Consider the following 54980-nt stretch of genomic DNA (forward strand, 5'->3'; position numbering starts at 1 on the left):
TGCGTTGCAAACGCCAGCAACTGCGACAGCGCGGAGGGAGTGTGTTGACCTACCTGAAGCAGCAGGGCCCGGTCGGCACCTGCTGTTGCGTCGCAGCTCACCAGAGCGGTCAGCGTGGCTGCAATCATCAACAGGGCGAGCGGGCCCAGCAGCAGGTGGCGTGGCGGTGGAGCGCTGGCCGTCGACATCCGGCTGGCGTACAGCAAGCCGAGCGCGACTGTGGTGCTCAACAAAAGCAGCGGCAGCGGCTGCATGGCAGCGTCCTCAGAACGTATAAGTGCCGGGCTGCGGCTCCAGGGCCGGCGGTACCGGCGGCTTGACTGTCGGTTCCGGTACGGGGCTGGGGGCGGGTGGTGTCAGCGGCCTGGGAGCCTCGACCTTGACGTGCTCGGCCAGCGTTGCCTGCCAAAGGGTCTCAAACTTGCCGACAAAGTCTCTGAAGCTGTTGCGCTCTGCCAGCTGGCGAGCGTTATCGATAGCCGCCTCGGAGTTCCACATGCTGGCGCGTTGGGACTCGCGCGCAGTGGATTCGGCGGTGCCGTAGATGAAGCCGGTTCTCACATCAACCAGCAGTGCGGACGTGGTTGCACTGACGAACGCTTCCTTGTTCGGCAGAAAACCCAGGGTCACCGCCGACAGCGGACCGAGCGAGGTGCTTTCGACGTTGAAGCGTGTATCCAGGGTGTAGATCAGCAACATATCGGCCTTCAGACGGGCAGCCCCCAAGCGCAGATCCTTGATGGTATTGAGCTCCTGCGGCAGGATCAGGCGGGTGATTGGCGCCACTGCGGCAACATTGTCCAGGGCGGCGATGCGCTGCACATCTTCTTCGCTCTCGACGTCGCGGGTGGTCACCACACTGAAGCTGCCGGTGCCGTAGCTGTCGGCGGTCAGCGAGCGGTAGCCGGAAGACTGCACGCGGACCATGGCCAGTCGTGCGGGGAATTGCGCTGCGGGCTCCAGCGCCATCAGCTCGACGATATCGTCATCGCCCAGCGTAGACATGTTTACCCCGGCCGCCGGTGTGGTGTAGGTGGCGCAGCCTTGCACAATGGCAAGGCCAAGGGCGAGCAGGGACACAAGAATACGTCGATTCATCGGCGTAGCGGTTCCTCGGAATAAGGGTGGGCGGTCCCGCGCGGCAGCCTTTTGGCAGCGGGGCCTGCGAACCGCGCATGGTATCGCGTTGAGCGCAGGGCAACAATCGGCGACAGAATCTTTCTCGGCTTTGCGGCCGCCTGCTGCGCGATGCCGGGTCGAGCACGTACACTGTGGGTCTTTGCATGCATCAGGGGTGGTAACCAGTGAGCGAGCTTTTTCGTATCGAACAGCGTGATCCAGAGACCTTCAGAAGGCAGACCCGACGCAGCACGCTGATTGTCGTGGCGCTCTTTGCTCTGCTCGGCATGGCACTCCCGGCGCTGCTGATTGGCCTGTTCGGCAGCGCCGATGGCAGCAACTTTGGGCTGAATCTGGCCGGTGTGCTGCTGGCGGCAGCGATCACCGCGACCCTGGTCCGTACCGTGTTTCTCAAACAATCCTGGATGGACGCTGCGGCTTACGGCTGGCGCCTGAAGCGCGCACTGATGCGGGTAACCAACCAGATGCATCAGGTCAAGGACGCGGTGAAGGCGGGTGACGAGCAGGCGATGCTGCTGCTGCGCTTCTACCACCTTGGTCTGCAGGAGATGCACCACCTTGATGGCAACACCAGCGACATGCTGGAGCTGGTGGCCGAGCGCGAGCAATTGCGTGAGGCGCTGGTCGAGCGTGGCCTCGCGGAGGATCAGATGGTGCTGCGCAGTGAATGGCTGGAGCATCTTGCCGGCGGCGCCAAGGGCTAGCCTGCTTTCGGCGGTATAACTACCCATTCGGGTTCGTCAAACTCCCCGACGAAACGAATCTCGCAGCAGTGTGCAGCGCTGCGGATAATCTCCGCGACGGCCGGGTTAGGCGTGCCTTCCATCGCATCCCGCGCGGCCTTGCTCTCCCAGTGGGCTATGGCAATCAGCTTGGCCGGGTCGCTCAGGCTGCGATGCAGTTCGGTGCCCAGGGCGCCGGGAGCCTGCTGAATCAGGTTGCTGGCGCGCACCCAGGCATCGGCGTAGTCCTCGGGCTGAAAGCCCGGCTTTATCGTCACCTCGAAGATGTATTTCATCGCTGGCTCCCGGAGTCAGTGCCGGCTGCTGTCGATATTCACCAGCCGTTTATCAATAAAACGCAGACGTCGCACCATGCCGTTGTCAGGGCCGTAGGTCCAGATGTCTACCGTGACGCTGCCTTCGGCCGGATAGCCATCCGGATCGATCAGGCGGGGTGTGTGCTCGCGTTGATCGGGCGCGCCGCACAGATTCAATACGTCGTCCTGCGAGTCACCGGTCTCGACGATGCCCTTATCGCAGCGCAGTGAGGCGGCCTGTGCGGTGGAGGTGGCGCTGACCACGGTCAGCAGGGTCAGTAGTAGCAGTCGGCCGTGCATTGGTAGCCCTCCCTTGGAGCAGGACGCTTGATGTTTCCATCATGCCTGTGTCATTTGCACAGGTCGAACGTCAGGCACAAAAAAGCCCGGCGCGATGGCCGGGCTTCTTGCTTGCTGCGGGTCTTACAGGCCGAACTTGGCCTTGAACTCACGGCGACGGCGGTGCAGGACCGGCTCGGTGTAGCCGTTCGGCTGCTTGGTGCCTTCAACGCACAGTTCAACGGCGGCCTGGAAGGCAACGCTGTCGTCAAAGTTCGGCGCCATCGGCTTGTAGGCCGGGTCGCTTTCGTTCTGACGGTCAACCACTGCAGCCATGCGCTTCATGGTTTCCATGACCTGCTCTTCGGTGCAGATGCCGTGGCGCAGCCAGTTGGCGATGTGCTGGCTGGAGATACGCAGGGTTGCGCGGTCTTCCATCAGGCCCACGTCGTTGATGTCCGGTACCTTGGAGCAGCCGACGCCCTGATCGATCCAGCGTACAACGTAGCCGAGGATGCCCTGGGCGTTGTTGTCCAGTTCCTGCTGGATTTCCTCGGCGGACCAGTTGGTGTTCGGCGCCAGCGGAATGGTCAGAATGTCGTCAACGGAGGCCGGAGTGCGCTTGGCCAGCTCTTCCTGGCGCTCGGCGACGTTCACCTTGTGGTAGTGCAGGGCATGCAGGGTAGCGGCGGTCGGGGACGGAACCCAGGCGGTGTTGGCGCCGGCCATCGGGTGACCGATCTTCTGCTCCAGCATGGCAGCCATCAGGTCGGGCATGGCCCACATGCCTTTACCGATCTGCGCACGACCTTTCAGGCCGGTGGCCAGACCGATATCGACGTTGTTGTTCTCGTAGGCACCGATCCAGACTGCGCCCTTGATTTCGCCCTTGCGGATGAACGCGCCGGCTTCCATGGAAGTGTGGATCTCGTCACCGGTGCGGTCGAGGAAGCCGGTGTTGATGAACACAACGCGCTCGCTGGCGGCCTTGATGCAGGCTTTCAGGTTGACGGTAGTGCGACGCTCTTCGTCCATGATGCCGACTTTCAGGGTGTTGCGCGGCAGGCCCAGCATGTCTTCAACGCGGCCGAACAGCTCGGTGGTGAACGCCACCTCTTCCGGACCGTGCATCTTCGGCTTAACGATGTAGACCGAACCGGTGCGGGTGTTCTTGCGGCTGGTGTTGCCGTTCAGGTTGTGCATGGCGATCAGGCTGGTGACCGCTGCGTCCATGATGCCTTCCGGCACTTCGTTGCCGTCCTGGTCCAGGATCGCGTCGTTGGTCATCAGATGGCCGACGTTGCGAACGAACAGCAGGGAGCGACCGTGCAGGGTCAGGGTGGAGCCGTCGGCCTTGGTGTATTCGCGGTCCGGGTTCATGGTGCGGGTGAAGGTGCTGCCGCCCTTGTTGACGGACTCGGCCAGGTCACCTTTCATCAGGCCCAGCCAGTTGCTGTAGACAACGGTCTTGTCGTCGGCATCAACGGCGGCGACGGAGTCTTCGCAGTCCATGATGGTGGTCAGCGCGGACTCCATCAGCACGTCTTTGACGCCGGCGGCGTCGGTCTGGCCGATGTTGCTGGTCGCATCGATCTGGATTTCGAAGTGCAGGCCGTTGTGCTTGAGCAGGACCGCAGTCGGCGCCGCAGCGTCGCCCTGGAAGGCGATAAACTGAGCGGCGTCTTTCAGGCCGGTGGTGCTGCCGTCTTTCAGGCTAACGCTCAGTTGGCCGTCCTTGACGGTGTAGCTGGTGGAGTCAACGTGGGAACCATTGGCCAGCGGTGCTGCCTCATCAAGGAAGGCGCGGGCGAAGGCGATAACCTTGTTGCCGCGGATTTCGTTGTAACCCGGGCCCTTGGTGGCGCCGCCTTCTTCGGAGATCGCGTCGGTACCGTACAATGCATCGTACAGCGAGCCCCAGCGTGCGTTGGCAGCGTTCAGGGCGAAACGGGCGTTCATCACCGGCACAACCAGCTGCGGGCCGGCCATGGTGGCAATTTCCTCGTCAACGTTCTGGGTGGTGGCCTGGAAGTCAGCGGGTTCGGGCAGCAGGTAGCCGATCTCCTGCAGGAAGGCTTTGTATTCGGCAGCATTGTGGGGCTGACCGGCGCGTGCCTGGTGCCATGCATCGATCTTCGCCTGGAAGTCGTCGCGCTTGGCCAGCAGTGCCTTGTTCTTGGGAGCCAGGTCCTTGATCAGCGCTTCGACACCGGCCCAGAAGGCGTTGGCCTCGACACCGGTACCGGGAATGGCACGCTCGTTGATAAAGTCGTGGAGAACCTTGGCTACTTGCAAACTGCCAACTTGGACGCGATCTGTCATGTTACACCCTCACTGTGCTGACAACCTGCGCGCTACGCGCATCAGGACGTGGAAATTGGAGACGCGGTATGTTACACGATGATGTGTTGCAAAGCATGCCCGACAGGCGCAAATGTCCCGGGCCTGCGGCAGATCAGGGCGTGACCCGCGGGTCTGCTTCTCCCCAGCTGACTGGATACCGAATGGATCAGGCTTTTTTCTCATCCCTCGCTGAACGCCTCCCGGCACTTGACCCGGGGTTGGCGACGGACGAGGCGGCTCACCGTTACGCTGGCTATTACGGCATCGATTTTCGTGATCGGGCCGAGCAACACCTTGGGCGAATCGATGTCGATGGCTTCAGCGTGGCCACTCAGATATGGAAGCCGCCTGTGGCGCGCGGCACCTTGCTGATCCTGCACGGCTACTACGATCACATGGGGCTTTACCGCCATCTGATCCAGTGGGCACTGGAGCAGCATTACGCGGTGCTGGCGTTCGATTTGCCAGGGCATGGCCTGTCCAGTGGCGAGCGGGCCAGTATCGACTGTTTTTTGCGTTACCAGAAAGTGCTTGATGGCGTACTGGAGCAGGCGCTGCGCTGGAAGCTGCCGGCGCCCTGGCACATGCTCGGGCAAAGCACCGGTGGCGCGATTCTGATCGACCGCCTGCTGCATGGACCGCTGCCGGCGGAGCTGGGGCAGACGGTGCTGATGGCGCCGCTGGTCCGTCCGAAACAGTGGGCCTTTTCACAAATGGGGTTGAAGCTGTTTGGCGGTTTTGTCCAGCAGCTCAGTCGGCGTTTCACCGACAACTCCACCGATCAGGCGTTTCTCGATTTCATTCGCAGCCAGGACCCGTTGCAGCCGCAGGTGTTGCCGGTGGCCTGGGTGCAGGCACTGGAGCGCTGGATTCCGCGCATCGAGTCAGCGGCCTCGGTCGCCCATCGGCCGCTGATCATTCAGGGCCAGGAAGACGGCACGGTCGACTGGCAGCACAATCTGCAGGTGCTGGAGAGCAAGTTCACCCGCCCGGACACCTTCTACTTGCCAACGGCGCGCCACCACCTGGCCAACGAACACCAGACGTTGCGCCAGCAGTATCTGGACTGGCTGGCGCCGCGGCTGGCAGGTTAAGTCGCCTGGCTTAGGGGTTCAGTGCATCGCGCGCGGCGGCGCTGGCGGCCTGAAAAAAGGCGTGGCCTGCATCGGACTCGCTCCAGTCGGCGTAGCGCCCCAGTTGCTGATCTGTCAGGTCACGGTAGACGTAGGCCAGGGTCTGCGGCAGGTTGGGTTCCATCTGGGCGCGTAGCGTGCCGCGGCGCTGGTTCGCCAGCCCGTCGGGAATGGTCAGCAGGCCGCCCAGCATATCGTTCGCACTTTGGGTCGCCAGACTGGCGAGCGCCAGCGATACTTCCTCGCCCATGTCCAGTGCCGGAAGCTGTTTGCCAAGCCGATTCAGCAACGCTGCCCGCTGTGTGCCCGGATTCTGCGCAGGCAAGCCCGCTTGCATCCGGCTGACCTCGGCGGGGGAGGTGGCGCGGGTTTCGGCGGCAGTGATCAACCGGCCAAGATCGCTGCGGTAGAACCGCAGGGCTTCGCTCAGCTGCTGGTCTGACAGATTGACGGACAGGCTCGCCATGGCGCGCGCTTCCATGCGGTCCGGTGCAAAGCGTTCGCTGCTTTTGCGCATCAGGCTGTCGGCCAGTGCTGCGGGCAGCTGCGCAGCGTACCGGCTGCTGGCCTTGCTCAAGGCCTGCTGGAAGTGTTCCTGATGTGTTTTCATGCCGGAAGCCTGGTACAACTGGTGGGTCTCTGCCTGGGCCGAGAGGCCAAGGCAGACAAGTCCGGCGAAGAGTGCGCCCTGTGCGGCGCGGAGCAATGTTTGGGGCATGATTTTCTCTGGATTGGCGGTGCGCAAAATTGCTTGCCTGTTGGGGGCGATCACCTAAAATGCGGGTCTCGTTGCTGCGCACGGTAGCAGATGTTCTTCTCCTGCCGCGTACCAGCCCTCCGCCAACAGCGACGAGTAGACGTCCCTCCCTTTGAGTAGTGTCACTATGTCCGAGTTCCCGTTGGTACCGGCCTCACGTTATGCGTGCGTGGCTGATGAGTTGGCCGAGCGTGGCTGGTCCGTACAGGAGCAGTTTCTGCCCGATTCGCTGGCGCAGGCGCTGGAGCGAGACTGCCGGAGTCTCTGGCAGCAGGACGACCTCACGCCCGCAGCGATCGGCCGTGGCGACAGTCAGTTGGTCGCGCCCGGTATCCGCGGTGACTACACCCGCTGGCTGGATGAGTGCCCGCCAACGGCAGCCGGTCGAGCGTACATGGCACTGATGGACGGCTTGCGTGAAGCGCTTAACCGCAGCCTGTTCCTGGGGCTCGATACCTTTGAAACCCACTATGCGCTATATCCGCCCGGTGCCGGCTATCAGCGCCATCTCGATCGTTTTCAGGACAGCCCGCTGCGCACCATATCGGTGGTAGCCTATCTGAACTCGGTATGGCAGCCGGGCGATGGCGGTGAGCTACGCCTGTTTCTGGCGGATGGCGAGCGCGATGTTGCCCCGCGGGCCGGCACCGTGGTGATTTTTACCAGTGCCGATGTTGAGCATGAGGTGCTGGCGTCGCGCTTTGAGCGCGCCAGCCTGACCGGCTGGTTCCGCCGTCGGCCGGATAACCCACTGCTGCGCTGATTACGCCATCGCGTAGCCACTCTGGGAGTGCGCATGGAGAAGATTCTGGTCAGTGCCTGCCTGCTGGGTCAGCGGGTACGTTATGACGGTGGCGGTTTTGATCCGCTGCAGCAATTGCTGGAGTGGCAGGCGCAGGGGCGACTGGTCGTGGTGTGCCCGGAAGTCGCCGGAGGCCTGCCGACGCCGCGGGCGCCTGCCGAAATTCCCGGTGGGCAGGGCGCAGAGGTGCTGGCCGGACGGTTACCGGTGCATACCGATCAGGGCGAGGATGTCACCGCGCCCTTTGTTCGCGGCGCCGAGCAGGCGCTGGCGCTGGTGCGCAGGCACGGTATCCGTTACGCGCTGCTCAAGGCACGGAGCCCGTCCTGCGGTAATGTCGAAACCTATGATGGCAGCTTCAGCGGCGTGCGCGTGTCGGGTGAGGGCGTTGCCGCGGCGGCGTTGCGACAGGCGGGTGTGCGGGTTTTCAACGAAGAGCAGCTTGCTGATCTGGCTGCGCTGCTTCAGAGCTAGAGGGCGCGCATAAAACGAAAAAGGCGCAACCGAGGTTGCGCCTTTTTGGCATTGCAGCGGGCTGTCTTAGAACAGCACGCGAACGCGGATGGTGCCCTTGACCTGCTGGATCTTCTCAAGAGCCAGATCGGAGTACTCGGCATCGACGTCGATGACGACGTAGCCGACCTTCTCGTTGGTCTGCAGGAACTGACCGCAGATGTTGATGCCGTTGGCAGCGAACACCTGGTTGATCTCGCTCATGACGCCCGGCACGTTCTCGTGGATGTGCAGCAGGCGGTGCTTGCCCGGGTGTGACGGCAGAGCGACTTCCGGGAAGTTGACCGAGGTGATGGAGGTACCGTTGTCGCTGTAGCGAACCAGCTTCTCTGCGACTTCCAGACCGATGTTGGCCTGAGCTTCCATGGTCGAGCCACCGATGTGCGGGGTCAGGATGCAGTTCTGGAACTCGCGCAGCGGGCTGACGAACTCTTCACCGTTGGCACGTGGCTCAACCGGGAATACGTCGATGGCAGCGCCGTTCAGGTGCTTGTCGCGCAGCGCTGCAGCCAGTGCGTCGATATCGACCACGGTGCCGCGAGCGGCGTTGATCAGGATGCCGCCCTTCTTCATGGTGCGGATTTCCTTCTCGCCGATCATCCATTTGGTGGCGGCGGTTTCCGGCACATGCAGGGTGACGATGTCGGCCTGAGCCAGCAGCTCGCTCAATGAGCCAACCTGAGTGGCGTTACCCAGCGGCAGCTTGGTGACCACGTCATAGAACAGCACCTGCATGCCGAGGCTTTCGGCCAGAACCGACAGCTGAGTGCCGATCGAGCCGTAACCGATGATGCCGAGCTTCTTGCCGCGGATCTCATAGGAACCGGTAGCGCTCTTGATCCAGCCGCCTTCGTGGCAGGAGGCATTTTTCTCCGGAATCCCGCGCAGCAGCAGAATGGCTTCGGCCAGCACCAGTTCGGCAACCGAACGGGTGTTGGAGTACGGCGCGTTGAATACCGCTACGCCCTGACGCATGGCCGCGTCGAGATCGACCTGGTTGGTACCGATGCAGAAGCAGCCGACTGCGACCAGCTTGTTGGCGTGGCTGAAGATCTCTTCAGTCAGCTGGGTGCGGGAACGGATACCGATGAAGTGTGCGTCGGCAATGGATTCTTTCAGCTGCGCTTCCGGCAGCGAACCCGTGTGGTACTCGATGTTGGTGTAGCCAGCGGCGTTCAGAGTATCGACCGCAGTCTGGTGTACGCCCTCGAGGAGCAGAAACTTGATCTTGCTTTTGTCCAGCGAGGTTTTGGCCATGGTCATGGTGCAGTTACCCAAAATGCTGATGAAGGAAGGCCGAGCAACCCGTCTGCCCCGGAATGCGACGGAGGGGTCCTGTTTCGGAAGTCGCGTATGCTAGCATAATCTGCCTTTTTTGATGCCTGGCTGCGCATGAAATGTGTTCAGGCGCTGCATGAATTCCCTTTGAGAGCTCGCCATGACCCCAGACGCTGTGATTGCAACCCTCAAGACGCTGGTTGATCCGGACAAGGTGCGGACCGACGCCGAATCCCTCGACAACTGGGGTAAGGACTGGACCAAGCACTTTGCTCCGGCTCCGCTGGCGATTGTGTTTCCAAAGACCGTTGAGCAGGTGCAGGCGATTGTGCGCTTTGCCAACGAACAGAAGCTGGCGCTGGTGCCCTCCGGTGGCCGTACCGGCCTGTCGGCGGCGGCGGTGGCTGCCAATGGCGAGATCGTGGTGTCGTTTGACTACATGAATCAGATTGGCGAGTTCAACGCATACGACCGCACCGTGGTCTGCCAGCCGGGCGTGGTGACCGCGCAGCTGCAGCAGTTTGCCGAGGAAAAGGGTCTGTACTACCCGGTGGATTTCGCTTCCGCCGGTTCCAGCCAGATTGGCGGCAATATCGGCACCAATGCCGGCGGCATCAAGGTGATTCGCTACGGCATGACCCGCAACTGGGTTGCCGGCCTGAAAGTCGTCACTGGCACCGGCGAGCTGCTGGAGCTGAACCGTGACCTGATCAAGAACGCCACCGGTTACGATCTGCGTCAGCTGTTTATTGGCGCTGAAGGTACGCTGGGCTTTGTGGTTGAGGCGACCATGCGTCTGGAACGTGCGCCGAAGAATCTGACTGCGATGGTGCTGGGTACGCCGGATTTCGATTCCATCATGCCGGTGCTGCATGCGTTTCAGGACAAGCTGGATCTGACCGCCTTCGAGTTCTTCTCCGACAAGGCGATGGCCAAGATCATGGGCCGTGGCGATGTGCCCGCGCCGTTCGAAACCGAGTGCCCGTTCTACGCGCTGCTGGAGTTCGAAGCGATCAGCGAGGACATCGCCAACGATGCACTGGCAACCTTCGAGCACTGCGTCGAGCAGGGCTGGGTGCTGGACGGGGTGATGAGCCAGAGTCAGCAACAGCTGGAGAATCTGTGGAAGCTGCGCGAGTTCATCTCGGAAACCATCTCCCACTGGACGCCCTACAAGAACGACATCTCGGTGACCGTTGGCAAGGTGCCGGCCTTCCTGCATGACATCGACAATATCGTTGGCGAGCATTACCCGGATTTCGAGATCGTCTGGTTCGGCCACATCGGTGACGGCAACCTGCACCTGAATATCCTCAAGCCTGAGAACCTGTCCAAGGACGAGTTCTTCGCCAAGTGTGCGACGGTTAACAAGTGGGTGTTCGAGATCGTCGAGAAGTACAACGGCTCGATCTCCGCTGAGCACGGCGTCGGCATGACCAAGCGCGACTATCTGACCTACAGCCGCAGCCCGGAGGAAATCGCAGTGATGAAAGCAATCAAGGCCGTGTTCGACCCCAACGGCATCATGAACCCCGGCAAGATATTTAACTGACAGCTGCAAGCTGCAAGCTGCAAGCGGCAAGCGGCAAGCAAAGGCAAAAGCGGGAGCAGATATATGACCTACCAGCATCAGTATGTAGACGGCAGTGTGATTGATCTGCCAATGGGCAAGGTGGTGTGTGTCGGTCGCAACTACGCCGAGCATGCCCGCGAGCTGAACAACCCGGTGCCGACCGAGCCGCTGCTGTTCATCAAGCCGGCGACCTCGGTGGTGCCGATGACACCGCCGATCAAGCTGGTGCAGGGGCGCGGCCCGGTGCATTACGAGACGGAGATTGCGCTGCTGATCGGTGCGCCGCTGAGCGGTATGGTCAGCGAGGAAGAAGCCGAGGCGGCAATCATTGGCGTGGGCCTGGCACTGGATCTGACTCTGCGTGAGCTGCAGGATCAGCTGAAGGCCAAGAGTCATCCCTGGGAGCGCGCCAAGGCGTTTGACGGCGCCTGCCCGCTGTCGCCATTCGTGCCCAGGGCTGAGGCGGGTGATCTGCACGCGCTGTCTCTGCAGCTGGACATCAATGGCGAGCGCCGGCAGCAGGGTAGCGCAGCGGAAATGATTACGCCGATTGTGGCGCTGGTGCGGCATATCGCCAACCAGTTCAGTCTGCTGCCGGGCGACGTCGTTATCACCGGTACCCCGGCTGGTGTTGGCGTACTCAACCCCGGTGATGAGCTGACCCTGGCCATTGCCGGTAAGCTGCAGGTGCAGACACGCATCGCCGAATGAACCTATGGCTCCGGCAGTGGTCTGACGCTGCGCCGTTCCGCTGTCGGAAGCCAAATATGAAGAAGTTTTTGCTTGCCGTGGTCCTTTTGCTGCTGGGTGCTGCAGCGGGTGTTCATTATCTGCATCTTGATGCCATCTGGTGGCATAGCTGGCGGATGCATCAGGCTCCTCCCCATGTCGATTCGCTGGCGCTCGATCACTACCGGGCCGATATCCAGGCTCAGCCTGTTCAAGGGCTGGACGACGATGTCTCTGCGCTGACCTTTAATCCTGAAACGGGAACGCTGTTTGCGGTGCTCAATGGCGAGCCGCTGTTGGTCGAGTTGTCGACGGACGGTCAGTTGCTGCGTAAGGTGCGGATCAACGGGGTGGTGGACATGGAGGGGTTGACCCATGTCGTCGATGACCGCTTTGTGATTGCGGAAGAGCGGACCCAGCGTCTGATCGAGATCGAGGTGCCCAGCGGCGCTGAGCAGATTGATGTGGCCGGCGCACCCAGCCTGGTGATCGGTCTCGACCTTAACGGCAACAAGGGGTTTGAGGGTCTGTCCTGGGATGCGCGTCAACGCCGCCTGCTGGTGGTCAAGGAGCGTGATCCGCTAAGGGTGTTGGCGGTAACCGGCTTCGTTGGAGCCGAGCCTGGAGCGGTCATCAGCGTGCACATCACTGAGTTGAAGCCCCCGGGCTCGCCGCGGCTGTTTATGCGTGATCTGTCTTCGCTGAGTCTGCATGATGAAACCGGCCATCTGCTGTTGCTGAGCGATCAGTCCAACATGGTGGTTGAGTATGACGAAGAGGGGCATCCGCGCAGCCTGCTTGGTCTCTGGAGAGGCATGGGCGGCCTGCAGCAAACGGTGCCGCAGGCGGAGGGACTGGCGACAGATCGGCAGCGGCGGCTGTATATGGTCAGCGAGCCGAACCTGTTCTATCGCTTCGTACCGGGCCAGTAGCGCAGCGGTTCAGCTGCGCTCGATAGTACGCACGCCCTGTGGTGTCCCCAGCAGCAGCACGTCAGCCGGACGGGCGGCGAACAGGCCGTTGCAGACCACCCCGACGATGGCGTTGAGGTCGGCCTCCAGCTGCTTCGGATTGACAATCGACATGTTGTAGACGTCGAGAATGACGTTGCCGTTGTCGGTCACGCAGCCTTCACGGTAGACCGGATCGCCGCCGAGCTTGACGATCTCGCGGGCCACGTGGCTGCGCGCCATCGGGATGACTTCGACCGGCAGCGGAAAATCGCCCAGCACCGGCACCAGTTTGCTTTCGTCAGCGATGCAGATAAAGGTTTTGGCTACGGCGGCGACAATTTTTTCACGGGTCAGGGCGGCGCCACCGCCCTTGATCAGTTCGAGGTTTTCGTTGCTTTCGTCGGCACCGTCAACATAGAAGTCCAGCTGCGGCACGCTGTTCAGATCGTAGACTGCGATGCCGTGGCCTTTCAGACGCTCGGCGGTGGCTTCGGAGCTGGCGACGGCGCCGTCAAAGGCCAGTTTGTGCTTGGCCAGGGCGTCGATGAAGCAGTTGGCGGTAGATCCGGTACCCACCCCGACGATGCTGTTGGCATCCAGATGCGGCAGCAGGCGCTCAACGGCGGCCTGTCCTACCGCCTGTTTCATTTCGTCCTGGGTCATCTCGGCTCCTCATCGTTGGCTGGGCAAAGAGTGCGATTATACGGGGTTGCAGGGGCGCGCGTGTAGTCGCGCGGGCTGTGATTCGCTAGACTGGCGCCTTTCCCATCCCCTGCGATCAGTTGACCTCACCCATGCTGGAAACCTACGTCAAGAAGATTCTCTGCTCCCCGGTTTACGATGTGGCGGTGGAAACCCCGGTGCACGCCGCACCTTTTCTGTCCGAGCGACTGGGCAATACCGTGCTGCTCAAGCGTGAAGACCTGCAGCCGGTGTTCTCGTTCAAGATTCGCGGCGCCTACAACAAGTTGGCCCAGCTGACCGACGAGCAGCGCGCCTGTGGCGTGGTCGCTGCCTCAGCCGGCAACCATGCCCAGGGCCTGGCCTATGCCGCGCGTCATATGGGTGTGAAGGCGACGATCGTGATGCCGCGCACCACGCCCGAGATCAAGGTCAAGGCGGTGCGGGCCCGGGGCGGCAAGGTGGTTCTGCACGGCGATGCCTTTGATGAGGCGCTGGCCTATTCGCAGAAGCTGGTTAAGGAAAAGGGCTTCGTCTATATCCACCCCTACGACGACCCGGACACCATTGCCGGTCAGGGTACCGTGGCAATGGAAATTCTGCGTCAGGTGCAGGGTCCGCTGAATGCGATCTTCGTCCCGGTCGGTGGGGGCGGCCTGATCGCCGGTATCGCCGCCTACGTAAAGTATCTGCGCCCGGACATCAAGGTGATCGGCGTCGAACCGCAGGATTCAGCCTGTCTGCAGGCCGCCATGGCCGCCGATGAGCGGGTGGTGCTCGGTCAGGTTGGTCTGTTTGCCGACGGCGTGGCGGTGGCGCAGATCGGTGAGCACACCTTCGAGGTCTGTCGGCGGTATGTTGATGAAGTGATTACCGTCACCACCGACGAGATGTGTGCAGCGATCAAGGATATCTACGACGACACTCGCTCGATCTGCGAGCCGGCCGGCTGTCTGGGCGTTGCCGGCATCAAGAAATATGTGGAGCGCGAAGGGTGCAGCGGCCAGGTGCTGGTGGCCATCGACTCGGGCGCCAATATCAATTTCGATCGTCTGCGCCACGTTGCCGAGCGCGCGGAAATCGGCGAGAAGCGCGAGGCGCTGCTGGCGGTGACCATCCCGGAAAAGCCCGGCAGCTTCAAGCAGTTCTGCGAGGCCATCGGGAAACGGGCGATCACCGAGTTCAACTACCGCTATCACACTGGCAGCGAGGCGCACATCTTCGTCGGGGTGCAGACCCATCCGGAGCTCGATCCGCGCGACAAGCTGGTCAGCCAACTGGCTGCGGACGGTTTTCCGGTGCTGGATCTGACTGACAACGAGCTGGCCAAGTTGCATGTGCGCCACATGGTCGGCGGTCATGCCGAACACGTGACTGACGAGCAAGTATTCCGTTTCGAGTTTCCGGAGCGCCCTGGTGCCTTGTTCAACTTCCTCAACAAGCTGGGCGGACGCTGGAATATCTCCATGTTCCATTACCGTAACCACGGCGCGGCCTATGGCCGTGTGGTTGCCGGACTGCAGGTGCCCGAGTCAGAGCGGCATCTGATTCCTGCGGCGCTGGATGCCATTGGTTATCCGTACTGGGACGAGACCGACAATCCGGCCTATCGTCTCTATCTGGGCTGAGTGTTACAAGGTGGTTGTCTCATCACCCAGCTCGGTGCGGTCGCGGCCGTTGGTCTTGGCCTGATAGAGCGCCAGGTCGGCCTGGCGGATCAGGTCATCCGGTGTTTTGTCGGATGCCGGAATCAGACTGGCGGCGCCTATGCTGACTGTCAGCAGACCGGATGCTATTGACGTTTTCGGGTGGTGAATGGCGATTTTGGCCACGGCTTCGTGCACTCGTCCGGCTGCCTGCAGGCACTGACTGGCGTCGGCACCGGGCAGGATGACCGCGAACTCCTCGCCGCCATAACGGCAGATGCAGTCCCCCTCGCGGGTCAGGGTTCTACTCAGGGCGGCTGAGAGCTGCCGCAAGGCCTCGTCGCCAGCCTGGTGACCAAGTTCATCGTTGAATCGCTTGAAATAGTCAACATCCAGCATCAGCAGGCCTAGTGGAGCCTGCTCGCGGCGCAGTCGGCGCCACTCTCTGAGTATGGTGTCGTCGAAGTGGCGGCGGTTGAACAACCCTGTCAGGCCGTCCTGGTGAGACAGGCGTTGCAGTTGCTCTGCAATCTGCAGTTGCTCGCTGTTGTTGCGGCCGACGCATATCAGGTAGTCCCTGCCCATGCGGCGGATGTGTCGAACGCTGACCTCAAGCGGTACGCTGTGTCCGTCACGATGCAGAACGCGCCTCTGGAAGATCGCATCACCCTCGTGCTCGAGCATGTTGCGCAGGTCTGCCAGCCACTGTGCTGCGTCGGGTATCACGTCTGCAGGCGCGACCTGCACAATGTTGCGAAGCTCCTGTTCGGTGTAGCCGAGTCCCTGCCAGCAGGTGCGGTTCAGGTAGACAATTTCCAGGGGAGCCAGGCTGATAATGAAAAGTGCATCGTGGCTGTTATCGGTCATGTCATTGACCAGCCTCATGTGCGCCTGGCTTTGCTTCAGGATCTCCTCGGTTTTCTGTCGCCGGGTGATCTCGGCTTGCAGCCTGCGGTTGCTTTCGTTAACCAGGCGGTTGCGCTGGGCGCCGCGCACCGCCAGCCAGAGCGAGCAGCAGAGCAAGATGGCAATCAGTGTGCTGGTACCGGTTACCAGTGCCGGCAGGGAGGTGGTGGTGCGTTCAAGCAACTGCTGGCTTGGGTAGATCAGCAGCCGGAAATCGCTGTTACCGCCCAGACGAATCTGGCTGCCGACGTTCCAGTTCGCGCCGGGCAGGTTGGTCGCACCGGTGCTGAACAGCACCTTTTCGTTCTCGAGTAGTCGCAGGTTCACCGGTTCGGTGTGCAGGTGCTGCACCAGGTCGGTCATTAGCACCTCGACTCGGAAGATGCCGATCAGAAAGCCGTCGAATTGCCCATCCTTCAGATAAAGCGGTACGTAATAGGCCAGGCCGAGGCCGCCTTGGGCGAGAGTGAAGGTGTTGCTCAGTTGTGGACGGCCGCTGCTGCCTGAACTGAGCAGAACCGGGTAATTGGGATGGGTCGGCGGATACACCAGATTGGCGGCGGCTTCATTGCCGGCCAGTGGTTCGACCCATTGCATCCGGTAGTTACGATCCAGCCACTCTATGGCCTGAAAGCTCGGAAAGTCCTGCAGCAACTGCTCGACATCGCTGTTCCAGAGATCGCGGCGGCTACTGTGCAGTGGCCATCGCTTTGCGAGCCGAAGCAGGGTCTCGGTTTGATTGCGGAAATCGGCTTCAATCTGGTGCGCCAGTGCGTCGGACTCAAGTTGAAGGCGAGCGCGCGCCTGCTCCTGTTCGGCAAGATAAAGTGCGCGCCAGACAACGAACAGTGCGATCGCCAGGGCGCAACAAAGAACGACGATCAGCGCTGGAAGCTTCTTTGCGTGGCGATCAATAGCGGGTGCTGGCATAGATATTCCCGGGGCGTATGCCTACTGATAGCACATTGCTTTGTTGTCGGCCAGAGGGTGTCAGTTATGCTGCCCCCAGCACAATCTGCCACTGCTGCTCCGTGACCGGCATCACCGACAGCCGGCTGCCTCGCTGTAATAATGCCAGCCCTTCCAGCCCGTTCAGCGAGCGCAGCTCGGTGAGTGTCAGCAGGGTCGGGAACTTTCTCTCGAATGCCACGTCCACTGCCGTCCATGGCAGGTTTTCAATGCTGGCTTTCGGGTCGTAGTAAGGGCTGTCGGGATCGATGGCGGTGCGGTCCGGGTAGGGTTCGCCAATGATGCGACCGATACCGGCAATGCCGGGTGGCTGGCAGCTGGAGTGGTAAAACAGAAACTGGTCACCGGGCTGCATGTCGCGCATGAAGTTGCGTGCCTGATAGTTGCGTACGCCATCCCAGGGAGCCTGCCCCAGGCGCTCCAGGTCGGAAATGGAAAAGGTATCGGGCTCGGATTTCATCAGCCAATAGGCCATGACACTCTCCTGGGTGAGTTGACACAATTTTTGCATGAGTGTAAGACAGCGTGTGATACACGGATATGACTTGTCTCATCGGGGAATGGGAAGGGCGTATATCCGTCTCGCACTGATTATTAGATTGCCGTATCAATTAGGAGGCAACTCGTGAGACGCAAACCGGATTTGCTGTGGGTACTGGTCATTGTGTTTGGTTTGGGGGTAGTCACTACGGGGTATACCCAGAGCTACCTGGATCGTAACGCAGAGCCTGTTGTTGAGCAGGTGCCCTGATCAGTAGCGTCTGCAGTCCGTAATCACGCCATCAAGCGGGATATCCCATCCTGCGCACGGCAGTTGCTCGACCCGCTGACATTCGTGTGCCAGGCCGATCAGGCAGGGCCGGCTAGTGTGCTTCCGACGTCCGCGGTAGGCGAAGGTGCGGTCGTAGAATCCGCCGCCCATGCCGAGGCGGTTACCCTGCGGGTCAAATCCGACCAGTGGCATCAGCACCAGATTCAGGCGCCAGGCCTTGACCTGGTGCTTGCGGCTGCGTCGCGGCTCGCGAATGCCGAATCTGTTGCGCTGCCAGCGTTGGCCCCTGATCAGTTTCTGAAACGCCATCGCCGTGGCTGGCCAGCGCTGCAGCACAGGCAGGTAACAGTGCTTGCGATGGCGGCGGGCAAGGAGCATGAGTGGGGTTGGGTCAATCTCGCCGTCGTTCGCCAGGTAAAAGGCGATATGCCGGGCGCGCAGAAAGCGCTTGTCCTGGGCCAGGTTGGCCGCCAGTCGTGTGGCTGCCCTGCGTTGCTGGGCGGGGCTGAGTGCCCGGCGAGCCTGGCGCAGTTGCTTGCGAAGGGTGGTGCGTGACGCAGTCAGAGTCATGTCAAAGAAGGTCCCCAGAGTGCCGCTGCCGGGTTAGCCCTTGAACCCGAAAGTTCAAGGCGGAGATTACGGCGATACCTCAGGCTTTCCGTCATGCGGACATGCACACTGGTATCAGCGCGTCCTCTCCTGGTACAGGAGTATCGGCTCAGGGACATCTCCGGCTGGCCAACACCCCAGGGATGGGCTCACTATACAGAAAAGCGGCAGGGACTTCGATGCCTGAATGGGCTGATGTCAGGCCTTGTGGCTTTCCAGTGCCTGATCCAGCCGTTTGACCAGCTCGCTGATCTGCGCCTGCTGTGCGCTGAGCGTGCTGTCCTGCTGGTGACTGCCGGTCAGCATTTCGTGGGTGATATTCAGTGCCGCCATGACGGCGATGCGCTCAACGCCAATCACCTTGCCGCTGTTGCGGATGTCGCGCATCGTGGTGTCGAGGTGGCGTGCGGCCTGCTCCAGATTGCTGCGCTCTTCCGGCGGGCAGGCAACGCGGTATTCCTTGTCCAGGATGTGCAGGGTGACTGTCAGGGGTTGGCTCATGAGTCGTGCTCCAGGGATTTGAGTCGCAAAATCATGGCTTCGACCTTCTGACGGGCCAAATCGTTCTTTTCGATTAGCTGAACACGCTCGTCGCGCCAGAGGCGCTCCTGTGCCTGCAAGTGCTGGTTCTGCAATTTCAGCTGGTCGCACAGGTCAATCAGCTGGCTGATGCGCTGAGTCAGTGCGTTGATATCGGATTGGTCCATTGCCGCCATTCTGTCGTCCCGGGGGTTGAGCCACTATAGAGGCGGCCCGCAGGGCGGTCAAACCCCTCGCCGCTGGCCTGTTGGGCAGGCCGATTGGCGGTCCCGGCGGTAGATTTAACCGGGTCCGGGCAGGCACAATAGAGCCCATTGGGTTTACCCGCTGCGCGGGTCGCTTTGTCGGGCGCAGGATACCGGTATTTGCGAGTTTGCGGCAGCCTCAGTCAGCAGTCTGGAGTATGTTTATGGCCTTGATGCCGGTAGTGTTTGATTTTGATCGTTATGCGCAGATCTGCAGCGACGTGGGCGCGGTGGGTCAGCCGGCCGAGCTGCATGGTCATTTGGTCGGTCGCCTGAGTGCGGGTGCGCGGCTGGACCATACCACCTGGCTGAGTGTGGCGCAGGAGTTGCTGGATGGTCGCGGCGCTCTGACCGAGGCCGGCAAGGTGGCGCTGATCCAGTTGTATGACGCCAGTCTGGCCGAGTTGTCGGGCAGCGGCTTTGAACTGACGCTGGTTTTGCCCGATGACAGCGCCGCCATTGATCATCGGACCGCTGCGCTGGGTCACTGGTGCGAGGGCTTTCTGGCCGGATTCGGCATGGTCGAACGCAGTGCCCAGCTGAGTGAAGAGGCCGATGGCGTGCTGCGTGACTTTGCCGCCATCTCGCAGGTTCAGACCGACCTCGATGAGTCTGAGGCCAACGAAGTGGACTTCATGGAAGTGATGGAGTACGTGCGTATGGCAACCCTGATGCTGTTCAGCGAGTGCCAGAGTGCAGACCCGAAACAGGATACGCCCCCCGCTGCTCTGCATTGATGAGGTAAGCATGCGAATCACCAAGGCCGAATATGCCCGCCGCCGCAAGGCGCTGATGAGTCAGATGGAACCCAACAGCATCGCCATTTTGCCGGCGGCGCAGGTATTTATCCGTAACCGTGACGTTGAGCACAATTATCGCCAGGACAGCGACTTCCAGTATCTGACCGGCTTTCCCGAGCCGGAGGCGGTTGCGGTGCTGGTGCCCGGGCGCGAGCACGGCGAATATGTGCTGTTCTGCCGCGAGCGCGACAAGGAACGCGAGTTGTGGGATGGCTATCGCGCCGGGCAGGAAGGCGCTGTGGTCGAGTACGGCGCCAATGATGCGTTCCCGATCAATGATATCGACGACATCCTGCCGGGGCTGATTGAGGGGCGGGAGCGTGTCTACTCCGCCATGGGTGCCAATGCCGACTTTGACCGTCGGCTGACTAACTGGATCAACCTGATTCGCAGCAAGGCGCGCCTCGGAGCCCAGCCGCCGAAGGAGTTTCTGGCGCTGGATCATCTGCTGCACGATATGCGACTGTACAAGAGTGCTGGCGAGCTGAAAGTCATGCAGGTCGCCGCCGATATTTCCTGTCAGGCCCATGTGCGTGCCATGCAGTTCTGCCGTCCCGGCGTCTACGAGTATCAGCTCGAGGCCGAGCTGCAGCATTGCTTCATGCACCACGGCAGCCGCTCTCCGGCGTATTCGTCGATTGTGGCGGCCGGCGTCAACGGCTGCATCCTGCATTACACCGAGAATACGGCACAGGTCCGCGATGGCGATCTGGTGCTGATCGACGCTGGCTGCGAGCTCGATTGCTACGCCAGCGATATCACCCGTACCTTCCCCGCCAATGGCAAGTTCAGTCCGGAGCAGCGGGCGATCTACGACATCGTGCTGGCGGCACAGGAAGCCGCCATGGCGGTAATCGGTCCTGGGCGCAGCTGGAATGAATCCCATGATGCCAGCGTGCGTACGATCACCGCCGGGCTGGTCGATCTTGGGCTGCTTAAGGGTGATGTCGACGAGCTGATCGCCAGCGAAGCCTACCGCCGCTTCTATATGCACCGTCTCGGTCACTGGCTTGGCATGGATGTGCACGATGTGGGCGAATACCGGGTGGGCGGTGTCTGGCGCGAGCTGGAACCGGGCATGGTGATGACCGTTGAGCCGGGAATCTATATTGCGCCGGACGATGACACGGTGCCGCGCAAATGGCGCGGCATTGGTGTTCGTATCGAAGATGATGTGGTTGTTACCAAGACCGGTTATCAGGTGCTGACTGGCAAGGTGCCGAAAGATCCGGATGAAATCGAGGCGCTGATGGCTGCCGCGCGTCAGCCCGAGGCGGAGCCGGCGTGAGCCAGCACATCAGTATTGTCGGTGGCGGGATGGTGGGTGCCAGCCTGGCCCTGGCCCTGCAGCAGCATGCAGCCCGTCGTGGCTGGCGAATCAATCTGATTGAGGCGCAACCGCCGGCCAGCGGACAGGCTCAGCCGAGCTTTGACGCGCGTTCGACCGCGCTGTCGCATGGCAGTCACCTGCTGTTTGAGCAGCTCGGTATATGGGCCGAACTGGCCGGGCAGGCAGAGCCCATCCGCCAGATTCATGTATCCGATCGCGGCCATCCCGGTGTTACCCGGTTGTTTGCTGAAAAAGAGCGGGTGCCCGCGCTTGGCTATGTGGTCGAAAATGCCGCGCTTGGGAAGGTGCTGCTGGCTGCACTGGACCCTGCGGTAGTGCGCTGGCAGGCGCCGGCCCGGGTGGTGCGCGCCGAGCCTGCCCGCAGTGGCTGGCTGATGCAGGTTGAGGAGCATGATCAGTTGCACGAGCAGGCCACTGATCTGCTGATAGTCGCCGATGGCGGCCGCTCGGGCCTGCTGGAGCAACTGGGCATTCATCGTCAGGTGCGACCCTATGGGCAGACCGCGATTATCGCCAATATCACCAGCTCGCAGGGCCATGATGGCGTCGCCTACGAGCGCTTTACCCCCAACGGCCCGCTGGCGCTGTTGCCGATGTCCGCCGGGCGCAGTGCGCTGGTGTGGACGCAGCCTGACGCGCAGGTGGATGAGGTCATGACACTCTCCGATGCGGCGTTTCTTGAGGCGTTGCAGGATGCCTTTGGCTTTCGTATGGGTGCACTGACCCGCGTGGGGCAAAGGCATGCCTATCCGCTCAGCCTGATCGAGGCTGAAGAGCAGGTGCGAACCGGCCTGGTTGTGCTGGGGAATGCCGCACACAGCCTGCACCCTATCGCCGGTCAGGGCTTCAATCTCAGCCTGCGCGATGCCATGGCACTGGCTGATACCCTGATTGATGCCCCGGCGCACGGCGCGCCTGGTGATCTGCGCCTGCTTGAGGGGTACCTTGATCGCCAGCGCCAGGACCAGCAGCAGACCATTGCGTTCAGTGACGGATTGACTCGGCTGTTCAGTAACCGTCGTCCGGTGCTGGCGGCAGGGCGTAATCTGGGCCTGCTGGGGATGGATATCGTGGCACCGCTCAAGTCGGTGTTTGCCCGGCAGGCAATGGGCCTTAAGGGATAACTCTGGAGCGCACAGATGCAACAGCGTTTTGATCTGATTGTGGTGGGGGCTGGCATGGTCGGCTCGGCGCTGGCCTGTGCGCTCGCCGATAGTGGCCTGAAGTTGGCGCTGCTGGATGCGCAGTCCCTGCAGCCTGTGCCTGAGCCGCTCAGTGCCTCCGGATACGATCCGCGGGTCAGTGCCTTGAGCGCAGCGTCCGAGCAGATTCTGCGCCGACTCGGCGCCTGGCAGCAGATTCCCTCGTCGCGGCGCTGCGCCTATCGTCATATGTGCGTCTGGGATGCCGAAGGTACCGGTGAGGTGCGGTTTGACGCCCGTTCACTGAATGAGTTGCGCCTCGGACATATTGTCGAGAACTGGCAGGTTCAGAATGCGCTGCTGGAGGTTCTGCAGGGGCGCCCGGTCGAGCTGCTCGGTGACAGTCGCGTGCAAGGACTGGTGCAGGAGGACGACGGCTGGCGACTCAATCTCGATGATGGCCGCCAGTTGCACGCGCCGCTGATTCTCGCCGCGGATGGTGCCCGTTCTCAGCTGCGTGACCTGGCCGGTTTTGCCATGCGCGAGTGGGATTACCTGCATCACGCGGTGGTCACCACGGTCGAGTTGTCCGAGCCGCACCAGGAGACCGCCTGGCAACGGTTTTTGCCGTCCGGCCCGCTGGCCTTTCTGCCATTGCCGTCGCGCGACGGCAAACACTACTGTTCGATTGTCTGGTCGCTGCTGCCCGAGGCTGCCGAGCGGGTCATGGCGCTGGATGACAAGGATTTCTGCATTGCGCTTGCCGAAGCGCTGGAATGCCGTCTGGGGCCTGTTCTGGCGGTTGACCGACGGGTCTGCATTCCGCTGCGCCAGCGACATGCCAAACGCTACGTGATGCCGGGGCTGGCGCTGTTGGGCGACGCTGCCCACAGCATCCACCCGCTGGCGGGGCAGGGCGTCAATCTGGGCTTTCTTGACGCCGCGCAATTGGCAGACGTACTGCTGGCTGCCCTTGAACGCGGGGAAAACATCGCAGACATCGCGGTGCTTGAGCGCTATGAACGGGCGCGCATGGGCAACAATCTGGCCGTGATGGCGGCGATGGAAGGCTTTGAGCGTCTGTTCCATGCCGATGCCTTGCCGCTGCGCTGGCTGCGCAATACCGGTATGGCGCTGTTTGATCGCGCGCCATTGCTGAAAAGCGGCGTCATGCGTCAGGCCATGGGGCTGAGCGGAGAGCTGCCCAGTCTTGCATGCGGCTGATCGGTAACATCTCGCGACGGACTGGGGCAGTACGCCGCATTGCCAGTGCAATGGGGAATGATTATCATCTCCTCTCATTTTTTCAACGGAGAGGCGTTTTCATGTCTGTGATCCGCAAGCTGGCAGTCGTTGGCCTGGCCATCAGTACCCTGAGTGGTGTCGCTCAGGCCAAGGAACTGGTTGTTTATTCGGCACGTCAGGACCACCTGATCAAGCCTGTATTCGACCTCTACACCGAGAAGACCGGTACCACCTTTCAGTTCATCACCGACAGCGAGGCGCCGCTGCTGGCGCGACTGAAGGCCGAAGGTGCCAATACGCCGGCTGATCTGCTGATCACCGTAGACGCCGGTAACCTCTGGCAGGCCGAACAGCAGGGTGTGCTGCGCCCGGTCGAGTCCGACATCATCAATGCCAACATTCCGGCCAAGTACCGTTCGGCCAACGGTTACTGGACCGGTCTGTCACTGCGCGCCCGCACCATTGCCTATTCCACCGAGCGGGTTGATCCGGCCGAACTGAGCACCTACGAAGCGTTGGCGGATGAGGCCTGGGCCGGCCGTCTGTGTCTGCGTACCGCCAAGAAGGTGTACAACCAGTCCCTGACCGCCACCATGATGGAAAGTCTCGGTGTCGAGCGCACCACTGAAGTTCTGCAGGGCTGGGTCAGCAACCTGGCAACCCCGGTGTTCCCGGATGATACCGCTCTGCTGAACGCCATCGAGGCGGGGCAGTGCGACGTGGGCATCGTCAACAGCTACTACTTCGGTCGCCTGGAAGCCGCCAATCCGGAGCTGCCGATCAAGCTGTTCTGGCCGAATCAGGATGACCGTGGTGTACACGTCAATATCTCCGGTGCCGGTGTAACCCACTACGCCAAGCACCGTCGTGGCGCGATTGCCTTCCTTGAGTGGCTGACCACCGAAGAAGCCCAGCGCGTGTTTGCCGACGTCAACCAGGAGTTCCCGGCCAACGAATCGGTTGCGCCGTCCGAAGAGGTTGCCTCCTGGGGCTCGTTCAAACGTGACGACGTCAATGTGGAAGTGGCCGGTCGCCGTCAGGCCGAGGCCATCATGTTGATGGATCGCGTTGGCTGGAACTGATCCGGCGCGATTTTGCCGATATACTGCACGCCCGGCCGGGGTCATATGCCCCGGCCGGGCGTTGTTGTTTTTGCTCCACTGGTTGAGCTCGCAGGAGTCTGAGTGCCGCTTCCGTCCGTTGTGTCCAAGCCCCACTGGCGCGCCGTAGCCTACACAGGTGCCGCGCTGGTACTGATGCCGTTGCTGGTACTGGCGCTGAGCTGGAGCAGTCTGGATATCAGTATCTGGCGCCACCTGCTGGAAACCCAGATGCTGCGCCTGCTCGGTAACACTCTGGTGCTGTCGGTTGGCGTGGTCGCGGGTGTGGTGCTGCTCGGCGTCAGCCTGGCGTGGCTGACCAGTCTTTGCGAGTTTCCGGGGCGACGATGGCTGGATTGGGCGTTGATGCTGCCGTTTGCGGTGCCCGCCTACGTGCTCGCTTTTGTGATGATCGGCCTGCTGGACTTTGCCGGGCCACTGCAAACCCTGTTGCGCAGCTGGCTGGGCAACGATTTTCGGATGTTTTCGATCCGCTCCACCGGCGGCGTGATTTTCGTGCTGGTGCTGGTGTTTTATCCCTACGTCTACATGCTGGCGCGCGGTGCCTTTCTGGCGCAGGGGCGCGGGCTGATGGAGGCGGCGCGCATTCTGGGTCACAGCCCCTGGCATGCGTTCTGGCGGGTTGCACTGCCAATGGCGCGGCCGGCGATCGGCGCTGGCGCCGCGCTGGCAGTGATGGAGACGCTGGCGGATTTCGGCGCGGTCTCGGTGTTCAATTACGACACCTTCACCACCGCTATTTACAAGACCTGGTACGGGTTTTACAGCCTGCAGACGGCCACCCAGCTGGCCAGTCTGCTGCTGCTGTTCGTTCTGCTGGCGCTCTATGCTGAGCGCCGGGCGCAGGGTAGTCGGCGTTTCCCCGGGGTTGACAAGCCGCGCCAGGGGGCACTGTTTCGTCTGCGTGGCGCGCGTGGCTGGCTGGCGACCGGTTACTGTCTGCTAGTACTGGCAATAGCGTTCGTGATCCCGCTGTTACAGCTGTTCTACTGGCTGCTGACCAGTGATCGCAATGACTTCGATGACCGCTACTGGTCGCTGATTCGCAATACCCTGAGCCTGGGTGCCATCGCTGCCTTCCTGACGGTGTCTGTTGCGCTGCTGATAGTGCTGGCGCGGCGCCTGCAACCGATGCGTCGGGTGCGCTCGGCGGTCGCGCTGGCCAATCTGGGGTATGCCCTGCCCGGGTCTGTGCTGGCGGTCGGTATCATGTTTGCGTTCAGTTTTGCCGATAATCAGTTGCTGGTTCCGCTGCAGGGCTGGTTCGGCGTTGATGAGCCACGGCCCTGGTTGCTGGGCAGTCTGTTTGCGCTGCTGCTGGCCTACCTGATTCGCTTCATGGCGGTTGCCAGCGGTCCGATCGATACGTCGCTCGCGCGCATTCGCCCGGCCCTGCCCGAAGCCGCGCATAGCCTGGGGCATTCCGGCTTCAGCGTATTCTGGCGCGTCTATTTGCCGTTGCTGGTGCCCGGACTGCTCAGCGCCGGTCTGCTGGTGTTTGTCGATGTGCTTAAGGAAATGCCGGCAACCCTGCTGATGCGGCCCTTTGGCTGGGATACCCTGGCCGTGCGCATCCACAGCCTGACCGCAGAGGGCGACTGGCCCAGGGCGGCGCTGCCGGCGATTACACTGGTGGCGACCGGCTTGCTGCCGGTGATCATATTGATACGTCGCTCCGCGCAGCCGGTCAGCCGCCGCACGCGCTGATCGACGGGCTGCACAGAGCGCAGGTTTGCGGCTACAATTCGCCCTTTGCAACCCCCTGATTGAAGGACGGCGCAATGGCCTTGCGGACCCCTCTGTACGACCAGCACCTTGCTGCTGGTGCCAAGATGGTCGATTTTGGCGGCTGGGAAATGCCGATCAACTACGGCTCCCAACTCGAAGAACACCATCAGGTACGCCGTGCTGTCGGCATGTTTGATGTGTCCCACATGACCGTCGTCGATGTGGCCGGCAGCGAGGCCCAGGCCTATCTGCAGTACCTGCTGGCCAACGACGTTGCCCGGCTGAAGACGCCCGGCAAGGCGCTTTACAGCGGTATGCTGAACGAGGCGGGCGGGGTGATCGACGACCTGATTGTCTATCTGGCAAACGACGGTTACCGGGTCGTGGTTAACGCGGCAACCCGTGAGAAGGATCTGGCCTGGATGAACAGTCAGGCCGAGTCTTTTGCCGTGAAGCTGACCGAGCGCGCCGAACTGGCAATGATCGCGGTACAGGGCCCGCAGGCCCTGGAGCTGGTCAAATCGGTGGTCAACGATGACCGCGCGGCGTTGATCAGTGACCTCAAGCCGTTCCAGGGCCTGGCCTCGGGCGACTGGTTTATCGGTCGTACCGGTTACACCGGTGAAGACGGTCTGGAAATCATGCTGCCCGCCGAGCAATCAGCCGAATTCTGGCAAACGCTGCTGGCCGCCGGCTGCAAGCCCTGCGGGCTGGGCGCTCGCGACACCCTGCGCCTGGAGGCCGGTATGAACCTCTACGGCTCCGATATGGACGAAAGTATTTCCCCGCTGGCGGCCAACATGGCCTGGACCATCGCCTGGGAGCCGGCTGAGCGCGACTTTATCGGTCGTCAGGCGCTCGAAGCCCAGAAAGCCGCCGGCGATCAGCCCAAGCTGGTGGGTCTGGTGCTGGAAGAGCGCGCGGTGCTGCGTGGCCACCAGAAAGTTATTGTCGACGGTGTCGGCGAGGGCGAAATCACCAGCGGTACCTTTTCCCCGACCCTGGGTTACTCCATCGCGCTGGCTCGTGTGCCCCGTGCGACCGGCAGCAGCGCCAAGGTCGAGATTCGCGGCAAGCTGCTGGACGTGCGCGTGGTCAAGCCCTGCTTCGTTCGCAACGGCCAGTCGGTCATCGAATAAGTATCAAGTTCAACCCCCGAGGATATTCCCATGAGCAACATTCCCGCCGATCTGCGTTACGCCGCCAGCCACGAGTGGACCCGTCTGGAAGCCGATGGCACCGTGACCGTTGGTATCACCGACCATGCGCAGGACCTGCTGGGCGACGTGGTTTTTGTCGAGTGCCCCGAGGTAGGTCGTGAAGTTTCCGCCGGTGAAGAGTGCGCGGTGGTCGAGTCGGTCAAGGCCGCTTCCGACATCTACGCGCCGATCAGCGGCGAAATTATCGCCGTCAATGACGCTCTGGCCGACTCCCCCGAGCTGGTCAACAGCGCACCGTACGGCGAGGCCTGGTTCTTCAAGATCAAGCCGAGTGACGCTGCCGAACTGGATAAGCTGATGGACGCCGCAGCCTACGGCGCATCCATCTGACCGGTTGTTTTTGCTGTAGTGCTGAAGCCCTGATTCGCGTCGGGGCTTTTTGCTTTCACACTTTGCACAGGTACACCCCATGAGCCACACCCCGAGCCTCGTCGAGCTGGAACAGACCGACGCCTTCATTCGTCGTCACATCGGCCCGGACGCCGCAGAGCAGCAAGCAATGCTGTCGACCCTGGGCGCCTCCTCGCTGGAAGCGCTGGTTGCCGAGACCGTGCCGCAGAGCATTCTGCGCACTGATCTGCTGGCGCTGGACGGCCCGCGCAGCGAGGCCGAGGTGCTGGACTATCTGAAGCAGGTTGCCAGCCGCAACCAGATCTTCACCTCCTGCATCGGCATGGGTTACCACGGCACATTGACGCCGACCGTGATCCTGCGCAACGTGCTGGAAAACCCGGGCTGGTACACCGCCTACACCCCGTATCAGCCGGAAATTGCCCAGGGTCGTCTGGAGTCGCTGCTGAACTTCCAGCAGCTGACCATCGACCTGACCGGCATGGAGCTGGCCAGCGCCTCGCTGCTGGACGAAGCTACTGCCGCAGCCGAAGCCATGGCCCTGGCCAAGCGGGTTGCCAAGAGCAAGAGCAACCTGTTCTTTGTTGATCAGGATTGCCATCCGCAGACCATCTCCGTGGTGCTGACCCGCGCCGAGGCCTTCGGCTTCGACGTGGTGGTCGACGACGTCACTACGCTGGGCGACTACGAGGTGTTCGGGGCGCTGTTCCAGTATCCGACCACCTGGGGTGAGATCCGCGACCTCAAGCCGCTGATTGAACAGGTTCAGGCGCAGAAAGGTCTGGCCTGCGTGGGCGCCGATCTGCTCGGCCTGACCCTGCTGACCCCGCCGGGTGAGCTGGGCGCTGACGTGGTCTTCGGCTCGGCGCAGCGCTTCGGTGTGCCGATGGGCTACGGCGGACCGCACGCGGCGTTCTTTGCCACCCGTGACGCGTACAAGCGCGCGATGCCGGGTCGCATCATCGGCGTGTCCGTTGATGCCCGCGGCAACCGCGCCCTGCGTATGGCGCTGCAGACCCGCGAGCAGCACATCCGCCGCGAGAAGGCCAACTCGAACATCTGTACCGCACAGGTGCTGCTGGCCAATATCGCCAGCTTCTACGCGGTCTACCACGGCCCGCAGGGCCTCAAGCAGATCGCCGAGCGCGTGCAGCGCTTTACCGCGATTCTGGCTGAAGGCCTGAGTGCGCAGGGTATCGAGCGTCGCAACCCGACCTTCTTCGACACTCTGACCCTGAAGGTGCCGGGCAAGGCCCGCGAGATTCTGGAACGCGCCCGCGCCGCCCGTATCAACCTGCGCGTGATCGATGCCGATCACTTGGGCGTCAGCCTGGATGAAACCACCACCCGCGCTACCATCGACCAACTGCTGGCTGCCTTCGCTGGTGCTGCGCACGGTCAGGATGTCGCCGCGCTGGATACCAAGGTCAGCGCCACCGAGATGGGCATTCCGGCAGCGCTGCGTCGTACCTCCGCGTTTCTGACCCATCCGGTGTTCAACAGCTACCACTCCGAAACCGAGATGCTGCGCTACATCAAGTCGCTGGAGAACAAGGATCTGGCGCTGAACCACGCGATGATCCCGCTCGGCTCCTGCACCATGAAGCTGAACGCGACTACCGAGATGATCCCGATCACCTGGCCGGAATTCGGTCAGTTGCACCCGTTTGCCCCGCTGGCGCAGGCCGAGGGCTACAAGCAGATGATCGACGAGCTGGAAGCCATGCTGCGCACCATCACCGGCTTCGACGCCATCTGCATGCAGCCGAACTCGGGCGCGCAGGGCGAGTACGCCGGTCTGCTGGCGATCCGCAAGTTCCACGAAAGCAACGACGAAGGCCACCGCAACGTTTGCCTGATCCCGACCTCGGCACACGGCACCAACCCGGCTTCGGCGATGATGGCCAGCATGCGCGTGGTCTTGGTCGACTGTGACGATCAGGGCAACGTGGATGTGGCTGACCTGCGTCAGAAGGCCGCCGACAACGCCGACAACCTGTCCTGTCTGATGATCACCTACCCGTCGACCCACGGTGTCTACGAGGAAGGTGTCCGCGAGATCTGCGAGATCATCCACCAGCACGGTGGCCAGGTGTACATGGATGGTGCCAACCTGAACGCGCAGGTGGGCCTGACCCGCCCGGCCGACATCGGCGCCGACGTATCGCACATGAACCTGCACAAAACCTTCTGCATTCCGCACGGCGGCGGCGGCCCGGGCATGGGCCCGATCGGCGTCAAGGCGCATCTGGCACCCTTCGTTGCCAACCACCCGGTGGTACCGCTGGATGGCCCGAACCCGGAAAACGGCGCGGTCAGCGCGGCGCCCTGGGGCAGCGCGAGCATTCTGCCGATCAGCTGGACCTACATCGCCCTGATGGGTGCCATCGGTCTGCGTCAGGCCACCTCGGTCGCGATCCTCAACGCCAACTATCTGGCCAAGCGTCTGGGCGATGCCTACCCGGTGCTGTACAGCGGTCGCAACGGCCGGGTGGCGCACGAATGCATCATCGACATCCGTCCGCTCAAGGCAGCCTCGGGTATCAGTGAAGAGGATGTGGCCAAGCGCCTGATGGACTTCGGCTTCCACGCGCCGACCATGTCGTTCCCGGTAGCCGGTACGCTGATGATCGAGCCGACCGAGAGTGAGTCCAAGGCCGAGCTGGATCGCTTTATCGACGCGATGCTGACCATTCGCGCCGAGATTCACAAGGTCGAGCAGGGTGAGTGGACTGCAGAGGACAACCCGCTGCACAACGCGCCGCACACCCTGGCTGACATCACCGGCGACTGGCAGCGTGCCTACAGCCGCGAGGAAGCGGTATTCCCGCAGCCCTGGGTCGCGGCCAACAAGTTCTGGCCGAGCGTGAACCGGATCGACAACGTGTACGGTGACCGCAACCTGTTCTGCGCCTGCCCGCCGATCGAAGCCTACGAGGGCTAAGATCGGGCCTGTCAGGAGAGTGGGGCGCAGCCCTCTCTCTCCTGCTGGGTTCTGTCCAGCACCATCTCCACTTCCACGCCGCCTTCCGCGCGGTTATGCAGGCTCACCCGGCCGCGGTGCAGTCTGGCGATTTCCCTGACAAAACTCAGTCCCAGCCCGGTACTCTTGCGCTGGCCGTCCGGCCGCGGCAGGGAATAGAAACGCTCGAATACCCGACCCAATGCATAGTCCGGCACCGCCGGCCCGTTGTTACGCACGCGCAGACTCAGCGCTGAGTCGCTGCTGCTGATCTGCAGGGCAACGGCGCCATCGGGCAGGCTGAATTCGATCGCGTTGTCGAGCAGGTTGCTGATGGCCTGCTCCAGCAGGAACCGATCCCCCGCCAGCGTGCTGTCAGCGTCACATTCAAGCGTGAGCGCCAGGCCCTTGCGCTCGGCCAGCGGGCGCTTAGCCTCGATCTCGATGGCGGCAATCGCGGCCAGATCAACGGTTTCGGTCTGCTCCAGCGCCTGCCGCTTTTCGACCCCGGCCAGTGATAACAGGCGATCGACCAGCCGCTGCAGGCGCAGCGACTCGCCGTCGATATTGGCCAGAAAGCGCGCGCGCATGGGCTCGGGGACGTCGGCTTCCTGCAGCAATTCGGCGGCGCCGCGGATCGCCGACAGCGGCGACTTCATCTCGTGGGTCAGGGTGTGCACGTATTGCTCGACGTAGGCCTTGCCGTCGATCTCGCGGCGCATCGCCTCGGTGGCAGCGGCGAGCCGTGCCAGCTCCTTGTCGGCCAGTTGCGGTGGGCTGACCCGCTCGCCGTGGCGCACCTGCTCGACATAGGTCACCAGCCGCCTGACCGAGCGATTCAGCCAGAACGCCATGCCGGCACCGAGCAGCAGGGCGCCGAACAGAATCACGCCGCCGCGCTGCCAGAAGTAGCCGTGGGCGAGGGTGATGAATGGATGCAGGCTGGCGTTGGGCTTGCCGAGGGTCAGCACGCCGACCAACTGATCGCCCTGATACACCGGTGCGGCGATGTACATCAGGCTGCTGGTGTCATCCTCGGGGTCGATGCGTGTGGTACGCGCACCGTACTCGCCACGCAGGGTGAGCGACACGTCGCGCCATCGCGAGTAGTCCTCGCCGACCTGCTGTGGGTCGGTGTGGTAGAGCACGCTGCCATTGAGGTCAGTCAGGTAGATCACCAGCTCGGTACCGGTCTTGTGTCGTGACCAGATCTGGGCACTCAGCTGACGTGCCAGATAGCGGTCAATGGCGACGGCAAACGGGCTGTCCGCAGCAAAACCCTGCGGCCAGTGTTGTTCGGCGATTTCGGCCAGCAGGTTGGCGCTGTCGACCATCACCTCCTCGCTGGCTTGCCGCACCGATGAAGGCACCTGATTGAGGATGCTGTTGAGAAACAGCACCGTGGCCAGCCCGGCGATAACAAACCAGCCGAGCAACAGGCGGGTGCTGAGGCTCATGCGTCTGCACCCGGCAACTGCGGGTTGATGCTGTAGCCCAGTCCCCGGTGGGTGACGATGGGATCGTGGCTGGGCAGGATGCGTTTGAGCTTGGTGCGAATGCCCTTGATGTGGGTGTCGATCACCCGGTCGAGACTGGCACCAGGATCGGCCCAGACGGCTTCCATCAACTGATCACGGCTAAGTACGTGCTCGGGACGGCGCAGCAGGGTGCTGAGAATCAGATACTCGTAGCGGGTCAGTTCCAGCCATTGCTGGTGGTAGCGAATGCGCCGCCGCTCGGCGTCGTGCAGAAATAGCTCGGCCGGCGCCGGCTGTTCGCTGGCCAGCGGTTCGGCCCGGGTGCGACGCAGAATCGCGCGCACCCGGGCGGAAATCTCCCGCGGGCTGAAGGGTTTGACCACGTAGTCGTCGGCGCCGATTTCCAGCCCGACGATGCGGTCGACTTCTTCCTTGCGGGCGGTCAGAAACATGATCGGCAGGGCGGAAAACTGGCGGATGCGGCGACAGACTTCAAAGCCGCTTTCGTCGGGCAGGCCAACGTCCAGCACCAGCAGGTCGACCGGGTTGTCGCGCAGCCATTGCATGCCCTCGCCAGCCAGAGCGCACCAGTGGACGTCGAAGCCCTCAGTGCTCAGGGCATACACCAGCGCATCGGCGATGGCGGGCTCGTCTTCGATAATCAGAATCCTGTCCGGCATGGTCTGCTCTGTCCGTGAATCGTCCGCCGATTGTGGCGGGTTCGCTAGGGTCTGCTGACGTTTCGTTCGCCCGCCTGCCGGAGGCCATTTTTTTGGCCAGGCAAGGCGGAGGAAGCGTAGTGTAGTTGATCTACACAAGCGACCGACAACGTAGCATGGCCGAAAAATGGACCCGGCCCCTCGGGTTGCGCCTGTAAGGCCGCCACTCGGCGTCGCTCGTCGCTTATTTGGAATGACCAAACTGCGCTCCTTGCTTCTTGATTGGCGGCCTTACAGGCAGCAACAGGCGGGTGAACGAAACGTCAACAGGCCCTATGGCCAGTGCAATCACGAGGCGGGTGCCTCCAGCCAGGCGCTGACCACGTAGCGCAGCGGCCCGCCGCTGGTAAGGGCGCGGAATGGGTAGCAGGTGACCAGCCGCAGTTCGGCGCGCTCGTATTGCAGGATCATTGGCTCATTGCGGCTATCAACGATGCGCTGGGTGGCGACGCGGTAGCGGTACTCTTGGCCGCTGGCGTCCTGCAGGGTGAGAACCTGGCCGGTCTGCAGGTGTTCGACAAAGGCGAAGTGGCTGTCCTGATGGCCGGCCAGCAGCAGCGTGCCGTTCTGCCCGGGTGCCACACCGTTATCCAGTTGCCCCGGGCCGAAGGCCAGGGCTTGACCGCTGACGCTGTCCAGCACGTAGCGGGCCTCGCCGTCGGGTGTGGTCAGTTTGGCAACCGGCCAGGTATCGGCCCAGGGCCAGGGTTTGCTCGGGGTGCCCGCCTGCAGTTGCTCGCCCCAGGCGTCGGCAATCAACCATTGGGCCAGCCACGCCTTGGCCTGCAGCCAGCTGCCCTGGGCTGCGACGGCCACGGCACCTAGTAGCAGTACGATGGCAATCAGCTTACGCATGGCTTGGTTTCCAGTTCAGGATCAGCAGGCCGGCCAGCAACAGCGCGAGCGCCAGCGCCCAGAGGCCATTGAGGCCGAGCGAGGTCTGCGGGTACAGGCGGTGGTCGACCGGGTTCAGGTTTGGCACCGGTTGGCTGTCGAGCGGTTCGTCAGCGGCGCGTACCGGCTGCTCCTCAACGGCGACGAAGCTGGTGAAGCGGCTCATCAACTGGTGCTCCAGCGCCACCGGCAGGACTAGATCGCGCACTTCGTCCTCACCAGCACCCTCGTTCAGACGGTCCATGGCGGCTTCGATCTTGCGTCGTGCCCAGATTCTGGCAATGCCATTGCCTTGCTGCGGCTCCGGGATTTGCAGGTGTTGCTCCCACAGCGCCGGTTGACGGCCGTGCAGGGCCACTTTCTCTGGCAGTTGGTTCAGTTTCATGGCGATCAGCAACGGCTGGTCAGAGTACAGGTCGGGTAGCTTCTGCGGCCAGATTTCGGCATCGATGCCTTCCGGCAGCTCCAGTTGCAGGTGGGTCAGTACCGGTGACTCGAGTTTCTCGAACAGCCGCTCCATGGATTGTTCAATACCGCTGCGATCATCAATCGAGGTGAACTGGCCGCGGCCGACTTCGGCTGCCTTGCGCAGCAGGAAACTGTTGGGCGAAGCGCCAATGCCGACGGTGAAGATCCGCGCCTGACGCAGGCGCTGCTGGATCATCTGCAGAACCTCGCGCTCGTTGCTGACCGAACCGTCGGTGATGAAGATCAGCTGGCGCAAGTAGCCTGCCTCATTGGGCTGGGTCAGCGCAGCACGCAGCACCGGCAACATCTCGGTGCCGCCGCCGGCCGGCAGCCCGGCGACCCAACTGCGGGCCTCACTCAGGTTCTCTTCGCTGGCCGGCACCGGTTCGCGATAGAGCATGCTGTACTCGCTGTTGAATTCGAGCACATTGAAACGGTCTTCGGGCTGCAGGCGGCCCAGTGCGTGAATCAGACTGCTGCGCGCCTGGCGAATGCGCTCACCTTGCATCGAGCCGGAGGTGTCGAGAATCAGAAAGACTTCGCGCGGCTGGCGCTGGCGACTGACCGGTTCGGCAGCAGGCGACAGCATCATCAGCGCGTAGTGATCTTCGCCCACCTGTTCAGTGAACACGGCGACCTGATTGCCGGCCTCGCTCGGCAGTTGCCAGTTGAGGACGAAGTCGCGATCCATCACCACCGGATTTTCCAGCAGTTGAACGCGGTAGCGGCGGCCGTCAAAGTGGCTGCTGATGGCGTGGCTGGGGCTGCTCAGGCTGTGCAGGGCAAAGCCGCTATCAAGGGTGATCTGGATGTCGGCCTGATGGGATGGACCGTCGCGCCACAGGCTGGCGACAATCGGGCCTTCCGGGCTGGCAGAGCTGCCGCGTGGTGTGTGCTGTTGGCCATCGACCGGCTGCGGGCGGGCGTTGTAGCGCGGCGTCATGGTCAGCGGCAGGCGCAGGCTGTAGCGTCCTGCATCCGGCTGCAGCAGTTCGGTGTAGCTGAGGATGACGCTGATGGTTTCGCCTGCGCCGATGTTGGCGACCGAGGTGCTGAACAGGTTGGGCCGCTGTTGCTCGACCAGGCCGCTGCGCTGGCCGTTGTCACGGGCCTGCTGGTAGGTCTTGCGTGCCTGTTCGCGCTCCTGAATCTGGCCGTTGATCCGGCGTTCACCGATTTCCAGGGTCATGGCGTGAATGGCGGCACTCTCGCTGGTCGGCAGCACGTAGCGGCCTTCGGCAAAGGCGCCACCGGGATTGCTGAAGGATTGGCGAATCTGTACTTCGGCGACCGGGCCGCTGATCTGTACCTGCATGTCGGTATTGAGCAGCAGGGCGGGTTGCCAGCTGCCGTCGTCCGAGCGCAGCAGGAACATGCCGGTCTCGGGGCTGTCGGTCGATGCCTGAGCGGCGTTGCTTAGCAGGCTGATACACAGCAGCAGCCAGGTGATTGCGGTTTTCATGTCGGGTCTCCCTGATGGACGATGCCGGCAGTGTGGCGACCCTGTTTGTGCTGATTATGTGGTTTGTGTGTGGTTTGGGGCGTCTCTGAACGGTACATTAACGATCACGTTAAACGCTGCTGGAGCATGCCTGCCTATGACCGACACCGACAGCCAGACCACCCGCACCGAGCTGGACGCCATTATCGAGGCGTTGCACCGGGACAAGCGCAAGCGGGTGCGCAAGCTGTTGCGTGGGATGCATCCCGGCAAGGTCGCCAGTCTGCTGGAGGCGCTTGATGGCGCCGAGCGCCTTGCCCTTTGGCAGCACATTGATGATGACCGCGAAGAGCAGGTGCTAAAGCATCTGACGCCACTGCTCGGCGTCCAGCTGCGCCGTGAGCCCGATACCTCCGACCTGACCGACGAAGATGAGGAAGGCGAGGGTGCTACTACCCAGATCGCTCGGGTCCGTGACGCGCTGGAGGCCGGCAAGTTCAAGCGCGTCGGCAAGGCGTTCCGGCAGATGCATCCGGCCAAGGCTGCCGGCCTGCTCGAAGCGTTGCCTCCGGCCGAGCGCAGCACCGTGTGGGAGATGCTCGATGCCGAGCGTGCGGGCAAGATCCTGGTGCACCTGCATGACGAGGTCCGTGCCCGGCTGGCGCTGGAAATGGACGAGGACGAGCTGGTCGCCGCCGCCCGCAAGCTCGACCTGGATGATCTGGTTGACCTGATTCAGGCGCTGCCCAGTGACAGCGGCCGGCAGCTGTTGCAGGCGATGGATGTGCGCAAGCGCCAGCAGTTGCTGTCGATGCTCTCCTACCCTGAGGACTCGGCCGGTGGCCTGATGAACACCGACCATATTTCGGTGCGCGCCGATGTGCGGGTGGGGTCGGTATTGCGTTATCTGCGTCTGCTTGAAGATCTGCCGGACCATACCGACAAGGTGATGGTGGTAGACCGCAAGAATCGTTACCAGGGCGTTCTGCGTCTGAGCCGACTGGTCACCAGTGCCCCCGAACTGGCTGTCAGCGAGGTGATGGACAGCGACTTTCAGCCGCTGGATGTGATGTTGCCAAGCCACGATGTAGCCCGCCGGTTTGAGGACCTGGATATTCTCTCCGCTGCGGTGGTCGACGAAGACGGCCTGTTGCTCGGGCGCATCACCGTTGACGACGTAATGGACCTGATCCGCGAAGACTCCGAGCGCACCATGATGAACATGGCGGGTCTGGACGACGAAGCCGACATGTTTGCGCCGGTCCTGACCAGCAGCCGGCGCCGGGCGGTGTGGCTGGGGATCAATCTGGTTACCGCGTTTCTGGCGGCCTGGGTTATCGGCCTGTTCCAGGGCACGCTGGAGCAGCTGGTGGCGTTGGCGGTATTGATGCCGATTGTCGCCAGCATGGGCGGGATTGCCGGCAGCCAGACGCTGACCCTGGTGGTGCGCGGCATGGCGCTAGGTCAGGTTGAGGGTGGTAACGCGCGGCTGCTGCTGGGCAAGGAAATTGGCATTGCCTGCCTCAATGGGGTGCTCTGGGCGCTGGTGGTCGCCGCCTTGGCTGTGGCCTGGTTTGGCAGCTGGCAACTTGGAGCAGTGATTGCCGCCGCCATTTTGCTCAACCTGCTGTGCGCGGCGGTCTCAGGACTGCTTATTCCGCTGCTGTTGCGCCGTGTTGGTGTCGACCCGGCGCTGGCCGGCAGTGTCATCCTGACCACGGTGACCGACGTGGTGGGCTTTCTGGCCTTCCTTGGTCTGGCGACGCTGTTTCTGCTCTGAGCCTGCTGCTCAGTCGATCGGGTTGCTGACGCTCTCGATCTCACGTTTGACGTACATCGGATCGTCAATGTTGCGAAACTTCACATCGCTGATGCCACGGCCGGTTAGCTTGACCGTGCCGTAGCCGAACATCCGCCCCCAAATGCTTTGCTCGATCTCGACGGTCTCGATCGAGCTGAGCTTCATCTCTTCGGTATGCCGGCTGATGATGCCGGTTTTCAGGATCACACGCTTGTTTGTTACGCCCTGCTCGATGGAGCGCAAGGGAAAGTATTCATACAGCGCAAGCAGCCAGGTCAGGCCGAAGGTCACCAGACCGAGTACCAGCCAGCAGTACATCGGCACCTTGGCGAACCAGTGCAGTTGAAAAACCTTGTGAATGACCTCGCCGCTGGACAGCGACTCTTCGATATATGACATCGGTGCATTTCCCTCAAATGTGTGCTGCCGGGCACTCTAGCGAATTAGCCGCTGCTGGGACAGTGCCGCCGGGTTGGTGGTTCCGGTTAGCGGTGCTGAATATATATGTAGCTTGCTAAATAAATTTATCCGAGTAAGCTTTATGGTTAGCAAGCTAACTATGTGCTGGAGTTGTCCATGAAACAGAGTCAAATCGTGCCGGCGCTGCACGAAACGTTGAAGCCTTCGATGGGCGCGGCGATGGGGCGGGTGCATCGCCTGTGGCGTGCAGCCATCAATCAGGCAGTCGGGGATCTGGGTATCACCGAGGCGCGCTGGAGTGTGATGCTGCATCTGGCCAAGGTGGGCGAGGGCTGTACCCAGCAGATGCTGGCAGATGAGCTGGCGATCGAGATGCCGTCATTGACGCGGACGCTTAATCAGTTACAGGAGCAGGGTCTGATCGAACGCCGGCGCGACGCCAAGGATCGCCGGGTTCACGCGCTCTGGTTTACCGAGGCAGGCCATCAGCGTATTGCCGACATGGGCGTGCATATCGAGCGGGTGCGCAAGCAGATTTATGCCGGTTTGAGTGACTCTCAGCTGGATGCCTTTGCCGAGGTGCTGCTGGCGATGGAGGCGAATGTGCGCTCCCTGCTGGGCGGGGAGCGGGAGGCTGGCGAATGACGCCCGATCAGGTTTTTGCCCGCTGGGTGCGGGCATCGTTGCTGCTGTTTGCCGTGGTCTTCTGCTACTTTCTGGCCGCCGACCTGTGGATGCCGGTGACGCCGCAGTCGCGGGTCATCCACCCGGTTATTCGGGTTGCCCCGCAGGTGGCCGGTGAAGTGGTCGAGGTCGCGGTGGAGGATAACCAGCACGTCGTTGCCGGCGATCTTCTGCTGCGTATCGATCCACGGCCTTATGCGCTGGCTGTTCAGCAGGCCCAATTAGTGCTGGAGGCCGCCGAGCGAGACAATTCGGGTATCGATGCATCAATCGCGGCTGCCCAGGCGCGGGTGCGGTCGGCACAGGTGCGCAGCGCGGAGCTGGCCCGCGAGCGTGATCGGCTGCAGCGGCTGCTGGCCAGTCATAACGTGTCTCGGCAAAGCTACGAACAGGTTGTTGCCAGCTCGCAGGCGGCTCAGGCTGAGCTGGCCAGCCTGCAGGCGCAGGTCCGGCAGTTGCAGGTGCAGCGTGGCGAAGGGGATCAGGGCAATCTGCGCCTGCGTCAGGCGCAAAATGCGCTGGAACAGGCCATGTTGAATCTGAATTTTACCGAGGTGCGCGCCCAGAGCGACGGTGTGGTATCCAACCTGCAGGTGCGTCCCGGTACCTATGCGGTCGCCGGGGCTGCGCTGATGGCTCTGGTTGCAGATGATGCCGATGTGGTAGCCGATTTTCGCGAGAAGTCGCTGTCGCACATGGACGTGGGCGAGCCCGCTGCGGTTGTATTTGATGCCATTCCCGGGCGGGTATTCGAGGCTCACGTAACGGGTGTTGCAGCCGGTACTCGGGCCGGACAGTTGCTGCCTGACGGTTCGCTGGCTGCACCGGAAACATCCGATCGCTGGGTGCGTGACGCCCAGCGTCAGCGCGTCCACCTGGTGCTGGACGAAGAGCCCGGGCTGCTGTCGCAGTTGCCGACAGGCGCTCGAGCCACCGTGCAATTGTTTCCGGTCGGCGGCCCGGCCCGGTGGCTTGGCCGGGCGCAGGTAGGTCTGCTCAGCCTGATGCACTACATCTACTGAGGTTGCCGATGAAGCCCATCCTGCTTACCAGCAAACGGCATCTGGACGACAACGATGTGCGCCAGTGCCTGCGTATCGCCTTTGGCGGCATGCTCGGTTTTATCCTGTGCAAGCTGATGGGCTGGAACTATGGCGCCTTTTTCGTCGTGCAGCCGATTCTGTTGCTGGGCATTGTTCCGGTGATTAACGCCCATATGCTGCGCCAGTTTGTCGCCAACATGCTGGTGGTTTCGCTCGCCGTGCTGGTGGTGCAGGGGCTGTTTGGTGACAAACCGGTGCCAATGACATTGCTGGTCATGGGCATGTTCGCGCTGCTGTTCGGGCAGATGAGCGGTGGCGCCAACTTCCTGTTTGGTGCCATGTCGGTGGTCAACATGTCGATGCAGCTCCATTTCGCCAGCTATCCTCAGGCCGATATCGGCGACATTGTTGCCAGCAACATCGTCTCGGTTTTCAGCACCCTGTTCATCGCCCTGCTGATGCAGCAGCTATTCCCCGATGTTGCGCCGCGCGCGCCGCGTCCATTGGTGCGCAAATCCGCCAGCACCCGACGTCACGAAGTGATACTGGCCACCACGGTCGCCACTGCCTCGTTCATTGTATTTCAGGTATTCAATTTACAGAGCGGGCTGTCGGCGCAGGTCGCCAGTATTCTGGTGCTGTTCCCGCTGAACTGGCGCGGGGCCGGGCCTGCGGGCTGGAACCGTGCGCTGGGAACGCTGGTGGGCTGCAATCTTGGGCTGGTTGTTCAATTGGTGCTGATGGACCACTTTGATGTGTTGCCGTTCGTGGCGGCCGGCCTGTGGATTTGCCTGATGCTGTTTGCCCGCATTCACATGCTGGAGGTTGGATCCGGCGCTGGTTTTGCTGCCTTGACCACCATGGCGATTCTGTTCGGTCAGTACCTCACGCCCCGTCAGGACCTGTTCTACAGTGCTCTGTATCGATTCTGGTCACTGTCGCTGTCAGTGCTGTTGTCGCTGTCGGCGATTTATCTGTTGCATCTGCTGCTTGATCGATTTGCCGCCACGCGCTGGGCCGCGCCGAAGCCGGTTTCGGTCTAACCGTAGTACCCGGCGCGGGCGACGAGTATGATGTGCCGATCTTCCTGTCTGGGGACCCTCTGCATGTTGCGGTTTTTGCGTCCGGTGCTGTTTGTTTGCGGCATTCTTGTACTGATCATGGCTGGTCTGATGCTCAGTGTCGCGGTGTTTGCCTGGTGGCGACAGGACCCGGAAATGCAGGTATTTCTGACATCGTTCGCGGTCACACTCGGTTGCGGCCTCGCGATGGTGCTGGGCTGCCGGGATAAGGGCTTTCATCTGGTTTCGCGTCAGCTCTATCTGCTCACCAGTCTGAGCTGGGTGCTGCTCTCGCTGTTTGGCGCATTGCCACTGTTCTTCAGTCATTTTCAGCTCAGCGCCGAAGATGCGGTGTTCGAGGCGGTGTCCGGGATTACCACCACAGGCTCGACCATTCTCAGCGGTATCGAACACCTCGCGCCCAGTCTGCTGCTCTGGCGCTCGCTGCTGCAGTGGATTGGTGGTCTGGGGGTGATCGGTATGGCGGTGTCGATTCTGCCGTTTCTGCGCGTTGGCGGCATGCGCCTGTTCCACACCGAGTCCTCCGACTGGTCGGACAAGTCCATCCCGCGGGTCCAGTCGCTGGCTCGCATGCTGGTGGCGACCTACCTGGGCCTGACCGTCAGCTGTGTGTTCAGTTACTGGTTGGCCGGCATGAACCTGTTTGATGCGATCAATCATGCAATGGCGACGGTATCGACCGGCGGGTTTGCGACCGATGATCGCTCCATGGGCCGCTTCCCGCTGGAGGTGCTGTGGGTGTCGATCCTGTTCATGACCCTCAGCGCGTTACCGTTTACCTTGCTGATAGCCTTCTTTAGGCGACCCTCGCTGCATGTGCTCAACAACCAGCAGGTAATCGGCTTCCTCTGCATTATCGGCGCGGTATCGCTGTTACTGACGGCTGACCTGATCGATCTGCATCTGGCCGAGCCCTTCGTGGCCTTCACCCAGGCGACTTTCAACCTGGTCTCGGTGATTACGACCACCGGCTTCGCCTCGGCCGACTACACCCAGTGGGGCACTTTCAGCATCGCCCTGTTTTTTGTGGTGATGTTTATCGGTGGTTGCTCGGGATCCACCAGCGGCGGCATGAAGGTGTTTCGCTTTCAGCTCAGTTATCTGTTTCTGCGTACCCAGGTTCGCAAGCTGATTCACCCCAACGGGGTATTTGTCACCCAGTACAACGGCAGGCCGGTGCAGGATGACATTATTCTCTCGGCCGTCGCGTTCTCCTTCCTGTTTTTCATGACGCTGGGCGTGGTGACGCTGCTGCTGGCGCTGATGGGCCTGGATTTGATCACCAGCCTGACCGCAGCGGCTACCGCGCTGACCAACGTCGGGCCCGGGCTGGGTGATGTCATTGGCCCGGCGGGTAATTTTGCTACCCTGCCAGTGGCGGCCAAATGGCTGTTGTCGTTCGCCATGTTGATGGGGCGGCTGGAGTTGCTGACCCTGATGGTGCTTTTTACGCCGGTGTTCTGGCGTGGCTAACGCGGAATTTAAAGGGGATAGGGCATGATGCGCATCATCGTGCTGGGGGCGGGCCAGGTTGGTCGCAGCCTGGTGGAGCAACTGGTCGGCGAGAAAAATCACATTACCGTGGTGGATCGTGATGCCGGGCGGCTGCAGCTGTTGCAGGAGCTGTATGGTGCGCAGGGCGTGCAGACGATCTGCGCCCATGGCGCCCATCCGGTGACCCTGTCCAAGGCGGGGGCGGAGGACGCCGACATGCTGGTGGCGGTTACCAATAGCGATGAAGTCAACATGATTGCCTGTCAGGTCGCTCAGTCACTGTTCAATGTGCCGAACAAGATCGCCCGGGTGCGCGAGCAGGGCTACCTGACCCAGAACCGCGCGCTGTTTGCCAAGAGTGCTGTACCGGTTGACGTGCTGATCAATCCCGAGGCGCTGGTCACCCAGCACCTTAAAAAGCTGATTCGCTATCCGGGCGCTTTGCAGGTCATCAATTTCGCCGATGGCCTGGCCCAGCTGGTTGCCGTGCGCGCCTCCAACGGTGGCGCGCTGGTCGGTCAGCGCATTGCCACATTGCGCGAGCGGCTGCCCGCGGTGGAGATTCGGGTGGCGGCCATTTTTCGCCGAAATCATTCCGTGATCCCCGACGGCGATACCCTGATCCAGGACGGAGACGAGGTTTTTTTCGTTGCGGCAAGACCGGATATCCGACTGGTGCTGAACGAACTGCGACGCCGGGCAAAGCCCTACAAGCGCATCGTCATTGCCGGCGGCGGCAATATTGGCGCGCGTCTGGCCAGCGTGCTGGAGAATGATTACCGGGTGAAGGTGATCGAGCAGGACATGGCGCGGTGCCAGTTTCTCTCCCAGTACCTGCGTCGAGCCACCGTACTCAATGGCAGCGCGTCGGACCGGGAGCTGCTGCTGGAGGAAAGTATCGAATCAGCGGATGTGTATCTGGCGCTGACCAATGATGACGAAGCCAACATCATGTCGTCGATGCTGGCCAAGCGCATGGGGGCCCGCACGGTGATCACGCTGATCAGTAACCCGGCCTATGCCGACCTGGTGCAGGGCGGCAGTATCGATATCGCCATCTCGCCGCAGCAGGCCACCATTGGCGCGTTGCTGACTCACGTGCGTCGCGGTGATGTGGTTGCCGTGCACTCGCTGCGCCGGGGCACGGCCGAGGCCATGGAGGCGATTGCCCACGGCGATGCGCAGAGTTCGCAAGTGGTGGGCAAGCGGATTGACGAGCTGCCGCTGCCCCCCGGTGCGATGGTCGGCGCGCTGGTGCGTGGCGAGGATGTAATCATCGCGCATGACAGCACTCAGATCGAAGAGGGTGACCACGTCATCGTGATCGTGCCGGACAAGCGGGACATGCAGGCGGTAGAGCGGCTGTTCCAGGTCGGTCTTACCTTCCTGCTTTGAGGTGGACCGGGGCCGCGTGCAGCAGCCCCGGGCACAGTCGGTTCAGTCTGCGTCCTGCAGCTCGACCATCAGGTCGTCGGTCAGATTTTCCAGGGCGTCACGCAGGGCATCGAGATCGGTCTGCGGGTACACGCCCAGCAGCGCCCGCGCCTTGAACAGCAGGTCGGCACTCATCGGTGCCGGAGTGCATTCGGTTTCCAGCGATTCGACGTTGACGCCATGGCTGGCCAGTACGCGCGAGACCTCGTGGACGATACCGGCGCGGTCGTTGGCCACCAGGGTCAGTTGCAGGGTGCGCTGCTGCGGCTCGTCTGCCTGGCGACTGATAGCCACCTGGACATTGATGCCCTGGGCGCTGAGCCCGTCCAGGTCAATACGCAGGGCTTCGAGCTGGTCGTTGGCGACATCTACCCGCAGAATGCCGGCAAATTGTCCGGCCATGCGGGCCATCCGGCTTTCCAGCCAATTGCCGCCGTGCCGGTTGATGACCTGAGCCAGGCTTTCCACCAGACCGGGCTTGTCGGCGGATATGACGGTAATTACGAGCGGGGTGGTCATGCGTGATCTCCTTGGGAGCTGGCCTTGGTCAGTCCTGATAGTAGCTGCCGCCGCCGGTCGCCGTCATCTCCTGGCAGTTGGCCTCCAGCGTCTCGAAGTCGTACTCGGACAAGCCCACATACTCCAGGATGGCACTGCCGACGGCGTTCCATTCGTGATCGACGTTGTGGTTGCCCAGCACCTTGTAGGCCCGGCAGATGTGTTCGGCCATCTTCAGAATGGCCAGCAGGTTTTTCTGCACCGGATCATTGCCCAGCGGGGAAAGGAACACCTGCTCGGCATTGTGGTGACTGGCGATGGCGTCGCACAGGTGGCGCGGCAGCAGCCATGACTTGGCCGTGTAGTAGCCGATCACCGCGTGATTGGTGTTCATGCGCTGGTTTTCCACATCGACCAGTCGCATCTGGTCCTGCGCGTAGGACTCTTCCATGACTTCGATATAGTAGGGGAAACGACTGAGCATCAGCGGGATGCCGCAGTTGTGGAACAACCCCAGAGCGTAGGCTTCATCCGGCTCGACGCAGCCAATGCGTTTGGCCAGCGTCATGCAGGTCATGGCGACGTCCTGCGCGCTGTCCCAGAAGCGGTTGAGATTGACGATGTTCTCGTCGGTCAGCTCGCCGCGAATCGATTGCGCATTGACGATGTTGACCACCCTGCTGACGCCCAGCAGGTTGACGGCTTGCTGGATGGAGCTGATCCGGTTGGCCAGTCCAAAAAAGGGCGAGTTGACGACCTTAAGCAGGCTGCCGGAGAGCCCCGGGTCCTGGCTGATCAGCCGGGCAATGACCTTGGGATCCGGATCCGGCATCAGCTGTTCCATCTGCAGGTCGACCATGATCTGCGGCTGCGGTGGTACGCTGATGCCTTGCAGGGCGCTGCTGATCTGTTGGTCGGTGAGCTCCGATGTCATGGCCTGGGTCCACTGATGACTTGAACTGCCGAGTTTAGCCGGAGACCGGTGAGCTTGGCACCCTGTATAATGGCCAACTGCATACATTTTTCTTGCCTGCCTCAGGAGTTCCCCATGTCATTGCCCAGCCTGCGTCTCAACGCCAATGCCGACCGGCGTATTCGTGGAGGCCACCTGTGGGTCTTCAGTAACGAGGTGGATACCGCGCTGACGCCGCTGACGGCCTTTGAACCGGGTCAGCAGGCGCAGCTGGAAGCCGCAGGCGGCAAGCCCCTCGGGCTGGTCTGTGTCAGCCCCAATAACCTGATCTGTGCACGTTTGTTCAGCCGCGACACCCGTCATCAGCTGGACAAGTCACTGCTGGTGCATCGTTTCAAGGTGGCCCTGAGTCTGCGTGAGCGGCTGTTCGACAAACCCTTCTATCGTCTGGTCTACGGCGAGTCGGATTTTCTGCCGGGGCTGGTGATCGACCGTTTTGGCGACTACTTCGTAGTGCAGATCGCTAATCCCGGCATGGAGCAGGTGCGTGGCGACATCGTTGATGCGCTGGTGCAGGTGTTCAAGCCGCAGGCCGTGCTGTTCAAGAACGACAGTGGCGCGCGCAAACTGGAAGGGTTGGAGTCCTACGTTGAGGATGCGTTCGGCGAGATGCCTGACCTGGTTGCGCTGGAAGAGAATGGCGTGCGTTTTGAAGCCCCGGTGCGTGAGGGTCAGAAAACCGGTTGGTTCTACGATCACCGCGCCAATCGCGCCCGATTGGCGCCTTACGTGGCCGGCAAGCGGGTGCTGGACCTGTACAGCTATGTCGGCGGCTGGGGTGTTCAGGCAGCCGCCTTTGGTGCCAGTGAAGTCATGTGTGTCGACAGTTCAGCGCCGGCGCTGGACCGGGTGGAAGCCAACGCAGAGCTTAATGGCGTCGCCGAAAAGATGCTGGTGGTCGAGGGCGATGTAATGGCGGCACTGAAGGAGCTGAAAAGCGCCGGCGAGCGCTTCGACGTGGTCATTGCCGATCCGCCGGCCTTTATCAAGAAGCGCAAGGATATTCGCAACGGTGAAGCTGCGTACCGACGCCTCAACGAGCAGGCCATGCGGCTGCTGAACAAGGACGGGATTCTGGTCTCGGCGTCCTGCTCCATGCATCTGGAAGAGGACCGTCTGCGTGACGCCCTGCTGGGTGCCAGCCGCCACCTGGATCGCAACCTGATCATTACCGAGCGCGGCTTCCAGGGCGCCGACCACCCGCTGCATCCGGCGATTCCGGAAACCGGTTATATCAAGGCGCTGTTTTGTCGGGTGACGCCGGCCTGACGCCGGCTTCGTGCCGGCGAGCTGCAAGCCACAAGCTACAAGTTGCAAGAACAAACCGCGCGGAGTTGAATCGCGCGGTTTTTTTATGCTGACTCTAGATGCAGCTTCTTGTTTAAACCCTTGAGGGTCTCGCTGCAGGTGCGAATCCGGTTTTGCTTGCCGCTTGCGGCTTAGCGCTGCTGCGCTTCAGCGCAGACTGATGACCGGCCAGCCCTGGGCTTCGGCGTGGGCGCGGAGGGTGTCGTCGGGATCGACGGCTACCGGGTTGTCGACCATGCCCAGCAGCGGCAGGTCGTTGTGCGAGTCGCTGTAGAAGTAGCTGCCGTCAAGGGTGCGGTTGTTCTCCAGCAGCCAGCGTTCCAGGCGAGTCACCTTGCCCTCACGGAAACACGGGATGTCGGTAGTTTGGCCCGTGTAGCGGCCATCCTGGCGTTCGCATTCGGTCGCCAGCAGCAGGTCGATGCCGAGATGGCGGGCTATCGGGCCGGTGATGAAGCGGTTGGTCGCGGTGATGATCATCAGGGTGTCGCCGGCCTGACGGTGACGCTCGATCAGGGCCAGCGCCTTGGGCAGCACGATGGGCAGGATTTTCTCCTGCATGAATTGCCGGTGCCAGGCGTCAAGCTGTTCGGTCGGATGCTCGCCGAGCAGTTGCAGGCAGAAATTCAGGTAGACCCGGATATCCAGTCGCCCGGCCAGATAGTCGTTGAAGAACTGGTCGTTACGCGCCTTGTACTCGTCCGGATCAACAATCCGATGGGCAACGATGAACTCGCCCCAGGCGTGATCGCTGTCCCCGCCCAGCAGGGTATTGTCGAGGTCGAATATGGCGAGTGACACGGGTGTTCTCCTGAGCGGGTTGGCGGCCCGCTAGAATAATCGAGTCAGCCGGTAAATGCCCGTAATCACTGACATCAATCGGTGGCATTTCCGTAATTGCTGCTGCAGCGTGCTTTGTGGAACAATGCTGTGATTATTGATTAAGGGATAGTGGCTGTGATTGACCCCGATGGTTTCAGACCCAACGTCGGCATCATCCTGACCAATGAGTTGGGTCAGGTGCTCTGGGCCAGGCGCATCGGCCAGGACTCGTGGCAGTTCCCGCAGGGGGGGATTCAGCGTAACGAAAGCCCCGAGCAGGCGCTGTACCGCGAGTTGCATGAAGAAGTCGGTCTGCTGCCTGAAGATGTCGAAATTCTTGCCTGCACCCGTGGCTGGCTGCGCTATCGTTTGCCGCAGCGGCTGATCCGCAGCCATTCGCAGCCGGTCTGCGTAGGTCAGAAGCAGAAGTGGTTTTTACTGCGCTTGACCTCGGAAGACCAGCGGGTGTGCATGACGCGCAGCGCAAAGCCGGAATTTGATGGCTGGCGCTGGGTCAGTTACTGGTATCCTCTGGGGCAGGTTGTGCCCTTCAAACGCGATGTCTATCGGCGTGCCATGAAAGAACTTGCGCCGAGACTGCTCTCCAGTCTTCCGGGTAGTTGAATATGCTCAATACGCTGCGCCGCATTGTTCAGGAGGTCAACTCTGCCAGAGATCTGGCAGCGGCTCTGGACATCATCGTGCAGCGTGTGCGTGAGGCAATGGGCACAGAAGTGTGCTCGGTTTATCTGCTAAATCCCGAAATCGGTCGCTACGTGCTGATGGCGACCGAAGGTCTCAACAAGGATGCCGTCGGTGCCGTTACCCTGGGCACCAGCGAGGGTCTGATCGGTTACGTCGGCACCCGTGAGGAGCCGGTCAACCTCGAAGATGCGGCATCTCACCCCCGTTTCCGCTACTTTGCCGAGACTGGCGAAGAGCGCTATGCCTCCTTCCTGGGTGTTCCGATTATTCACCACCGCCGGGTGATGGGCGTACTGGTGGTCCAGCAGAAGGAGCGCCGTCAGTTCGATGAGGGCGAAGAGGCCTTCCTGGTTACCATGAGCGCGCAGCTTGCCGGGGTCATTGCCCACGCGGAAGCCACCGGTGCCATCGGCGGGCTGGGGTGGGGCGGCGAGGTGGTCCAGGATACCCGCTTTGATGGTGTGGCCGGCGCGCCGGGCATAGCCATCGGTCATGCCGTAGTGATTCTGCCTCCGGCTGATCTGAAATCGGTCCCGGACAAGCAGATTCAGGATATTGATGCCGAGATTGCGCTGTTCCGCCGTGCCAAGGACAGCGTGCGTGATGACATGCAGCAGCTCTCCAGCAAGCTGTCGACGCAGCTGAGGCCGGAAGAACTGGCGCTGTTTGATGTCTACCTGATGATGCTCGATGATGCCGCGCTGGGTAACGAGGTGACCAACATCATCCGCACTGGCCAGTGGGCCCAGGGGGCGTTGCGTGAGGTGGTCAGCTCGCATGTCACCCGCTTCGAGCTGATGGACGACCCTTACTTGCGTGAGCGGGCGGCAGATGTGAAGGATATCGGCCGCCGCATCCTGGCCTACCTGCAGGAGGTCGGTCGGCAGGAGCTGGTGTTCCCCGACAATACCATTCTGGTCAGCGAGGAACTGTCGCCGGTGATGCTGGGGCAGGTACCGAAGGAGAAGCTGGCCGGTCTGGTCTCGGTCCTCGGTTCGGGCAGCTCGCATGTCGCCATTCTGGCCCGGGCGATGGGCATTCCGACCGTGATGGGCGCGCTGGATCTGCCCTATACCCGCCTCGACGGCATGGAGCTGATCGTCGACGGCAACCGTGGCGAAGTGTATTCCAACCCGTCGCAGGAGCTGCATCGCCAGTATCTTGATCTGGTTCGCGAAGAGCGTGAACTGGTGCAGGGGCTGGAAAAGCTGCGCGATGTGCCCTGCGTGACGCTGGACGGTCATCGCATGCCGCTGCTGGTCAACACCGGTTTGCAGGCAGATGTGGCGCGCTCACTGGATCGCGGCGCCGAAGGCGTTGGCCTTTATCGCACTGAAGTGCCGTTCATGATCAAGGATCGCTTCCCCAGCGAAAAGGAGCAGCAGGCGATCTATCGCGAGCAGCTGGAAGCCTTTTACCCGCTGCCGGTTACCATGCGCTCGCTCGATATTGGCGGCGACAAGGCGCTGACCTATTTCCCGATCAAGGAAGACAACCCCTTCCTTGGCTGGCGCGGTATTCGCGTTACCCTGGATCACCCGGAAATCTTCCTGGTCCAGACCCGGGCCATGCTCAAGGCCAGCCTGGGCTTGAACAACCTGCGCATCATGTTGCCGATGGTCAGCAGCGTATTTGAGGTGGAAGAGGCGCTGCACCTTATCCACCGTGCCTACAGCGAGGTGCTGGACGAGGGTGTCGACGTGCCCATGCCGCCGGTCGGGGTGATGATCGAGGTGCCCGCTGCGGTCTATCAGGCGCGCGAACTGATTCAACTGGTTGACTTCCTGTCGGTCGGTACCAACGACCTGACCCAGTATCTGCTGGCGGTCGATCGCAATAATCCACGGGTAGCAGACCTTTACCATTCATTGCACCCGGCGGTGCTGCAGGCGTTGATCAAGATCGCCACGGCCTGCCGCGAAGCCGGCAAGCCGATGAGCGTGTGTGGTGAAATGGCCGGCGACCCGGCGGCGGCGGTATTGTTGATGGCGATGGGGTGTGACGCGCTGTCGATGAACGCGACCAACCTGCCCAAGGTGAAGTGGCTGCTGCGTCAGATCAAACTGTCCGACGCCAAGGCTCTGCTGGATGAGGTGATCGAGCTGGATAACCCCCATCTGGTGCTCAGCACCCTGCATCTGGCACTGCGTGGTATGGGCCTGGGCAAGGTCCTGTCACAACCTCGCTGAAGCTCAGCGCCATTCCCTGCAGGTTTCTCCCTGCGGCTCCCCAAGTGCTCCGAAGCGCCGCTCCGTCAGTCGGATGCGGTTGTTTGCCTCTAGGCGCAGAATGCTGCTGGCGCGGGTACCGTACTCCGGCAGGCCGACGATAAAGGTAGCCGAGAGCATGCGCTCCCACTCCAGGCTGATGCCGGTGTCGGGTAGCTGTTCGTCGGCATAGACGTGATCGTCGGCTAGCAGCGAAAACAGCGTCTCGTCGTCGGCATTCAGGTTGTTTGCCAGTGCGCTGCGCAGGCAGCCCGTTTTTGGCCAGGGGCTGTCCAGATCGGCATTGGATACAGCGTGAATGCCGGGTTCGAGCTGTTGCGCTTGGCCATTCTCGCTATTGAGAAACCACAGTTGCTCTCGGTCTCCGACCAGCAGATTGAAGCCGGTATAGTTCGCCAGCTGCCCCTGCAGCGCGTGCATGAAGGCCGCCGGTGACCGGGTGCCCTGCAGATAGTCCAGCGGCAGCTGCCCGCGCGACAGCGGCGCTTTGGGAACGCCCGGGCGGCGAATATTGGTAACCGCGGCAAAGCGGCCGTCGCGGGTGACCCCCAGCCAGGTGCCACCGGCTTCAAGGTCCTTGCCGGCCAGCAGCTCGGGGTGACCTTCCCGGGTCCAGAGGTCCAGCGCCCGGGTGGGGCGGTGATGGAATTCGTCCCGGTTGCCGATCAGTAACAAGGGTTGCTGCGGGGATTGCTGCCAGGCAAAGGCAATCAGACACATAGAGGCTCCTTGGTTGCGGCCCAGTCTACCATCCGTAGCCTGAAATCGGGCCTATGTGCGCTGTCGCAAGCGTGGTGCCGATGGGTTTCGCGGTTTTCCGAGGGCAGGCTGGCAGCGTATTCAGGACGGGGCAGAATCATAAAAAAGGGGCCAGACGATGCTGGCCCCTTTTCCGCCTGTACCCTGTCAGGGATCAACCACCAGCAGCGGTTCGATGGAGGCTGCTGCATTGACTGCGATGGCGGTGTAGATAGAACCGGCTGCCAGCGCGGTGGCGGGCAGGTCGATGACGGTCGTTGTGGTATTGGCCACATTGATGCTGATGTCATAACTGCCCGCGGGGACCTCGACGTAGTCGGAGGCGGTGAAGTAGGGCACGTCGGCAAGGCCGGCGAAAATATCGCCGTTGACCAGAACGTCTACCGCGGGTGCATCCGGTGAGGCGTGAATAACCCGGATCTTGGCACCAGCGGCCGGTGTCAGGTCGTCGACCAGCGGACGCAGGGTGAAGCCCTGAACACCGGTGATATTAACAAACCCGGTGGCCAGTACGCTGTAGGCCTGACCTGCTTCAACGGTAACGGGAAGACTGGCCACTTCGTTTCCGCCGGCTTCCACGCCAATGGTGTAGTCACCGGCCAGTACCTGCAGGTAGTCACTCACATCCTTGAAAGACACGTCACTCAGAACGACGTCGCCGTCGACGGTGACATCCACTGCGGGTGCGTCAGGTGACAGGTGCAGTGCCCGGACTTGCGCGCGCTGGTCTTCCAGAACGACAAAGGGCGGCGAGTCCAGCAGCGCGATAACGGACGCGGGGGAGAAGCCTGATGCCCGGGGAGTGGCCGCCAGGAAGTAGGGCGGGCCGCTTTCCAGCTCGACGAATCCCGAGTCGTAGGCGATCGTTGCCGGGTCTCCTGCAGGGGTAATGCGGATGCGGTATTCCCCGGCGGGTACTTCCACGTAAGTGCCACTGTCGGCAGCAGGTGCAAAGTCGGCAAGCAGCGGAGTGTCACCCAGTGCGTCTGTGGTGTCGACATAGACGTCGACATTGCCGACCTGGGGCGCGGCATGCAGAACAAAGGCCCGCGCGGTTGCTGCTGCGGGTGTCTGGATGTCGTCGGTAATAACCAGCAGGTCAAAGCTGTCATCGCCCAGCAAGCCTAGGCTACCAGGGTGTAGTCCTTGCCGCGAACGGGGGTTACCTCGGTGCTGAAGACGGGCTCGGAGTCGGCAGCAGCGCCTGCCGCTCGCACATCTATGGTGAGCGGTTCGGCCGGTACCCGGGTAAATGCGGTGGCGGTAAAGGTGTCCAGGTCCTCGATGGCGAGATTGCCATTGATGTAAATATCCACAGCCGGGGCGTCTGTTGCCGCATGTAAAACGCGTACTTCCGCCGACGGGCCGGCAGAAGAGCTGCTGCCACCACCACCGCCGAGACAGCCGCTCAACGCGACGGAGATGGCGACCAAAATAAGAGTCAGGGCTTTCACTGTCAGTTCCTCTTGATCAGGATGAAGGTTATTTACTGCCCTGTTAACCTAGAGGTATTTCTTATACATGGTGAAAAATAACTTATACAAAGATTATGCAAAATGTGTCCTGATAATGGCTTAATGCCGCTATTTGGATGCCTTTGCAGGAAAATGATGGCGGAAGGAGTACACTATCGGGCTGTCTGGGTTCCGGCTGTTTGCCGCCGGTTTATCGAGGTGTCTGTGGAATTTTTGCTGTATCTGGTTTTGGGTGGTTTTGCCGGTACGCTGGCTGGACTGTTCGGTGTTGGCGGCGGCATGATCATTGTGCCGGTGCTGGTCTACAGTTTTGCCCTGCAGGGCATTGCCCCGGACGTGCTGACCCATATGGCGGTCGGCACCTCGCTGGCAACCATCGTATTCACCTCGATCAATGCGATTCGTGCGCACCATGCAAAGGGTGCTGTGCGCTGGCGTCTGTTTGTCTGGCTGACGGCCGGGATTGTGCTCGGCACCGTGCTGGGTGCGCTGACCGCCGCGCAGATCAGTGGCCCGGTGCTGCAGAAGATAATTGGTGTATTTGCTATTTGTGTGGCCACCCAGATGGCTTTCAAGTTGCAGCCAAAGGCGGCGCTGACTGAGCCGGGCAAGCCGTCGCTGGGTATTGCTGGCGGTGTCATCGGCTGGGCATCGGCCATCTTTGGTATTGGCGGCGGGTCGTTGACGGTACCGTTTCTGGTTTGGCGCAGCGTGCCGATGCAGCAGGCGGTGGCCACCTCATCGGCCTGCGGACTGCCGATTGCGCTGGCGGGTGCCATATCCTTTATTTTTACCGGCTGGGATGAAACCGGGCTGCCGTCCTGGAGTCTGGGATATGTATATTTACCGGCGCTGATCGGTATTGCGTCTACCAGTATGCTGTTCGCGGGGTTCGGCGCGCGGCTTGCGCACCGGCTGTCCCAGGATCTGCTCAAGCGCCTGTTTGCCCTGCTGCTGCTTTGTGTTGGAATCAACTTTCTTGTCTAGGGATATCGCATGTTGACTTACCCCCAGATTGACCCGGTGGCATTGGCCATTGGTCCGCTGAAGATTCACTGGTACGGCTTGATGTACCTGATCGGTATCGGCGGTGCCTGGTGGCTGGCCCGTCGCAGGCTGGCCGATTTTGACCCGACCTGGAACAAGGAGACGCTGTCCGATCTGGTGTTCTGGGTGGCGCTGGGCGTGATTGCCGGCGGACGTCTGGGTTATGTGCTGTTTTACGATCTGGCGTCCTATATCAGCAACCCGCTGCTGGTGCTGGAGATCTGGAAGGGTGGCATGTCGTTCCACGGCGGCTTGCTCGGCGTGCTGCTGGCGCTGCTGTGGTTCTCGCGCAAGCACAACAAGCGCTTTTTCGAACTGGTCGATTTCGTTGCACCACTGGTGCCGATCGGTCTGGGGGCCGGCCGCATCGGCAACTTTATCAATGCCGAGTTATGGGGCAAGGCGACCGACGTGCCGTGGGCGATGGTCTTCCCGACCGATCCCGAGCAGTTGGCGCGCCATCCGTCGCAGCTGTATCAGTTTGCTCTGGAAGGCGTCGCGCTGTTTACCATTCTCTGGTTCTACTCGCGTAAGCCGCGCCCGACCATGGCCGTTAGCGGCCTGTTTGCCATCTGCTATGGCTGCTTCCGTTTTGCCGTCGAGTTTGTCCGTGTGCCGGACGCCCAACTCGGCTATCTTGCTTTCGGGTGGCTGACCATGGGCCAGCTGCTGTGTATTCCCATGATTTTACTTGGCGCCCTGTTGATGGGGCTGGCCTACCGGCGTGAGGGGCGCACCGCATGAAACAGTATCTCGACCTGATGCGCCACGTGCGCGAGAACGGCACCTTCAAGAGTGATCGGACCGGCACCGGTACCTACAGCGTGTTCGGCCACCAGATGCGCTTTGATCTGGCTGAGGGCTTTCCGCTGGTGACGACCAAAAAATGTCATCTCAAGTCCATCATCCATGAGCTGCTGTGGTTTCTGCAGGGTGACACCAATATCCGTTACCTGAAGGAAAACGGTGTCTCGATCTGGGACGAATGGGCTGACGAGAATGGCGATCTGGGTCCGGTTTACGGCTACCAGTGGCGCAGCTGGCCGGCGCCAAACGGCGAATCCATTGATCAGATCAGCAAGCTGATTGCGATGATCAAGAGCAACCCGGACTCGCGCCGACTGATCGTATCGGCCTGGAACCCGGCGCTGGTTGATCAGATGGCGCTGCCGCCGTGTCATGCGCTGTTCCAGTTCTATGTTGCCGACGGCAAGCTGAGTTGCCAGCTGTATCAGCGCTCGGCGGATATCTTCCTGGGTGTACCGTTCAACATCGCCAGCTACGCGCTGCTGACACTGATGGTGGCGCAGGTCTGTGACCTGCAGGCAGGCGAGTTCATCTGGACCGGCGGCGACTGTCACCTGTACGCCAACCATATCG

Annotated in this window: 54 protein-coding genes and 1 other RNA gene (2 of these 55 cut by a window edge); 30 read left to right on the plus strand and 25 right to left on the minus strand. The window is 61.8% G+C overall.

The genetic code is table 11. The features are described from left to right. Positions 1-254, minus strand: partial view of a phosphatase PAP2 family protein gene (locus B7O88_RS06555; protein ID WP_088274473.1) — the 5' portion only. It extends 442 nt beyond the left edge of the window; 254 of the gene's 696 nt are visible here — the first part of the coding sequence; the start codon lies at positions 252-254; its stop codon lies beyond the left edge, outside the window. Between the two features lie 10 nt (positions 255-264). Further along, complete coding sequence (locus B7O88_RS06560) at positions 265-1098, minus strand: hypothetical protein (RefSeq protein ID WP_088274475.1); 834 nt, start codon at positions 1096-1098, stop codon at positions 265-267. 206 nt (positions 1099-1304) lie between these two features. On the opposite strand from B7O88_RS06560, the gene B7O88_RS06565 reads away from it, so the two are divergent. Beyond that, positions 1305-1844 carry a DUF3087 family protein gene (locus tag B7O88_RS06565; protein ID WP_088274477.1) on the plus strand — a complete coding sequence of 180 codons (540 nt, stop codon included), beginning with the start codon at positions 1305-1307 and terminating at the stop codon, positions 1842-1844. Here B7O88_RS06565 and B7O88_RS06570 read toward each other — a convergent pair. The 3 genes from B7O88_RS06570 to B7O88_RS06580 form a co-directional block, all read right to left on the minus strand. Then, positions 1841-2158, minus strand: a complete 318-nt coding sequence (locus tag B7O88_RS06570) for an antibiotic biosynthesis monooxygenase family protein (RefSeq protein ID WP_088274479.1) — start codon at positions 2156-2158, stop codon at positions 1841-1843. The genes B7O88_RS06565 and B7O88_RS06570 overlap by 4 nt on opposite strands. Positions 2159-2173: 15 nt before the next feature. Continuing rightward, entirely contained in the window at positions 2174-2479 is a 306-nt protein-coding gene (locus B7O88_RS06575) for a DUF2845 domain-containing protein (RefSeq protein ID WP_088274481.1), read from the minus strand. 123 nt (positions 2480-2602) lie between these two features. After that, positions 2603-4780: a malate synthase G gene (locus B7O88_RS06580; RefSeq protein ID WP_088274482.1), complete on the minus strand. Its 2178-nt coding sequence runs from the start codon at positions 4778-4780 to the stop codon at positions 2603-2605. A gap of 182 nt (positions 4781-4962) precedes the next feature. Between B7O88_RS06580 and bipL the strand changes: the two genes are divergently transcribed. Next, the gene (bipL, locus tag B7O88_RS06585; protein WP_088274484.1) at positions 4963-5895 is read left to right on the plus strand and encodes a phospholipase BipL; all 933 of its coding nucleotides are present in this window, start codon (positions 4963-4965) and stop codon (positions 5893-5895) included. 10 nt (positions 5896-5905) lie between these two features. Here bipL and B7O88_RS06590 read toward each other — a convergent pair whose 3' ends face one another. Further along, complete coding sequence (locus B7O88_RS06590; protein WP_088274486.1) at positions 5906-6652, minus strand: DUF2059 domain-containing protein; 747 nt, start codon at positions 6650-6652, stop codon at positions 5906-5908. A gap of 166 nt (positions 6653-6818) precedes the next feature. Between B7O88_RS06590 and B7O88_RS06595 the strand changes: the two genes are divergently transcribed. Both B7O88_RS06595 and B7O88_RS06600 read left to right on the plus strand, forming a co-directional pair. Next, positions 6819-7454 (plus strand): 2OG-Fe(II) oxygenase, encoded by a 636-nt coding sequence (locus tag B7O88_RS06595; RefSeq protein WP_088274488.1) that lies wholly within the window; start codon positions 6819-6821, stop codon positions 7452-7454. Between the two features lie 33 nt (positions 7455-7487). Then, a complete protein-coding gene (locus tag B7O88_RS06600) occupies positions 7488-7967 on the plus strand; it encodes a 2-thiouracil desulfurase family protein (RefSeq protein WP_088274489.1) in 480 nt (159 codons plus the stop codon). A 66-nt stretch (positions 7968-8033) separates the two neighbouring features. On the opposite strand, the gene serA is transcribed toward B7O88_RS06600, so the two are convergent. Further along, positions 8034-9263 carry a phosphoglycerate dehydrogenase gene (serA, locus tag B7O88_RS06605; RefSeq protein WP_088274880.1) on the minus strand — a complete coding sequence of 410 codons (1230 nt, stop codon included), beginning with the start codon at positions 9261-9263 and terminating at the stop codon, positions 8034-8036. Positions 9264-9444: 181 nt separating this feature from the next. Between serA and B7O88_RS06610 the strand changes: the two genes are divergently transcribed. The 3 genes from B7O88_RS06610 (at position 9445) to B7O88_RS06620 (ending at position 12518) form a co-directional block, all read left to right on the plus strand. After that, a complete protein-coding gene (locus B7O88_RS06610; protein WP_088274491.1) occupies positions 9445-10836 on the plus strand; it encodes an FAD-binding oxidoreductase in 1392 nt (463 codons plus the stop codon). A gap of 63 nt (positions 10837-10899) precedes the next feature. Next, positions 10900-11568 carry a fumarylacetoacetate hydrolase family protein gene (locus tag B7O88_RS06615; protein ID WP_088274493.1) on the plus strand — a complete coding sequence of 223 codons (669 nt, stop codon included), beginning with the start codon at positions 10900-10902 and terminating at the stop codon, positions 11566-11568. A 56-nt stretch (positions 11569-11624) separates the two neighbouring features. Continuing rightward, positions 11625-12518, plus strand: coding sequence for an SdiA-regulated domain-containing protein (locus tag B7O88_RS06620; protein WP_160003164.1), 894 nt, complete (start codon positions 11625-11627; stop codon positions 12516-12518). 9 nt (positions 12519-12527) lie between these two features. Here the strand turns inward: B7O88_RS06620 and rpiA are convergent, their stop codons facing one another. Continuing rightward, positions 12528-13202, minus strand: coding sequence for a ribose-5-phosphate isomerase RpiA (gene rpiA / locus B7O88_RS06625; RefSeq protein WP_088274496.1), 675 nt, complete (start codon positions 13200-13202; stop codon positions 12528-12530). 131 nt (positions 13203-13333) lie between these two features. Between rpiA and ilvA the strand changes: the two genes are divergently transcribed. Further along, the gene (gene ilvA, locus B7O88_RS06630) at positions 13334-14848 is read left to right on the plus strand and encodes a threonine ammonia-lyase, biosynthetic (protein WP_088274498.1); all 1515 of its coding nucleotides are present in this window, start codon (positions 13334-13336) and stop codon (positions 14846-14848) included. Between the two features lie 3 nt (positions 14849-14851). Here the strand turns inward: ilvA and B7O88_RS06635 are convergent, their stop codons facing one another. Both B7O88_RS06635 and B7O88_RS06640 read right to left on the minus strand, forming a co-directional pair. Beyond that, positions 14852-16702 carry a sensor domain-containing diguanylate cyclase gene (locus tag B7O88_RS06635; protein WP_088274500.1) on the minus strand — a complete coding sequence of 617 codons (1851 nt, stop codon included), beginning with the start codon at positions 16700-16702 and terminating at the stop codon, positions 14852-14854. Positions 16703-16766: 64 nt separating this feature from the next. Then, the gene (locus tag B7O88_RS06640) at positions 16767-17216 is read right to left on the minus strand and encodes an EVE domain-containing protein (protein WP_088274501.1); all 450 of its coding nucleotides are present in this window, start codon (positions 17214-17216) and stop codon (positions 16767-16769) included. Between the two features lie 150 nt (positions 17217-17366). Between B7O88_RS06640 and B7O88_RS18235 the strand changes: the two genes are divergently transcribed. After that, a complete protein-coding gene (locus tag B7O88_RS18235) occupies positions 17367-17492 on the plus strand; it encodes a hypothetical protein (protein ID WP_266101745.1) in 126 nt (41 codons plus the stop codon). Here B7O88_RS18235 and B7O88_RS06645 read toward each other — a convergent pair whose 3' ends face one another. From B7O88_RS06645 to B7O88_RS06660, 4 genes are all read right to left on the minus strand, one after another. After that, the gene (locus tag B7O88_RS06645) at positions 17493-18083 is read right to left on the minus strand and encodes a 5-formyltetrahydrofolate cyclo-ligase (protein ID WP_088274503.1); all 591 of its coding nucleotides are present in this window, start codon (positions 18081-18083) and stop codon (positions 17493-17495) included. A 7-nt stretch (positions 18084-18090) separates the two neighbouring features. Further along, positions 18091-18269: non-coding RNA, 6S RNA (gene ssrS, locus B7O88_RS06650), on the minus strand. A 51-nt stretch (positions 18270-18320) separates the two neighbouring features. Next, positions 18321-18623: a cell division protein ZapA gene (locus tag B7O88_RS06655; RefSeq protein ID WP_088274505.1), complete on the minus strand. Its 303-nt coding sequence runs from the start codon at positions 18621-18623 to the stop codon at positions 18321-18323. Further along, entirely contained in the window at positions 18620-18829 is a 210-nt protein-coding gene (locus tag B7O88_RS06660; RefSeq protein WP_088274507.1) for a TIGR02449 family protein, read from the minus strand. The genes B7O88_RS06655 and B7O88_RS06660 overlap by 4 nt, the downstream gene beginning before the upstream one ends. Before the next feature lie 242 nt (positions 18830-19071). Between B7O88_RS06660 and B7O88_RS06665 the strand changes: the two genes are divergently transcribed. From B7O88_RS06665 to gcvP, 9 genes are all read left to right on the plus strand, one after another. Next, positions 19072-19644, plus strand: a complete 573-nt coding sequence (locus B7O88_RS06665) for a UPF0149 family protein (protein ID WP_200818434.1) — start codon at positions 19072-19074, stop codon at positions 19642-19644. Between the two features lie 10 nt (positions 19645-19654). After that, a complete protein-coding gene (gene pepP / locus B7O88_RS06670) occupies positions 19655-20995 on the plus strand; it encodes a Xaa-Pro aminopeptidase (RefSeq protein ID WP_088274509.1) in 1341 nt (446 codons plus the stop codon). Then, positions 20992-22182: a 2-octaprenyl-6-methoxyphenyl hydroxylase gene (gene ubiH / locus B7O88_RS06675; RefSeq protein WP_088274511.1), complete on the plus strand. Its 1191-nt coding sequence runs from the start codon at positions 20992-20994 to the stop codon at positions 22180-22182. Before pepP ends, ubiH begins: the two co-directional genes overlap by 4 nt. 15 nt (positions 22183-22197) lie before the next feature. Next, positions 22198-23424 (plus strand): FAD-dependent monooxygenase, encoded by a 1227-nt coding sequence (locus B7O88_RS06680; protein ID WP_088274512.1) that lies wholly within the window; start codon positions 22198-22200, stop codon positions 23422-23424. A gap of 101 nt (positions 23425-23525) precedes the next feature. Beyond that, positions 23526-24527: an extracellular solute-binding protein gene (locus tag B7O88_RS06685; protein ID WP_088274514.1), complete on the plus strand. Its 1002-nt coding sequence runs from the start codon at positions 23526-23528 to the stop codon at positions 24525-24527. Between the two features lie 174 nt (positions 24528-24701). Beyond that, positions 24702-26273, plus strand: coding sequence for an ABC transporter permease (locus tag B7O88_RS06690; RefSeq protein ID WP_088274884.1), 1572 nt, complete (start codon positions 24702-24704; stop codon positions 26271-26273). A gap of 74 nt (positions 26274-26347) precedes the next feature. Continuing rightward, a complete protein-coding gene (gene gcvT / locus B7O88_RS06695) occupies positions 26348-27433 on the plus strand; it encodes a glycine cleavage system aminomethyltransferase GcvT (protein ID WP_088274516.1) in 1086 nt (361 codons plus the stop codon). Between the two features lie 30 nt (positions 27434-27463). After that, the gene (gcvH, locus tag B7O88_RS06700) at positions 27464-27844 is read left to right on the plus strand and encodes a glycine cleavage system protein GcvH (protein WP_088274518.1); all 381 of its coding nucleotides are present in this window, start codon (positions 27464-27466) and stop codon (positions 27842-27844) included. A gap of 79 nt (positions 27845-27923) precedes the next feature. Then, the gene (gene gcvP, locus B7O88_RS06705) at positions 27924-30809 is read left to right on the plus strand and encodes an aminomethyl-transferring glycine dehydrogenase (RefSeq protein ID WP_088274520.1); all 2886 of its coding nucleotides are present in this window, start codon (positions 27924-27926) and stop codon (positions 30807-30809) included. Between the two features lie 11 nt (positions 30810-30820). Here the strand turns inward: gcvP and creC are convergent, their stop codons facing one another. From creC to B7O88_RS06725, 4 genes are all read right to left on the minus strand, one after another. After that, complete coding sequence (gene creC / locus B7O88_RS06710; RefSeq protein WP_088274522.1) at positions 30821-32284, minus strand: two-component system sensor histidine kinase CreC; 1464 nt, start codon at positions 32282-32284, stop codon at positions 30821-30823. Continuing rightward, complete coding sequence (gene creB, locus B7O88_RS06715) at positions 32281-32985, minus strand: two-component system response regulator CreB (RefSeq protein WP_088274523.1); 705 nt, start codon at positions 32983-32985, stop codon at positions 32281-32283. Before creB ends, creC begins: the two co-directional genes overlap by 4 nt. Before the next feature lie 327 nt (positions 32986-33312). Next, positions 33313-33879, minus strand: coding sequence for a class GN sortase (locus tag B7O88_RS06720; protein WP_088274525.1), 567 nt, complete (start codon positions 33877-33879; stop codon positions 33313-33315). Beyond that, positions 33872-35848 carry a marine proteobacterial sortase target protein gene (locus tag B7O88_RS06725; protein ID WP_088274527.1) on the minus strand — a complete coding sequence of 659 codons (1977 nt, stop codon included), beginning with the start codon at positions 35846-35848 and terminating at the stop codon, positions 33872-33874. Before B7O88_RS06725 ends, B7O88_RS06720 begins: the two co-directional genes overlap by 8 nt. A gap of 136 nt (positions 35849-35984) precedes the next feature. On the opposite strand from B7O88_RS06725, the gene mgtE reads away from it, so the two are divergent. Beyond that, positions 35985-37607, plus strand: coding sequence for a magnesium transporter (gene mgtE, locus B7O88_RS06730; protein ID WP_088274529.1), 1623 nt, complete (start codon positions 35985-35987; stop codon positions 37605-37607). 9 nt (positions 37608-37616) lie between these two features. On the opposite strand, the gene B7O88_RS06735 is transcribed toward mgtE, so the two are convergent. Continuing rightward, on the minus strand, positions 37617-38027 hold the full coding sequence (locus B7O88_RS06735) for a PH domain-containing protein (RefSeq protein ID WP_088274530.1): 411 nt from the start codon (positions 38025-38027) through the stop codon (positions 37617-37619). 177 nt (positions 38028-38204) lie between these two features. Between B7O88_RS06735 and B7O88_RS06740 the strand changes: the two genes are divergently transcribed. From B7O88_RS06740 to trkA, 5 genes are all read left to right on the plus strand, one after another. After that, on the plus strand, positions 38205-38693 hold the full coding sequence (locus tag B7O88_RS06740; protein WP_088274532.1) for a MarR family winged helix-turn-helix transcriptional regulator: 489 nt from the start codon (positions 38205-38207) through the stop codon (positions 38691-38693). Continuing rightward, entirely contained in the window at positions 38690-39754 is a 1065-nt protein-coding gene (locus B7O88_RS06745; protein ID WP_088274534.1) for an HlyD family secretion protein, read from the plus strand. The genes B7O88_RS06740 and B7O88_RS06745 overlap by 4 nt, the downstream gene beginning before the upstream one ends. 8 nt (positions 39755-39762) lie before the next feature. Further along, the gene (locus tag B7O88_RS06750; RefSeq protein WP_088274536.1) at positions 39763-40818 is read left to right on the plus strand and encodes a DUF2955 domain-containing protein; all 1056 of its coding nucleotides are present in this window, start codon (positions 39763-39765) and stop codon (positions 40816-40818) included. Positions 40819-40881: 63 nt separating this feature from the next. Continuing rightward, positions 40882-42330, plus strand: coding sequence for a TrkH family potassium uptake protein (locus B7O88_RS06755; protein ID WP_088274538.1), 1449 nt, complete (start codon positions 40882-40884; stop codon positions 42328-42330). 27 nt (positions 42331-42357) lie between these two features. Then, a complete protein-coding gene (trkA, locus tag B7O88_RS06760; protein WP_088274886.1) occupies positions 42358-43746 on the plus strand; it encodes a Trk system potassium transporter TrkA in 1389 nt (462 codons plus the stop codon). 42 nt (positions 43747-43788) lie between these two features. On the opposite strand, the gene B7O88_RS06765 is transcribed toward trkA, so the two are convergent. Together B7O88_RS06765 and B7O88_RS06770 are read right to left on the minus strand one after the other, a co-directional pair. Beyond that, positions 43789-44304, minus strand: a complete 516-nt coding sequence (locus B7O88_RS06765) for a glycine cleavage system transcriptional repressor (protein ID WP_088274540.1) — start codon at positions 44302-44304, stop codon at positions 43789-43791. Positions 44305-44332: 28 nt separating this feature from the next. Continuing rightward, positions 44333-45217 (minus strand): HDOD domain-containing protein, encoded by an 885-nt coding sequence (locus B7O88_RS06770; protein WP_088274542.1) that lies wholly within the window; start codon positions 45215-45217, stop codon positions 44333-44335. Between the two features lie 114 nt (positions 45218-45331). On the opposite strand from B7O88_RS06770, the gene B7O88_RS06775 reads away from it, so the two are divergent. Next, positions 45332-46525: a class I SAM-dependent rRNA methyltransferase gene (locus B7O88_RS06775; RefSeq protein WP_088274543.1), complete on the plus strand. Its 1194-nt coding sequence runs from the start codon at positions 45332-45334 to the stop codon at positions 46523-46525. 186 nt (positions 46526-46711) lie between these two features. Here the strand turns inward: B7O88_RS06775 and B7O88_RS06780 are convergent, their stop codons facing one another. Next, the gene (locus B7O88_RS06780) at positions 46712-47365 is read right to left on the minus strand and encodes a histidinol-phosphatase (RefSeq protein ID WP_088274545.1); all 654 of its coding nucleotides are present in this window, start codon (positions 47363-47365) and stop codon (positions 46712-46714) included. Between the two features lie 156 nt (positions 47366-47521). Between B7O88_RS06780 and rppH the strand changes: the two genes are divergently transcribed. Further along, positions 47522-48010: an RNA pyrophosphohydrolase gene (gene rppH / locus B7O88_RS06785; protein ID WP_088274547.1), complete on the plus strand. Its 489-nt coding sequence runs from the start codon at positions 47522-47524 to the stop codon at positions 48008-48010. 2 nt (positions 48011-48012) lie between these two features. Further along, positions 48013-50280: a phosphoenolpyruvate--protein phosphotransferase gene (ptsP, locus tag B7O88_RS06790; protein WP_088274548.1), complete on the plus strand. Its 2268-nt coding sequence runs from the start codon at positions 48013-48015 to the stop codon at positions 50278-50280. A gap of 3 nt (positions 50281-50283) precedes the next feature. Here ptsP and B7O88_RS06795 read toward each other — a convergent pair whose 3' ends face one another. From B7O88_RS06795 to B7O88_RS06805, 3 genes are all read right to left on the minus strand, one after another. After that, complete coding sequence (locus B7O88_RS06795) at positions 50284-51039, minus strand: NRDE family protein (protein WP_088274550.1); 756 nt, start codon at positions 51037-51039, stop codon at positions 50284-50286. Between the two features lie 186 nt (positions 51040-51225). Further along, complete coding sequence (locus B7O88_RS06800; protein WP_088274551.1) at positions 51226-52200, minus strand: DUF4397 domain-containing protein; 975 nt, start codon at positions 52198-52200, stop codon at positions 51226-51228. A gap of 2 nt (positions 52201-52202) precedes the next feature. Continuing rightward, complete coding sequence (locus B7O88_RS06805; protein ID WP_160003163.1) at positions 52203-52532, minus strand: DUF4397 domain-containing protein; 330 nt, start codon at positions 52530-52532, stop codon at positions 52203-52205. A 225-nt stretch (positions 52533-52757) separates the two neighbouring features. Here B7O88_RS06805 and B7O88_RS06810 point away from each other — a divergent pair, with 225 nt between their 5' ends. The 3 genes in view from B7O88_RS06810 to B7O88_RS06820 are tightly spaced (at most 9 nt apart) and all read left to right on the plus strand, a layout consistent with a single transcriptional unit that may run on beyond the window. After that, entirely contained in the window at positions 52758-53540 is a 783-nt protein-coding gene (locus B7O88_RS06810; protein ID WP_088274888.1) for a sulfite exporter TauE/SafE family protein, read from the plus strand. 9 nt (positions 53541-53549) lie between these two features. Then, positions 53550-54344 carry a prolipoprotein diacylglyceryl transferase gene (gene lgt / locus B7O88_RS06815; protein ID WP_088274555.1) on the plus strand — a complete coding sequence of 265 codons (795 nt, stop codon included), beginning with the start codon at positions 53550-53552 and terminating at the stop codon, positions 54342-54344. Further along, positions 54341-54980: the 5' portion of a thymidylate synthase gene (locus B7O88_RS06820; protein WP_088274557.1), read on the plus strand. The gene runs 155 nt beyond the window's last position; 640 of the gene's 795 nt are visible here — the first part of the coding sequence; its start codon is at positions 54341-54343; its stop codon lies off the right edge, out of view. Before lgt ends, B7O88_RS06820 begins: the two co-directional genes overlap by 4 nt.

The sequence above is a fragment of the Halopseudomonas aestusnigri genome (assembly GCF_002197985.1).
In the GTDB taxonomy this organism is placed as follows: domain Bacteria; phylum Pseudomonadota; class Gammaproteobacteria; order Pseudomonadales; family Pseudomonadaceae; genus Halopseudomonas; species Halopseudomonas aestusnigri.

What these genes read in the sequence shown, in the direction of transcription:
- ptsP (WP_088274548.1), top strand. Translation starts at nt 48,013, where the DNA reads ATGCTCAATACGCTGCGCCGCATTGTTCAGGAGGTCAACTCTGCCAGA.
- trkA (WP_088274886.1), top strand. Translation starts at nt 42,358, where the DNA reads ATGCGCATCATCGTGCTGGGGGCGGGCCAGGTTGGTCGCAGCCTGGTG.
- creC (WP_088274522.1), bottom strand. Translation starts at nt 32,284, where the DNA reads ATGAGCCTCAGCACCCGCCTGTTGCTCGGCTGGTTTGTTATCGCCGGG.
- B7O88_RS06660 (WP_088274507.1), bottom strand. Translation starts at nt 18,829, where the DNA reads ATGGACCAATCCGATATCAACGCACTGACTCAGCGCATCAGCCAGCTG.
- B7O88_RS06750 (WP_088274536.1), top strand. Translation starts at nt 39,763, where the DNA reads ATGAAGCCCATCCTGCTTACCAGCAAACGGCATCTGGACGACAACGAT.
- B7O88_RS06685 (WP_088274514.1), top strand. Translation starts at nt 23,526, where the DNA reads ATGTCTGTGATCCGCAAGCTGGCAGTCGTTGGCCTGGCCATCAGTACC.
- B7O88_RS06765 (WP_088274540.1), bottom strand. Translation starts at nt 44,304, where the DNA reads ATGACCACCCCGCTCGTAATTACCGTCATATCCGCCGACAAGCCCGGT.
- pepP (WP_088274509.1), top strand. Translation starts at nt 19,655, where the DNA reads ATGCGAATCACCAAGGCCGAATATGCCCGCCGCCGCAAGGCGCTGATG.
- gcvT (WP_088274516.1), top strand. Translation starts at nt 26,348, where the DNA reads ATGGCCTTGCGGACCCCTCTGTACGACCAGCACCTTGCTGCTGGTGCC.
- gcvH (WP_088274518.1), top strand. Translation starts at nt 27,464, where the DNA reads ATGAGCAACATTCCCGCCGATCTGCGTTACGCCGCCAGCCACGAGTGG.
- B7O88_RS06595 (WP_088274488.1), top strand. Translation starts at nt 6,819, where the DNA reads ATGTCCGAGTTCCCGTTGGTACCGGCCTCACGTTATGCGTGCGTGGCT.
- B7O88_RS06795 (WP_088274550.1), bottom strand. Translation starts at nt 51,039, where the DNA reads ATGTGTCTGATTGCCTTTGCCTGGCAGCAATCCCCGCAGCAACCCTTG.
- B7O88_RS06745 (WP_088274534.1), top strand. Translation starts at nt 38,690, where the DNA reads ATGACGCCCGATCAGGTTTTTGCCCGCTGGGTGCGGGCATCGTTGCTG.
- lgt (WP_088274555.1), top strand. Translation starts at nt 53,550, where the DNA reads ATGTTGACTTACCCCCAGATTGACCCGGTGGCATTGGCCATTGGTCCG.
- gcvP (WP_088274520.1), top strand. Translation starts at nt 27,924, where the DNA reads ATGAGCCACACCCCGAGCCTCGTCGAGCTGGAACAGACCGACGCCTTC.
- B7O88_RS06640 (WP_088274501.1), bottom strand. Translation starts at nt 17,216, where the DNA reads ATGGCCTATTGGCTGATGAAATCCGAGCCCGATACCTTTTCCATTTCC.
- rpiA (WP_088274496.1), bottom strand. Translation starts at nt 13,202, where the DNA reads ATGACCCAGGACGAAATGAAACAGGCGGTAGGACAGGCCGCCGTTGAG.
- B7O88_RS06560 (WP_088274475.1), bottom strand. Translation starts at nt 1,098, where the DNA reads ATGAATCGACGTATTCTTGTGTCCCTGCTCGCCCTTGGCCTTGCCATT.
- B7O88_RS06725 (WP_088274527.1), bottom strand. Translation starts at nt 35,848, where the DNA reads ATGAAAACCGCAATCACCTGGCTGCTGCTGTGTATCAGCCTGCTAAGC.
- B7O88_RS06645 (WP_088274503.1), bottom strand. Translation starts at nt 18,083, where the DNA reads ATGACTCTGACTGCGTCACGCACCACCCTTCGCAAGCAACTGCGCCAG.
- B7O88_RS06590 (WP_088274486.1), bottom strand. Translation starts at nt 6,652, where the DNA reads ATGCCCCAAACATTGCTCCGCGCCGCACAGGGCGCACTCTTCGCCGGA.
- B7O88_RS06720 (WP_088274525.1), bottom strand. Translation starts at nt 33,879, where the DNA reads ATGCGTAAGCTGATTGCCATCGTACTGCTACTAGGTGCCGTGGCCGTC.
- B7O88_RS06680 (WP_088274512.1), top strand. Translation starts at nt 22,198, where the DNA reads ATGCAACAGCGTTTTGATCTGATTGTGGTGGGGGCTGGCATGGTCGGC.
- bipL (WP_088274484.1), top strand. Translation starts at nt 4,963, where the DNA reads ATGGATCAGGCTTTTTTCTCATCCCTCGCTGAACGCCTCCCGGCACTT.
- B7O88_RS06620 (WP_160003164.1), top strand. Translation starts at nt 11,625, where the DNA reads ATGAAGAAGTTTTTGCTTGCCGTGGTCCTTTTGCTGCTGGGTGCTGCA.
- B7O88_RS06575 (WP_088274481.1), bottom strand. Translation starts at nt 2,479, where the DNA reads ATGCACGGCCGACTGCTACTACTGACCCTGCTGACCGTGGTCAGCGCC.
- B7O88_RS06635 (WP_088274500.1), bottom strand. Translation starts at nt 16,702, where the DNA reads ATGCCAGCACCCGCTATTGATCGCCACGCAAAGAAGCTTCCAGCGCTG.
- B7O88_RS06600 (WP_088274489.1), top strand. Translation starts at nt 7,488, where the DNA reads ATGGAGAAGATTCTGGTCAGTGCCTGCCTGCTGGGTCAGCGGGTACGT.
- mgtE (WP_088274529.1), top strand. Translation starts at nt 35,985, where the DNA reads ATGACCGACACCGACAGCCAGACCACCCGCACCGAGCTGGACGCCATT.
- serA (WP_088274880.1), bottom strand. Translation starts at nt 9,263, where the DNA reads ATGGCCAAAACCTCGCTGGACAAAAGCAAGATCAAGTTTCTGCTCCTC.
- B7O88_RS06740 (WP_088274532.1), top strand. Translation starts at nt 38,205, where the DNA reads ATGAAACAGAGTCAAATCGTGCCGGCGCTGCACGAAACGTTGAAGCCT.
- B7O88_RS06580 (WP_088274482.1), bottom strand. Translation starts at nt 4,780, where the DNA reads ATGACAGATCGCGTCCAAGTTGGCAGTTTGCAAGTAGCCAAGGTTCTC.
- B7O88_RS06770 (WP_088274542.1), bottom strand. Translation starts at nt 45,217, where the DNA reads ATGACATCGGAGCTCACCGACCAACAGATCAGCAGCGCCCTGCAAGGC.
- B7O88_RS06665 (WP_200818434.1), top strand. Translation starts at nt 19,072, where the DNA reads ATGGCCTTGATGCCGGTAGTGTTTGATTTTGATCGTTATGCGCAGATC.
- B7O88_RS06570 (WP_088274479.1), bottom strand. Translation starts at nt 2,158, where the DNA reads ATGAAATACATCTTCGAGGTGACGATAAAGCCGGGCTTTCAGCCCGAG.
- ilvA (WP_088274498.1), top strand. Translation starts at nt 13,334, where the DNA reads ATGCTGGAAACCTACGTCAAGAAGATTCTCTGCTCCCCGGTTTACGAT.
- B7O88_RS06655 (WP_088274505.1), bottom strand. Translation starts at nt 18,623, where the DNA reads ATGAGCCAACCCCTGACAGTCACCCTGCACATCCTGGACAAGGAATAC.
- B7O88_RS06615 (WP_088274493.1), top strand. Translation starts at nt 10,900, where the DNA reads ATGACCTACCAGCATCAGTATGTAGACGGCAGTGTGATTGATCTGCCA.
- B7O88_RS06610 (WP_088274491.1), top strand. Translation starts at nt 9,445, where the DNA reads ATGACCCCAGACGCTGTGATTGCAACCCTCAAGACGCTGGTTGATCCG.
- B7O88_RS06735 (WP_088274530.1), bottom strand. Translation starts at nt 38,027, where the DNA reads ATGTCATATATCGAAGAGTCGCTGTCCAGCGGCGAGGTCATTCACAAG.
- creB (WP_088274523.1), bottom strand. Translation starts at nt 32,985, where the DNA reads ATGCCGGACAGGATTCTGATTATCGAAGACGAGCCCGCCATCGCCGAT.
- B7O88_RS06775 (WP_088274543.1), top strand. Translation starts at nt 45,332, where the DNA reads ATGTCATTGCCCAGCCTGCGTCTCAACGCCAATGCCGACCGGCGTATT.
- B7O88_RS06690 (WP_088274884.1), top strand. Translation starts at nt 24,702, where the DNA reads ATGCCGTTGCTGGTACTGGCGCTGAGCTGGAGCAGTCTGGATATCAGT.
- B7O88_RS06755 (WP_088274538.1), top strand. Translation starts at nt 40,882, where the DNA reads ATGTTGCGGTTTTTGCGTCCGGTGCTGTTTGTTTGCGGCATTCTTGTA.